Origin of the sequence: Pseudomonas sp. PvP100 (assembly GCF_017833055.1) — a bacterium.
GTDB lineage: Bacteria > Pseudomonadota > Gammaproteobacteria > Pseudomonadales > Pseudomonadaceae > Aquipseudomonas > Aquipseudomonas syringae.
This window is the reverse complement of sequence record NZ_JAFIBO010000001.1, coordinates 1083638-1141308: the sequence shown is the minus strand read 5'-3', so window position 1 is coordinate 1141308 and position 57671 is coordinate 1083638. Positions and strand designations below refer to the sequence as shown.

The window sequence follows — 57671 nt, the reverse complement described above, 5'->3', positions numbered from 1 at the left end:
GCCGACCGTGAGGGCGAAATGATCGCCCGCGAACTGATCGAGCACTGTCGCTATCGCGGGCCGATTCAGCGCTTGTGGCTGTCGGCACTGGATGACGCCTCGATTCGCAAGGCGCTGGCGGCGCTCAAGCCCGGTGCCGACACGTTCAGCCTGTATCACTCGGCACTGGGCCGATCACGCGCCGACTGGCTGATCGGCATGAACATGAGCCGTCTGTTCACCCTGCTGGGTCGACAATCCGGTTATCAGGGCGTGTTGCCAGTGGGCCGGGTACAAACCCCGACCCTGCGACTGGTGGTAGACCGTGATCGCAGCATCGCCAACTTCGTCCCGGCGCCCTACTGGGCGATTGACGTCAGGCTGCTGCATGACAATCAGGCCTTCATTGCCCAGTGGCGCGCGCCGTCGGACGCCTGCGACGATCAGGACCGCTGCCTGAACCAGGCGCTGGCGCAACAGGCTGCGCACGACATGCACGCCACAACCAGCGCACGACTGGCCAAGCTGCGCACCGAGCGCATTCGCGAAGCCGCGCCCTTGCCGTTCGACCTGGGCACCCTGCAGGAAATCTGTTCGAAGAAGCTCGGGCTCGGCGCGCAGGAAACCCTCGACATCGCCCAGTCCTTGTATGAAACCCACAAGGTCATCACCTACCCGCGCAGCGATTGCGGGTACCTGCCGAACAGTCAGCACGGTGAAGCCGCAGGCATCATCGCGGCGCTGTGCAAGGCCGACCCTGCACTGGCAGGCCTTTCCCCGCACCTCGACCCACAACGTCGGTCACGGGCCTGGAATGACAGCAAAGTGACGGCGCACCACGGCATCATTCCCACCGCGGCGGTGCGTGGCGTAGAACGTCTGACCGGCAAACCGCGAGCGGTGTATACCCTGATCAGGGCGCGTTACCTGGCCCAGTTTCTGCCCAACCATGAATACGACCGCACCCAGGCTGACTTCGACTGTGCAGGCCACGCGCTGCGTGCGGTGGGCAAGCAGATTGTCGAGCCGGGCTGGAAGCGTGCAATGCCCGAAGCGCTGGCCCCGGCCAAGGGTCGCGAAGCGCCTGCCCCGCAGCCGTTGCCGGCATTGTTTCAGGGCTGCGAGTGTGCAATCGCCGAGGTCATCCTCAAGGACCTCTGGACCCAGCCGCCGAAACCGTTCACCGAGGGAGACCTGATCAAGGCGATGAAGAACGTCGCCAAACTGGTGGAAGACCCGCTGCTCAAACAGAAGCTCAAGGACACCACCGGCATCGGCACCGAAGCCACCCGCGCCGGGATCATTCAAGGCCTGCTGGACCGTGGCTACCTGACCAAGCAGGGCAAATCGCTGTGCGCAGCACCGGCGGCCTTCAGCCTGATCGACGCCGTGCCGCGTGCCATCGCCGATCCGGGCACTACCGCCATCTGGGAGCAGGCGCTGGACATGGTCCAGAGCGGCGAAATGAGCCTCGAAGAGTTCGTTGCCAAACAGGCGGCGTGGATGAGCAAACAGGTCAGCCGTTGCGTCGGCATGCGTATGAGCATCAGCGGGCCGGCCAGCCCGGCAGGCGTTGCGCCGCCCTGGAAGAAAAAACGCAAGACCACAAAGCGCGTCGCCAAGACCTCCACCGCCACAGCGGACACTGCGGCGAAAAAGCCACGGCGTGCTGCCAGACCGGCCGCCAAGGCGTAGGCCGGAACGGCGATAGCCAGATCAGCCACTGCACATTCAAGCGTTACAAACAGGTGTTACAACATGTCAGACCGAGAGCTCATCATTCCGCCCACCATGCAGTCGATCATGGACCGTGCAGGCTATGCGCCTGCGGTCAGGGTTGGGGATACCCTGTACTGCGCGGGCCAGGTGGGGCGTACGCGGGATATGGAAGTCATTCTCAATCCAGAGGCGCAATTCATCGCCTGCTGGGAAAATCTGCGCTCCGTACTCGCCGAGGGCGGCTGCACCTTCGACGATATCGTCGACATGACCACTTATCACGTTGCAATGAGCGAGCACATGGCGGTGTTTCGTGAAGTGAAAAACCGCATTTTCCCGCGTGGCCAATGTGCCTGGACCTGCATCGGCGTTGCCGAACTGGCGCACCCCGGGTTGCTGCTCGAAATCAAGTGCGTTGCGGTCAGGCGCAACAGCACCTGATCGACATCACAGGCTGGAGCGCAAGGGTATCTCGTGCCGCGAAGACTGGGCCCGAACATCGTCAAGACCGACCATTTCGTCATGCGCCACGGCCTGGGTCATGAACAGTTTTACGTCAGACACCGAAGACAGCACCTTGCGCGCCTCTTCCACCGAAGCAACGTGCAGGGTTTTTCCGCTCGAATCTTCCACCGGCACAGACTCGCCGTCGAGCTTTGCGTGCAGCACGTAGGAACCGCCTTCCATGGAGATCAGATCGAGTTCACGAACCGTTTGATCCTTTACATGCTTGGTCAGGTCTTGAATGTTCAAAGTCACACCTCCGGTGGCGTTCTGGAAATCAGCGCCGCTTGAAAATGGAGCTTTTATTGGCGCAAACGTTCAGTCCTTTCGGGTCAGGCCAGCCTGAACACGCCTGCCGTCAGTGCATGAAACACATTGAGCGATGTCACTGTGGGTCAGCATCGAACACCGGGCGCGCACGTCGCGCCCTCGCTTATTTACCCAATAGCAGCGCTGCGTCGAAGCCCATCCGCAAGTTGCCCCAGTGGCGCCCCTCGAAGAAGAACGGCACATCGATTTCGGTCATGATCTCGCCGGTATCGCGCAGGTAAGTCTGCAACAGAAAACGCTGCTTGTTGCCTGCGGCGCGCAGACCAATCGGGTCGGAGAACATACGTTTGTTACGGCACACCGGCAGATCGACTTCACGATTGCCGGTAGGTTTTTGCGATACCCAGCTGTTATTGACCGGGCAATAGCCCTTGCTGTCGACGATGAAGGTAACCTTGCCGCCGCGTGTGCCCTTGGTCAGCTTGTCGCATTCTTCCTGGCAGATTTGCGCAAAACGCTCGGTGTAACCGGTGGTGTATTGTTTGGGGTCTGTGCCCGGAATCAGCTTGTAACTCTGATCGAACAGATTGACGCCCTGTTTATGCAGCTCGACCAGGCGTGCTTGCAGAATGTCACGGCACTGGCTAGCGCGAGTGATCGCCGCATCCAGTTCGCCATGCCCAAGCACAAATCGCCCCAACAGCGCCTGCACCTGCTCGGCCACGCTGGAAAGATCCCGGGTGGCCGTCGCGGAGTGCTGCATGCGCTGGTCGATGGCCTGGCTATCGGAATAGATCCGCGTTACCCGTTCATTGATCCCCGTGTTTGTAGAGGCAAACTGCTGAATGTGCGCAGCGATGTCGGCGAGCTTGTCGTTGGTCGACTCGAAATCGCCGATCATGCTTTCGAAATGGCCGGACGCGCGCTCTACCACCAGTTGGGTTTCTCGGGCGCTGTGGCTGATCTGGATGGTCTGTTCGTGTGTGGAGCTGACTTCCTGAAGCATAGCGTCGATGTTGCGCGAGATGTCGTCAGTGGCTTTACTGACGTTTTGCGCCAGCGTGCGCACCTCGTCAGCCACCACCGCGAAACCTCGACCACTCTCCCCCGCCCGCGCCGCTTCGATGGCCGCATTGAGCGCCAGCAGGTTGGTTTGCGAAGAAATCTGCTGAATAAGGCCGACAATCGACTTGATGCTTGATGAACGCTCATTCAAGCCGGATACCAGTCCACCGAACTCATTGAGGCTGCTGGATATCTGGCTGATGTTTCCGGTCACTTCCAGCAATTCGGCATAAGAATCGCGCGCCATGCTCAAGTTCTGCGCGGTGGTGCTGGAAATGCCCTGGGTCTGTTGCGAGACGTCCTCGATGCTGCCCACTGCCATGTTGCTCTGGTCCATCACTTCTCTGGCGAAGCGTGCCTGATCGGTTGCGCTGTCGCTGGAATCACTGATGTTCTTCAGCGAACGCGCCGACTCGACGGCGATCTGTACAGTCAGCCCTTGAATGCTGCTGATGATCTCGCGCTGTTTGGCCAGAAAGAGATTGCAGGTACTGGCCAGCCCGCGAATTTCATCATGAGTGAGCAACGGCAGATCCTTCGACAGATCACCCTCACCGCTGGCGACCTCTTCGAGCGCGCGGGTCATGGACATCACAGGACGCACGATCAGGTGGCGGAAATACCAGACCATGAAACTGACCATGACCAGCGTGAACAGCGTGCTCAACAGAATCGCATTGCTCAGCAGATCAAGCTGACTCTGGATCACGCCCAGCGCGGCAGGGTCCGTTTGCGTGCCGCGCAATTGCAGCATGATGTCGGAACGAATGTTCAACGCGACCCAATACAGCAAGGCGCTGACCAAGACCAGCAGGAAAAGGCTCGATAGCTTCTTGGTCAGCGTGTTGAAAAACTGCTTTTCAACTGACTCGTACAAAGCCTTTAACGTCTGCATTTTGCTGCTCCTGGGTACAAGGGTGATTCCGGTGCGATGGTTAACGTCTGTCGCTACCAAAGCTTTAATGCGTTCGCCTTCAGCGGAGGCGGAAAAACTTCGACCACGCAGCTCACGGTGCTTTTCGCGCCGCAGAGTACTGCAGAGCTGGGCAATTTGATATCACAACTGAAAGCGATCGACCGATTGTGAAAGCTGCCCGGCCATTACCGACAGTTCGTCAGTGGTACTGGCGGTCTGGCCGATGACCCGGCTATTGCCCTCGGACATGCTGGCAATCATTTCTACCTGATGAGCGATTTCATTACTCGCCAGGCTTTGCTCACCAATGGTGCGGGTGATGTCGTTGACCAGTTGCGTGGTGCTCAACGTGGCATCCAGGATATCGCTGATCGCACGTTCCACTTCGGCGGTGACCGCCATGCCCTTGTCGACCTGAGCCACACCGGCTTCCATGCTGGTGACCGCCTCACGGGTGCTCTGCTGAATGCGCGCAACCATGGTGGTGATTTCCTGAGTGGACGCACTGGTGCGCCCCGCCAGGCTGCGCACCTCGTCGGCTACCACGGCAAACCCACGGCCCTGCTCGCCAGCGCGGGCGGCTTCGATGGCCGCGTTGAGTGCCAGCAGGTTGGTCTGGTCGGCAATGCCCTTGATGACCTGAATAATATTGAAGATTCCTTCCGAGTCCTTGTCCAGCGTACGGATCACCTGAGCCGACTGCTGCGCCGAACGGGCAATGCTGTCCATGTCACTGACCACCTGATGGATTACCCGACCGCCGTTCTTGGCCAGGGATTCGGCCTGACTGGCCATTTCCAGGGCCTGCCCGGCATGCCGGGTGATTTCTTCAATGCTTGCGGTCATCTCGCTGGTCGCCGCCGACATGGTGCCGGCTGCCGAACTCTGTTGCCGGCTGCTGTCGGCCACCTCATGGCAACCACTGCTGAGCTGACGGCTCATACCACTGACGTCGTTGGCATTGCTGCGCACCACTTCGATCATGCTGCGCAGGTCACGCTGCATGATCGCCAGGCTGCGAATCAGCATGCTGGCTTCGTCACGGCCACGGGACTCGGCGATAGGTTCGCGCAGGTTGCCATGGGCAATACTGTCGGCAATACGGCTGGCGGACGCGAGCGGGATCATGATGCTGCGCGTCACCCAATGCCCCTGGATCAGCAGCAGCAAAATACTGATCGAAAGCACGACCGCCAAGGTCACATTGGCACTGCTAATCGCCTGACGAGTGCGCTCGCCGCTGGCTTTGGAATTGTCCTCGATCAGGTCACTCAAGCTCGACATCTGCCCCTCCAGTTGCGTGAAGGCGCTGGAAAATGTACCCAGCTCTTGCTGCGCGCGGTCCGGGCTGTCGATGGCCAGCCCGACAATCCGCTCGCCTGCGCTGATATAGGCGTCGAGGCTAGGCTTGATCCTGCTGAGTTCTGCCTTGATGGCATCGGTGAGCGGCAGTTGCAGGTTATCGCTCACGACCTTGCGAAACAGTGCGGCATGCTCATTGAGCGACACCTGCACTTCATCACGCGAACTGTTGCTCCTGCCAAGGCCGAACAGCATCGCTGACAGCACATCGGCGCGCAGCGCGTCGTGCATCATGTCGGCTTGCAGGTGATTGCCCAGCGCAGCCATGCTGACTTCACTGTCGAGCATCGCCGCCTCCATGCGCGTATTACCCAGGTAGTTGACCAGGCTGATGATCATGACGGTCAGTACACTGGTGCCTATCAGCAAGAACAGACGTAGTTTTATCGACATCCTGTAGCCCTCCGGTCAATGAAATAACGCGAGCTGCGGATTGCTCTTATCAACAGCTTATCGACGCACGTTGCCAGATACTTAGGCCTATTTAGCGGATGTTGTCGAATCGGCAGACAATAACCTTGACCGTCCGGCCTGACGCCGCTCTGTAACGCGTCTATGGTGAACTAACGACATTCAATCCCCCACAGGAGCAAACACTGTGCCTGACAAGAAGTTCGCCATCGATCTCGCCTACCGGCCCCGCCTTGCCGACCTCAGACCGCTGACGTCGACTACAGCATTACTCGAGCCACAGGCGCTGGCCGCACCGCGCACCACACCGGCAAGCGACTTGAAAAAGCGCACCGGCTATGCCGAGAACTTCCTCGGTGATTTCATCGTGCCCTGGCCGACTGTCGACGAGGAACTGGCGCCTGATGTCTATCCGTTGAAGGACACCGGGGATCGCCTCGATTACACACACTTTTCCATCACCATGTCGCGCAGTCGGCGTCTGGCACTGTATGTCGGCGTCAACATTGATGGTGCCAATAGCGTAGAGGTCAAGCGCAGCAAGGATTCCTGGGCCTTCGACGGCCGTCTGCCTGCCGAAGCGCAGATTGGCGAAAGCGTATACGCCGACAACCTGCTGGATCGCGGCCATCTGGTTCGGCGTCAGGACCCTAACTGGGGCAAGGAAGCCGAAGTTGCCAACAGTGACACCTTCCACTTCACCAACTGCTCGCCGCAGATGGGTGCGTTCAACCAGAAGACCTGGCTGGAACTCGAGGATTACATTCTCGACAACACACGACGCTGGAAATCACGGGTAACGGTGTTCACCGGCCCGGTGCTGCGCGACGACGACCGCAGCTACCGCAATGTCAAAATCCCCTCTGCATTCTGGAAAGTCGTGGCCTTTCTCGGCGATGACGGCAAGCCTTCGGCCAGCGCCTACATGATCGACCAGACCCGCGAGCTGGGCAAGCTGGACATCATGTTCGGCCCGCTCAAAACCTGGCAACGCAGCGTCGCGCAGATCGAGCAACTCACCGGTATCCGCTTTGGCGACCTGTCCAGCTACGACGGGTTCTCCAACGAAGAGCGCCTGACCGGCACACGCATCGAAGCCCAGATCCGTGGACCGCAGGATATCCGGGTCTGACTTGCCGATAAGCGCGCCCTGCTCCACGTTCGATCCCGAGTGTGCAGCAAGGACACAAACGTGTGACGCCCGGCGCCACACGTTTGTAACCTGAGCACTACTCGAACTGCTGACGATTTTCCGGAGTAATGAGCTTGAACGGCACCCAGATGACCGGGGACGCCAGGGTTTCGCCGCGCGCCATGCGCATCGCGGCATCCACTGCGCCGTCGGCCTGCCCGAGCGCATCCTGAAACACGCTCACCGCCATCTTGCCTTCAGCCATCAGCTTCAAACCGTCCGGGGTGCCATCGATCCCGCCCACCAGATAATCACCCGCCTTTTTGCCGGTTTTTTCCAGCCCCATGATTGCCCCAATGGCCATTTCGTCATTGTTGGCAGCGATGATGGAGAAGTCCACGCCCTGCTTGACCCATTCAATCACGATGGTCGCAGCCTGACTGCGCTCCCAGTTGCCGATTTTCTTCTGCATGACCTTCATGTCCGGGTACTTGGCGACCACCTTCTCCACGTCCTCGGTACGCATGACCGATGATTTGTTGCTCGGGTCGCCGACCAGAATCACCACATTGCCCTTGTAATTGGCGCGGCGGGCCAGCTCTTCCATCTGCAATGTGCCGGATTCCAGTTCGTCAGAGCCGACGAACGCCGTCAGCGCAGGCCACTTGGCAGGCTCAGGATTGCGATTGACGAATACCAGCGGCACCTTGGCCTCGTTGGCCAGACGCATCATTTCCGGCGCACTTTTGCCACTCACCATTGCGACGACGATGGCATCGACTTTCGAGTTCACCAGATTGCGAAACTGCCGCATCTGCAGCTCCACGTCGTCCTGGCCGTTTTCCATGAAAATGTCGGCGTCCAGCAGGGCTACCTGTTTCTCCACGCCGTGGCGCAGGATGGTCTGGAAGTTGTCGTTGTATTTGGCCATGCCTACACCGATCAGCGGCGTGGCAGCCTGCGCCAGGCCAACGAACAGCAGGCTTGCACTCAGGGAAATCGATAACCACTGTTTCATGTTCTGACTCCCGGGGCGTTAAACGCTGAAATGATGAAGCAGCTCGCGCTGATCCCTGGCCATTTTCGACAGGTCCTGACTGCTGATTGCCGATTGCTCGGCACCGTCGGCGGCCTGCTGGGCGGAATCGTTGATGTGCGTGACCATGCGACTGGTCTCCTGCACCGTCGCGCTTTGCTGTTCGGTGGCCGCAGCGATCTGAATGTTCATGTCGCGAATCACATCCACCGCCTCGCCCATTTCCACCAGCAATTGATCAGCGCCGGAAGCCAGTGTCACGCAATGGTCGGACTGGATCTGGCTTTCGTTCATCACCTCTACCGCCGAATGGATCTTGCTCTGCATCTGGCCGATCATTTCCTGGATTTCGCTGGTGGAGGTCTGAGTGCGACTGGCCAGCGAGCGTACCTCATCGGCCACCACCGCAAAGCCCCTGCCCTGCTCGCCAGCCCGCGCCGCTTCGATGGCGGCGTTGAGCGCCAGCAGGTTGGTCTGTTCGGCAATGGTGCGAATGGCGTCGACGATACCGTCGATGTTCTGCCCGTATTTCTGCAACTCGTCGGTCACCGCAGACGCCTTGTTGACCTGTTCAGCCTGCTGGCGAATGTTGACGATGGTTTCAGCCACGCGCTTTTGCACTTTCCCGGTCAGCTGACTGGTGCTGTCCACCGCGCCGCGTGTGTCCTGAGCCCGACGGGCGACTTCCTCGACCGTGCTCTCCATTTCAGTCATGGCTGACGCGGCAGAGTTGAGCCGATCCTTCTGCTCGTCCACTACGCGGGTCGTCTGCTCACTGATCTGCGCGTTCTGGCTGGCGGTCAGCGCCAGGTTGTCGGCCGACCCGATCAGCTGACGAAACGTCTGTTGCAACGACTGGGTGAATTCATTGAGATAACCACCCAACTCACCAAACTCATCGCGGCGGCTGACGTCGAAACGTACCCGCATGTCGCCACTGGTGAGCGTCTTCAAAACCTCGCGAAACGCAGCCAGAGGGCGACGAAGGCTGAAGGCGACCCATGTGCCGATGATTGCTGCCGCCATGACGGCCAGCAGGCAGGCGATCAGCAACAGGCTAAGGCTGGTGGCAATCGTCGAATCCGCCCCGGCCTTGGCCTCGTTGGCCACCGCCAGTGACTGATTGCCGAACTCGCCGATCTTGCCCAGCGTTGCTTGAAGACGGGTTTCCGCTGCCTGGCGCTGCTTGTCGACCTGCTCGGCGAGTGCCGCTTCCTGCCTGTAGGCCTGATAAACGCCGTCGCTGCCAGTCAGATCGTTAAGCAGGCGGTTGACCATCACTGCGGCAATCCGGCCAGCGCGCGGGTCGGCTGCGATGAGCTCCCGTGTGCGGGTACTGATCACCTCATCCTGCAAGTTGAGTACGCGCTGCAAGGTCTGAATATTCGGTGTGGCGGCATGGGCAGCCAGACCATCGTAGGATTTGCCGACCTCCAGTAGCAGCTTTTCCCCCGCTGCCACCGTCTCGGCGGAACCGGCGTTGCGCTCGCGGGCAATATAGTCACGAAGATAACCGGTCAGTTGCGCGCCCTGACTGCTGCTGTAGCCCTGCAACACTCGGCTCTGAAGTGCCTGCAGAACGTGCTGTCGATGGCTGGCAATCAGCGTCTGCGCCTGCTCGGCATAAGCAGCACTCAGTTGGCGTTGCTGGTTCAGGTTGTCGCGCAGTTCAGCATGATCGCCAATATAGGCAGGCGTGCTGTCCAGCAACTGATTGAACCGGGTCATGCTCTCGTTGAACGGCTGCTTGCCATCGTCGATCTGTTTGGGATCAGTGCTGACCAGAACCCCGAGCAGTGCCTGGTTGGCGCGCAGCACATGCACGTATAGCTCGCTCGCCGCCCTGCTCAAGGGTGCGGATTGCCCTGTGATGACGCTGATCCGATCGCTTATGGAATGAGTGCTTTGATAGCTGATACCTGCCATGGCGAGCAGCAGTACCACCAGCACAGCAAATCCACCGATCACTCGCTGAAGAATGGTCATGGCTATCCTCTTTTATTTTTATTGCGCTGAATCTGATCCGGGCCCGCGTGGAGAACGTCAGTCCGGAAAATGATCGCAGCGCTAAAGAGAATGTCGGCCGCACCAAGGGCGACTTGAGACGTAGATCACATTATTTTTACTGGCAGGCACCCCTGAAACGGACTGCCTGACCTGAGACGTCACGCAGTCCTCTGCCAAATGCGGGTGTTCAGCGGAAATGACGCGCCACGGCCTCCGGCGCATCAGGCACGTCCATATTGATCCGGCGCCAGGCCGCCTGAGCAAAGCTGTACACCGAAAACGCAATCAGCCCAAGTGCCACGATCAGCAATACCAGGCCGCCTGCGGGCAGATCCTGCAAACCGTTGAGCGCATCTTTCATGCCCGGCGGGTGCATGGCCTGATAACTGGAGCCGCTGACCGCCAGTAATACGGCGATTTCGATGAACGCCACGCCGCGGGCGATCAGGCCGAAGCGCGATACCGGACGCACGTATTTCATGACGTCTTCGTCGGCCTCGAAATACTTCTCGAAGGACGCCTTGTAGCCCTTGATGATGTGCACAATGCCCAGCCCCAGGGGCACCAGGGCGACCACATAGACCAGCAGATTGGAATGATCCCAGGACAAAATGGCTGCCAGCAGGTCCTTGGCCTGCCCGCCATCCGATGAGCCTCCGGAGCTCTTCAGCCCACTGACCAGCAGGCCGAGGGCAAAAAACGCCAGTGCGCCGTACGTAAAGCCCCCCACCAACAGACCGCCGCGAATCACCAGCCCTTTGAGTTCGCGGCCATGATGGTCAACGTCCCGGGTAGCCTGCAGGACTCGCCATGCCGCGAACGCCAACAGACCGACGATCACCACCCCGACCAGAACGCCGCCGAAGGGCTGGCTCAACAGCGCTTCAAGACTGCTGTGGCTGTCGGCCGGCTGCGAGGAGCCCTGCGCCGCCAGTACCGCGAACAGACCGATAATCAGATAAACAACACCACGGGCGGCATAACCGCCTCGTGCAAGTAGAACCAGGCCGCGTTGCGCCGACATAAATAACTATCCCTGAAAGTAATTACAGGAACAGACCGGGCACGGCCCAAGGGGTTCGACCCGATTGACGACGCGTCGTGTCATGCGCCGTCATCGGGTCACGCGCCGTCAGGCAAACGTAGCACCGCGCGCGTTCACGAACACCGAATAAAGCGAATGGCTGCTGGCCATGAACAGCCGATTGCCCTCTCGCCCGCCGAAACAGATATTGGCGCAGCGTTCGGGCAGACTGATATGACCGATGGCCTTGCCTTGAGGGTTGAACACTCGCACGCCGTCGAGTTTCTCCATATCCGCCTTGGGATCACCGTTACCGCCCCAGCCGCACCACAGGTTGCCGCCGTCGTCGCACTTGATGCCGTCGATGGCCGCGTAGTCCAGGCCTTCGATAAGCTTGCGCCGCTCGCCCAGCGTGCCGTCTTCGTTGACCGCTATCGCCCAGATCAGGCCGTGGGGTTTGGCGCGTCCTTCAACAACGTACAAGGTTTTCTCGTCCGGCGAAAAGCACAGGCCGTTCGGACCTGCCAGATCATCAATCACTCTGGAGACCTTGCCGTTCGAGGGGTCTATGCGATAGACGCCGAAGGGTTGCTCCTGCTTGACCTTTTGACCTTCGTAGTTGCTTTCGGCCTGGAAGGTGGGATCGGTGAACCAGATAGACCCATCACGTTTGCAGGCGATATCGTTGGGCGAATTGAAAGGTTTGCCCTCAAAGCTGTCGGCCAGCACGGTGATACGCCCGTTGTACTCGGTACGCGTCACCCGCCGCCCCTCATTGGTCGTGCTGGAGCCCTCACAAACCAGCAGCCTTCCCTGACGGTCACGACACATGCCATTGGAAAAGTTCGAGTGCTCGCGGTACACCGACAGCTCACCCGTTACCTCATCCCAACGCATGATGCGATTGTTGGCAATGTCGCTGACCAGCAAGTAGCGACCGTCACCGATCCACACAGGCCCTTCGGCCCAGCGCATGCCGCTGGCCAGCTTCTCAACGCTGGCATTGAAGATTCGTATGTGGGTAAAGCTGTCGTCCAGCACACTGACCAGCGGGTCGGGATAACGCTGGGTCAGCGGCTGAGCGCTGGAAAGACGCGGCAATGCGCCAATGGCGGCCACGGTCGCCGAAACGGCCAGTGACTGTTTAAGAAAGCCCCTGCGGCTGTGATCAGGTGTATTGCCTGGCGATGAGAAGTCCATGATGAGCATCCATTATCTTTATTGTCGGAAAGGCGCGCGTCTTGCGGCCGCACGTCATCCTACAAGATACCGCTGGATGGCTTGAATAATGGCCGTGTGCTATCAGACAGCACTGCGTATTATCTGCCGGCTCTCTTATTTGCTGCATGACTGCCGTTTTGCTCTGAACGTATGAAGCCTTTTAGCTGCAGCGCCCACAAGAAACGCCGATGGAACCAGCATTACGAATACCATCAAGGCAAGAAGCATGAACTCTCCATCCTCGCCACCGATTATGCCCAGCGCACTCACTGTTGAAGCATACATATCGAGGCCTGTTTCAGTTCTAAGAAGCCAGCCAATAAAGCCTGAAGCGACAACCCACTTAGTGAGCAGCGCAGCCAGTACCAAAACCAAAACGCCCATCACGATGAGTTTCGTTATCTTCTTCATTTGGAATTTTTATCGCCAGCACCGACCACATCTATTACCCCATAATACTTGAGATTCGTTCCGCTGATAACCTCCCCCCTCTGGCTGCGAAGATACTTCTTAAGCTCATCGAAACCAATCTGAGAATTAAGAGTAATGCAGCCTTCGCTTAGACCACGCGGCCCGACGGGGTGGAGCCTAAACGCGCCACGCCGTATATTATCAACCGTTGTCTGATCATCAACTTCCCCGTCATCTCTATAGAGACCAAACCACTCTCCTCTTTCTGTGCCAGCCAAAAAGTCTTGTAACGGCTCTCTAACCCAACCGAACCTGCCCCCACTTTGCCGATCAACAATAAAATATCGCCCAGCTGGAATTGCACCTTTCCCCTGAACAGACTGATATTGAGGATTGTTAACAAACGGAGCCCCCATACCCGAGAACGCTTCATAGCTAGCTTGACCACAACGCAAAGTGCTCACGAATTCACTGTTTAATGAAAAGCTGCAATATGCAACATTAGAATTATTGGTATTTTCCGACATGCAACACCCTTCCTTGGCAAAAACTAAGCGTAGACTCTATTTTTTATACCATCCCAACCACCCGCTACTTGTCCGCCGCCTTGACCATCGGATCGCTTCTGCTGGGTATAGAGCATTTTTATGCGCCCATAATTAAGGCGCACTGTTTCAGTTGGAAAACCACTTTCAATCGAGCCATTGCCATTCAGAGACACCGAAGAAATTATTACCTCTTCAAGCTTTATCTCCAGATATTTTATTTTTTCCGTACCTGCACGATTTACAGCGATAGTGACCTCTTTGAAATGCTTACCACTGCAGCAAGCCTCATGGAGCTTGGGGGTAGATTTATCAACAGCTTTACGGAAAAAGAAATCGCTCATACTGGCTCGCCCGTTGCTTGCCCCACCAGCGCTTGTTGTCGTCGCCGACGCTGACTGGCTTGCACCTACATCAAAATCCGAAAGCTCTATCCAATCTTTAAATACAGCGTCAAGGGATTCGCCAGGAACACCCTCGATCTGCATGTAAGTATCAAACGCCATAGCACTACCCCCTGCGTACAGTTAACAAAAGACCTATAATCTACAAATAAAGTGCCAAACACACCTATATGAGACACAATCACTGAACACTCCTTAGCCGATTAAAACGTCGCCAGCTCGACAAGCAATAATTCAATGCACACAAGGATGCCCGAACAACACATGTTAGCGCTATCGTCCTTATCTGTAGATAATGAAGGACACGTCACACCGAAACGTTTAAAAATAAACAAGACCTCACAGTTATGTACTTAATCTGAGGCCAACTCGGAACCCAGCTTCCACATTCTTGATTGCCTCAGCCTGTAAGCAAAACCAGCAATCAGGTATCGTGACCATCTTTCCCTCTACACTCCAAGGCCCCCCATGCCATCCAGCAAACGCGAACAGGCCCAGACAGATCGGCGTCTGGTGAGCGCACTGACGCACGCCTGCGAGACCGCCAAGGCCGAGATGCCCGGTTTCTGCTGGCTGACTCATGAAGTCGATTACGCGGCGTTCCCGGCCAGCCTGCAGGTGGTGTGGGTGTTTGATACGCTGGCTGACAAGAACGCTGCGCTGGAGCGCGGGTTGGACAAGCGCATGATCGGTCTCACGGTAGAGGCACTTGACGATGCTCAGGTCAGCCTGTCGAATGCAGCGGCGCATGTGCATGTCGACTGCGAAGAGCAGTGCCTGCGCGAGAATGCAGGCGACTGGCAGCAGCGCATCAAACGCAAATACGCCAGACGAGGTTGAGCATGGCCAAGGACATCGAAAACCCGTGCATTTCCGTGTGCCAGCTCAGCGGGGATCTGTGCGTGAGCTGCGGACGTACCAAGGACGATATCCGCAAGTGGAAGCGCATGAAAAGGCCTGAAAAGATGGCTGCGGTGCAACGCGCGACCCAGAGGCTGAAAAGCCTGCAGAAAAAGAGCATTTGAAGCCTAAATTTCATCTTGGGTGCGGAAACTTCTTTAAAACGGCCCGGGTCAGTATTACCCGTGACTCGGTTGCCTGGAGTCGGACGAATTACAGGAACTTCACTCTTGGTCAGTCATGCAGATCGCCGCAACACCCTTTCACTGGACAGTCTGAATTTCTTCCTTGCCGATGTGCGCGATGGCCTGGGACCGTATCTGGCGATCTATCTGCTGGCGGTGCACAAATGGGACCCGGCCAGCATCGGCGTGGTGATGACCATTGCCGGTATTGCCGGGCTGCTGACCCAGACACCTGCCGGGGCGCTAATCGACCGAACGCCCTACAAGCGCGCCATGATCGGCGTGGCGGCCTTGTTGGTGACGCTGAGTTGCCTGATTCTGCCCTTTACTTCGTCTTTTTCCGTGGTCGCCCTGACCCAGGCGTTGAGCAGCATTGCGGCCTCGGTATTTGCACCGGCCATCGCGGCCATTTCGCTGGGCATCACCGGGCCCAAAGCGTTTACCCGCCGTACCGGGCGCAACGAAACCTTCAACCACGCTGGTAATGCCTGCGCAGCCCTTCTGGCTGGCGGCTTCGCCTACCTCTTCGGTCCTATCGCGGTGTTTTACCTGATGGCCGCCATGGCGCTGGCGAGTATTGTCGCGGTCAGCTTCGTTTCCGCAGACGCGATCGATCACGACGTGGCTCGGGGCTTCGACGCCAGCCACGAGGTCAGTGGTCACCAGCCGTCAGGCCTTTCTGCGCTGTTAAGCAACAAGCCGCTGCTGATGTTCGGTATCTGCTGCGCGCTGTTCCATCTGGCCAACGCAGCAATGCTGCCGCTGGTTAGCCAGAAGCTGTCACAAATCAATATGCAGATGGCGACACCGCTGACCTCGGCGTGCATTGTCGCGGCCCAACTGGTGATGGTGCCGGCCGCGCTGCTGGTCGGCATGAAAGCGGATGTCTGGGGGCGTAAGCCACTGTTGCTGGCCGGCTTTCTGTTCTTGCCGATTCGCGGTGTGCTGTACACCCTCTCCGATGATCCCTATTGGCTGGTGGCGGTGCAGATGCTCGACGGCATCGGCGCTGGCCTGTTCGGTGCCCTGTTCCCATTGATGGTCAAGGACCTCACTCAAGGCAGCGGGCGTTTCAACGTGAGTCTGGGTGCGCTGTCCACGCTGTTCGGGCTGGGTGCAGCGCTGAGCAACAGCCTGGCGGGTTTTGTCGTGCATGCAGCAGGTTACAGCGCGGCATTTCTGACCCTCGCCGGTGTGGCAGCGGTAGCGTTCTGCCTGTTGTGGCTGACGGTGCCGGAGACCCTTTCGCGCTCGCATAACGAAACCGGGCTCAAACCGGACAATGCCGTGGGCGCGTGACCACCCTTAGTCCACCGTAACCGCCTTGACCTGCCAGCCCTCGCGCTGGCGGGTTGCGACTACCAGACCGCCACTTCCACCTTCCATCCCGCCAACCCAGCGCCCTGCCTGGTCCCACAGACCACTACGCCCCGCCGACTGCCATCCGCCAGTCGGCCCACCATGATTGGCCATCAACACCGGCAGCGAGTGACGGCGGGCATGCCCCGAAAGCAATCCGGCATCGTATTCATAGCCGCCCGGCGAGATCAGCACACTGGCTGCGTACACCCAGGATCCGCCTTGCGCCATGCGTTGCGCGTGCTCGGCGTGGGCGAAGTCTGCACACACGCACAGACCGATACGGTGCTGATCAAGTGGCAGATAGCAGTCCTGGTTGCCGGCGCTGAACACGACGTCTTCCCCGGGATGCAGATATTGCTTGGCGTAGGCGATGACATCGCCCGCGGCGGTGAAGGTCAGCGCGCCAATCAAGACGCTGTCGTTCGGCCCCCTGAGCGGCATGCCAAGCGTGGTGGTCAGTCGCAATTTCACCGCCAATGCCACGAGCGGCGCCAGACGCGCATCGTCGGCAAGCAGGGCCAACTCGCGAGCCAATTCCGGCTCGTAGCCTGTCAGTGACAACTCGGGAAACAGCAAGTAACTGGCGCCCAGCTCAGATGCCTGTTGCATGAACGCCAGGTGCCCGGAGAGATTGTGTTCGATATCTCCCCGCGCAGAGCAGAATTGGGCAGCGGCGAGTATTGGAAACGTCATTGGCTCTCCAGAGAAGACGAGACTGGCAGACGCAAGCTTAGCCCGCGTTGCAGCTGGTTCACACATAGTTACATTTTTACCAACGACCCACGTTGTATGACGTCCTATCTTGTCTGGCAGTGACTGACATCTCATTACAATAAAAAACGGAGATTCACCGCATGCCGCAAACCCCGTCTCTCAAAGAAACGGCCACGCCAGTAGCCGAACCTCGTTTCAAGAAACTTGCCAGGTTATTGGGGCCCGGCATCATCGCCGTACTGTCCTGGCTGGGCGCGGGCGATCTGATCACCTCATCGGTTGCAGGCGCCAGCTATGGTTACGCCATGATGTGGGTACTGGCGATTTCGCTGTTGCTCAGGTTTCTGATCGTCAACATCATCGCCCGCTTCCAGCTCTGCAATAACCAGGGCATGACCATCCTTCAGGGTTACGCGCAGCTGCATCCGCTGTTTGCCTGGTTCATGCTTGGCTACGCATTGCTCATGGGACATTTGATCAACGCCTACATGATCAAAGGCGCTGGCGAGGCGCTTGCCATGCTGCTGCACATCGACCAGCCACTGCTCTGCTCCGTCGCAGTGGTGATTGCCGTGTGGCTGTTGGTGGGGCGCAATATCTACGCAATGATCGAAGGCGTGATGAAGGTGCTGCTGGCCATCATGACCCTGGCGTTTCTGACCCTGGCGATCATGTCCGGACCCGATGTCACCGGCATCATCAAGGGCACCATCGGCTTCAGTATTCCGCCTGATGAAGGCGTGCACGGCGCTCTGCTGGTGGCGGTCTCGGTGATCGGCGCCGTGGCCGGGTCGATCGCCAACTTCGTCCACCCTTACGTGATGCGTGAAAAAGGCTGGACCGGCCCCGAGCACAAGCGCATCCAGCGCAACGATCTGCTGTTCGCGGTGATCGTCGGCATCGTCATCAACCTGGCTATCTGGGTGGTGGGTGTCGAAATCCTGCGGCCCAACGGTATTCAGGTCAACACCCTGGCGGACTTGGGCAAGGCGCTGGAGATCTTCTTCGGCCCGCTGGGCTGGTACATCTTCTTCATCGGCGTATTCGCCACGCTGTTCGCCAGTATTTCCGGCAAGACCACAGCCTTTCCGATGCTGATCACCGATGCCTTCCAGCACATCCAGCCCAAGCGCCGCGAACGCTACGGCAAAGTGTTCCACCACGACCCGATGCACCGGTGGTTCATGCTGTTCATTCTGGTCACCCCGCTGATCTGGTCGCTGCCCGGCATGCCGGACTTCGTGACCCTTACGCTGGGCGTCAACGCGCTGAATATCATCGGGTTGCCCGTCATCTCGCTGGGGCTGCTGATCATGTCCAATCAGAAGTCACTGCTGAGCAAGGAATACCGTAACAACTGGTTCGAAAACATCGCGCTGACCTTCGCCACCGGACTGGCGTTGTGGGTGGCGTTTCAGTTAGGGACGGAGTTGCTGGCATGAGTGAGCAAGGTCTATTTCCTCAACGGAAATGGACCTCGCGCGTGCTCCCCGATCCCACCTGAATACTGAGCCTCACGGCCGGAATGCCTGCTGATAGACGCAACGGTTACATCTCCCTTGAACAAACAACAATAGTTCTCAACAGAGATGTTATATTGTATCTATTATCATCAGGAAGTCTCACATGTCGTCTCGTAGAATCGCGTCTCTGGCAGGCTTGGCAATCGGGGTTTTGGGCAATACGGGATACGCGGAGGAAGGCCCGCAGACCATTGAACTGGAAAGCGTCAACGTCACCTCCGACTATCAGTACGAGACCGCCACCAGCCCGATCCAGGGCTACCGCGCCACCCGCTCGGCCACGGCCACCAAAACCGACACTGCCATCGCGGATATCCCGCAGTCGATCAGCGTCGTACCTGCCTCAGTGCTCAAGGACCTTGGCAGCAACAATGTCGAGCGCGCGCTGGATTTTGCCGGCGGCGTATCGAAGCAGAATAACTTCGGCGGGCTGACGCTTTACGAGTACAGCATCCGCGGCTTTACCACTTCCGAGTTCTACAAGGATGGCTTCAGCGCCAACCGCGGCTACCCTGCCACGCCAGATGCCGCAAACATTGAACGCATCGAAGTGCTGAAAGGCCCTGCCGCCAGCCTGTACGGGCGTGGCGATCCGGGCGGCACGGTCAACATCGTCACCAAGAAACCCCAGCGTGAAGCCTTTACCACCTTGCAGACCAGCGCAGGCAGTTGGGATCGCTATCGCACCGCGCTGGACGTCAACACGCCGCTGGATGAAGAAGGCAATCTGCTTTCGCGGGTCAATCTGGCCGTCGAAGACAACAACAGCTTTCGTGACCATGTAGAGAGCAAACGGGTATTTGTCGCCCCGTCCTTCAGCTGGCAATTGAACCCTGACACCAGTCTGCTGGTGGAAACCGAGTTCGTACGCCACACATCGACTTTCGACCGAGGTGTGGTCGCCCCCAATAACAAGTGGAGCGGCGTGTCGCGCTCGACCTTCCTCGGCGAGCCGGACGATGACATCGATAACGACAACAACATGGTCCAGTTCGCCCTGGACCACCAGCTCAACGATGTCTGGTCGCTACGTCTGGCCAGCCATTACAAGCAGGGCGAGATGTCGGGTTTTGCCAGCGAGGCGCGCCCGCTGAACGCCGACGGGCACACCGTCAATCGGCGTTATCGGGAGCGCGACAATAATTGGCATGACAGCATCACCCAGTTAGAGTTACGCGGCCGTTTCGATGGCATGGGGGTCGAGCACGAAGTGCTGATCGGCACCGAGTACGAGAACTATCGCAAGAACGAACGCGTCACGACCATCGCCGGCAGCCCCTACGCCATCGACATCTACAACCCGGTCTACGGCCAGCCGAAGCCCGCCGGCGCACGCTCCGGTACTGATTTTTACGAGCATATCGAAAGCCGCGCGCTGAACCTGCAGGACCAGATTGTCTTTACCGACAAGCTGCGCGGCATGATCGGGGCACGCTACGAGCACTTCGATCAGCAGGTCGATGACTTCACCACCAACGCCACCTCCGGGCAGCGCCAGGACGCTTTCACTCAGCGCGCCGGGTTGCTTTATCAACTCACACCGCAGGTCGGCCTGTTCGTCAACGCCTCCACCTCGTTCAAGCCCAACAATGGCCTGGATGCCGCCGGCAAAACCTTCGACCCGGAAGAAGGCGTCGGCTACGAAGTCGGGATCAAGAGCGAACTGTTCGACGATCGCCTGAGCACTACCCTCGCCGCCTTTCATATCGAAAAGGAAAACGTTCTCGCGCTGGATCCGGGCACCGACACCAATCGTGCGGTGGGCAAGGCTCGCAGCCAGGGCTTGGATCTGCAATTTACCGGGCAGGTCAGCGAAGCCATTCGGGTCATCGGTGCCTTCGCCTACATTGACGCCGAAGTGACCAAGGGCGACCAGAGCATCCCCACCGGCAGTCGCATCCTCGGTGTCGCCAAACACAGCGGCAGCCTGCTGGGCGTCTATGAGTTCCAGGAAGGCGCATTGCGCGGCTCGGACGTGGGCGCTGCGTACACCTACGTCGGCGACCGCTCGGGGCAGTCGGGCTCTGACTTCGAACTGCCGGCCTACCAGACCGTAGACCTGTTGGCGCATTACAAAGCCAGCGACAACGTCACAGTGGGTCTGAACCTGAACAACATTTTCGATGAAAAATACTACGAGCGCTCCTACAGCAACTACTGGGTCGCGCCTGGCGAACCGCGCAACTTCACGGTCAGCCTGACCCTCAGCCTCTGACGCCCATGACAACCCGGATCAATACACCCCGCTCCCAACAACAAGGACGCATCATGCTTTCAAGCAAACCTTTCCTGGCCCTGGGCCTACTCGGCGCTCTGTTCGCCAGTCACGTCAATGCGCACGGTCTGTGGACCGAACAGCGTCGCGGCAATATCGAAGTGGTCTACGGTCATGGCGCCGAAGACAACGCCTTCAAGGCGCAGAAAGTCAGCGGCGCATGGGCCTACGACCTGCAGGGCAAAATGATCCCGGTGACGGTACAACGCCTTGAAGACCACGCGCGTCTGGTGCCGCTCAAGCCGCCTGCGGTCATGAGCGTTGCGCTGGATAACGGCATGTGGACGCGCAACGCCGAGAAGCAATGGATCAACGAGGGCCGCAGCAAGGTGCCCAACGGCACCGACTCCATCCACACCTTCAAATACAGCGTGGCCATTTACGCCGAAGGCGCGCACCTGCCAACGTTCAACAAACTGAATTTCGTGATCGTGCCGCAGACCGACCCCTTGAAAGTCGGCGCAGGCAAACCACTGCCGGTGCGCGTACTGATCGACGGCAAACCCGCCGCCGGTATCAAGCTGATCGGCGATTACCGCAGTGCACCGGATGTCGTCAGCGCCGAAACCGATGCACAAGGTCTGGCCAGCGTCATCGTGCGTAACGAGGGGCTGAACATCATCGCGGCCGAGGTCACGCTGCCGGTCAAGGACAACGCCGACATCGCCGAACGCGGCTTGTTTACTTCCCTTACGTTTGTTGGTGAGGCGCATCACGAGTAAACCCCCTTCCTGCTTCCGGAAAACGCCTGCTGCAGGCGTTTTCTGTCTTCAGGAGCGTGAGCCTGAGCTCCGCTCTCCCAGCTGCTTCGCCCCTCCATATTCCCTTTAGTAAACAAAGTTTCCAGAAACCTCTGGACGCTGGATTTCCTTTCGCCTATAAAACAGCCTTTAAGAATATTAAATTCCTGTAGAGAATTTTATTCGCTAACCAGACCCTCTGCATCTGACCTTTTTCGCCCTGCGCCAAACTGCCGCCACCCTTCAGAGGACACGCCATGCAACACGAGAAGAACCATTTCATCCTGAAGATCAGCTGCCCGGCGACCTCCGGCATTGTCGCGGCGGTGACCTCCTACCTGGCTGGCAACAGCTGCTACATCGGTGAAATGGCCCAGTTCGACGATGAGTACAGCGGCACTTTTTTCATGCGCGCAGTGTTTCGTTTCAACGATGGTCATGAGGGCGACATCCAGCAATTGAAAGCCGGCTTCGACGCGGTGGCCAACGACTTTGCCATGCAGTGGGAGCTGCACGACACGCGCCGGCCGATGCGTGTGCTGCTGATGGTCAGCAAGTTCGATCACTGCCTGACCGACCTGCTGTACCGCTACCACAAGGGCGAAATGGACATGACCATCACCGCCATCGTCTCCAATCACCTGGATCTACGACCGATGGCCGAACGTGAGGGTATTCGCTTCATCTACCTGCCCGTGACCAGGGAAACCAAGGCCGCGCAGGAAGCCGCACTGATGAAGGTGGTCGATGAAACCGGCACCGAGCTGGTGGTGCTGGCGCGCTACATGCAGATTCTCTCCGACGACCTGTGCCAGCAACTGGCGGGTCGGGCGATCAATATCCATCACTCGTTTCTGCCGGGTTTCAAGGGCGCCAAGCCCTACCATCAGGCTTACGAGCGCGGCGTGAAGCTGATCGGCGCCACCGCGCACTACGTCACCAGCGACCTGGATGAAGGTCCGATCATCGAGCAGGAAGTGCAGCGCGTCGATCACGTCTACCTGCCTGCCGACCTGGTCGCGGCGGGACGCAATAACGAAACCATCGCGCTGTCGCGGGCAGTCAAATACCACCTGGAGCACCGCGTGTTTCTCAACACGGATCGAACGGTGGTGTTCCGATGAGCGCACACATCATCGACGGCAAGGCCGCCGCCGCTCGCGTTCTGCAACAGGTCAAACACGATGTGAACACCTTGAAGGCCGAAGGCATCGAACCGGCGCTGGCCGTAATCCTGGTCGGTAACGACGCGGCCAGTGAGGTCTACGTACGCAACAAGATCCTGCGCGCCGAGGAAGCCGGCATTCGCTCGCTGGAGCACCGACTGCCGGCCGACAGCAGCCAGGCGCGCTTACTGGCCCTGATTGCCGAACTGAACGCCGACAACACGGTAAACGGCATTCTCCTGCAACTGCCCTTGCCCGCTCACCTAGAAGAAAACCGCGTCTTGCAGGCTATCGGTCCGGGCAAGGACGTAGACGGCTTTCACAGTGAAAACGTCGGAGGCCTGAGTCAGGGACGTAACGTACTGACGCCCTGCACGCCCAGCGGCTGCCTGCACTTGCTCGAAGAAACCTGCGGCGATCTAAGCGGCAAGCATGCGGTGGTGATCGGTCGCTCCAACATCGTCGGCAAACCCATGGCCGCCCTGCTGCTGCAAGCGCATTGCTCGGTGACGGTGGTGCATTCGCGCAGTCACGACGCCAGGGCCTTGTGCCAGTTGGCCGACATCGTCGTGGCGGCGGTTGGCCGTCCGCGCCTGATCGATGCCAGCTGGCTCAAGCGCGGCGCGGTGGTGATCGACGTCGGTATCAATCGCATCGAGGACCACGGCCGTAATCGCCTGGTGGGCGATGTGGATTTCGCCAGCGCCATCGAAGTCGCTGCTGCCATCACGCCCGTTCCCGGCGGGGTCGGGCCGATGACCATCGCTTTTCTGATGAAAAACACCGTGACTGCTGCCCGGCAGCAGGCCCACGCGCAACGCAGCCAATCGGAGGCCGTATGCCTTTCAACCTGTTGAAATACGGGCTCAGCTCGGAGTACCCGGTCGAGGTAGATCTGCCTGCGCCCAAGGAACTGAAGTCCTCCTACGACGTGGTGATCATCGGCGGCGGCGGGCATGGCCTGGCTACCGCCTACTACCTGTCGAAATACCACGGCATCACCAATATTGCCGTGCTGGAAAAAGGTTACCTGGGCGGCGGCAATACAGCGCGCAACACGGCGGTGATCCGCTCCAATTACCTGACCAGCGAAGGCGTGAAGTTCTATGCCGAGTCGGTGAAGATGTTTCAGGGCCTGTCCAACGAGTTCGACTTCAACATCATGTACTCCGAGCGCGGCCAACTGACCCTCGCGCATACCGACGCCACGGTCCGGTCGTTCCGACAGCGCGCCGAGGTCAACAAGCATTTCGGCGGCCGCACCGAGATGATCGACCGCCAGCAGATCCGCGAACTGGTGCCGAGCCTCAATCTGGACCCCGGCCATCTGCCGGTACTCGCCGGCCTGTGGCACATCGACGGCGGCACCGCCCGGCATGACGCGGTTGCCTGGGGCTACGCCAAGCAGGCGGCCAAGCGCGGAGTGGAAATTCATCAACTGACCGAAGTGCAGGAACTGGTGATCGAGAACGGCACCATTAAGGCGGTGAAGACCAATCGCGGCACCATCCAGTGCGGTTGCGCCGTGCAGGCGGTGGCAGGTATGAGTTCGCAGATGATGAAGAAGGCCGGGATTCGTTCGCCGATCCAGACTTTCCCGCTGCAGGCGATGGTCACTCAACCCTTCAAACCCTTTCTTGACCCGCTGGTGAGTTCGTCCGCCCTGCACTGCTATGTGCAGCAGACCAGCCGTGGCGAAGTGGTGTTTGGCGGTGGCTCTGATCCCTACCCGTTGTTCAACAGCCGCTCGACGCTGGACCTCAAGGAAAGCCTGCTGGCCCACGCCATCGAGATGTTTCCGTTTCTGGCCAACGCCAAACTGATGCGCCAATGGGCCGGGATCACCGACATGACCCCGGACTACAGCCCGATCATGGGCCTCTCCCCGGTCAGGAATTACTACCTGGATGCGGGCTGGGGCACCTGGGGCTTCAAGGCCACGCCGATCTGCGGCAAGACCATAGCCGAACTGGTGGCCAGCGGCGGCAAGGTGCCCGAGTTGATCAAGCCGTTCGCGCTCGAACGCTTCTCGACCTTTCAGCAAGTCAACGAAATGGGCGCAACAGCGGCCAGCCACTGACGGAGAGCGACACATGAAAATCATGACCTGCCCGCTCAACGGGCCGCGCAACATCAGCGAGTTCACCTACGGCGGGGAATTCAAACACATGCCCGACCCGCAAACCTGCAGCGACGCCGAGTGGGCCGATTACGTGTTCAACAGTGAGGACACGCTGGGCGTGGTGCGCGAGTGGTGGATGCACAATCCCTCCAGCTACTGGTTCCTGGCCGAGCGCCACACCGGCAGCGACGAGATCATCCGCACCTTCGATCCACGCGAACTATTTACCGCACGTATCGACTTCGCCCCTCTCGCCTCCAAGGAGATCGCAGGATGACCACCCCCGCCCGCCTGCCCGCGCCCATGGGCCTGCTGATCGATCGCACCCGGCCGCTCACGTTCAGCTTCGATGGCAAAACCTATCAGGGCCTGCAGGGCGACAGTATTGCCAGTGCGCTGCTGGCCAACGGTCGCTTCCTGCTTTCACGGTCATTCAAGTACCACCGCCCGCGCGGTCCGCTGACCATGGCCGGACAGGACGCCAACAGCCTGATCCAGTTGCCTCACGAGCCCAACGTAATGGCCGACACCGTTGCGCTGCAGGAAGGCTTGCAGGCCACCGGCCAGAACTTCAGCGGCTCGCTGGACAACGACCGGGACGCGTACCTGGGCAAGTTCTCGAAGTTCATGCCGGTGGGTTTCTACTACCGTTCTTTCTACAAGCCCAAGGGCATGTGGAAACTCTGGGAACCGATCATTCGCAAGAAGGCCGGCCTTGGCGTGCTGGACCTGACCTTCCAGCCCGAGTACTACGACAAGGCCTACCTGTTCACGGATCTGGCGGTGATCGGCGCGGGACCTGCCGGCTTGCAGGCAGCACTGAGTGCTGCCAATGCCGGCGCCAAGGTATTGCTGATCGAACAGCAGCCGATCCTCGGCGGTTCGCTGGCGTATGCCCGCTTTGATGTCGAAGGCCTGCGTGCCGAACAGCTGCGGCGTGAGCTGGTCGCTGCGGTAGAAGCACATGACAATATCGAGGTGCTCAAGCAAGCGACCTGCAATGCCTGGTTCACCGACAACTACCTGCCGGTGATTCAGGGCAAGCGTTTGTACAAGGTGCGTGCCACACACTGCCTGGTGTGCAGCGGCTCGTTCGATCAGCCGGTGATTTTCCGTAACAACGACCTCCCTGGCGTGATGCTGACCAGCGCCGTACAGCGCCTGATCAAGTTGTACGCCGTCAAGCCTGGCAAACGCGCGGTGGTGCTGACCGGTAATGATGACGGTTACCTCGCCGCACTGGATTTGCACGATCAGGGCGTCGACGTGGTCGCAGTGGCCGACATGCGCAGCAGCCCGTCGGACCGGACGCTGCGGCTTGCTCTGGAGAAGCGCGGCATCGTCTGCCACGTGAACACAACGGTCTATGAAGCGCTGCATGAGAAAGGCATGCGCCATGTGAGCGGCGCCGAGCTGCGCAAGATCACCGGCCAGGGTCAGGTGGCGAACAGCGGTTCGCATGTCGACTGCGACCTGCTGTGCATGTCCGGCGGCTACATGCCGGTCTACCAGTTGTTGTGTCAGGCCGGCGGCAAGCTGGCCTATGACGATCAACAGGCCGAATTCGCCATCAGTAGCCTGCCACAGAACCTGAGCATCGCAGGCTCGGTCAACGGTTACCACGCGCTGGACAACGTACTGGCCGATGCGGCCCATGCCGCCGCCAGCGTGGTCTCGGCACTTGGCCTGACATCGGCTGACACACCTGCCGCGCTGCGCAGCGAAGCGCAGGTCAACTTCGCCTGGCCGATCTTCCCGCACCCTGACGGCAAGGACTTTGTCGACTTCGACGAAGACCTTCAGGTACGCGATATCGTCAATGCCACGCGCATCGGCTACCGCGACATCCAGTTGGTAAAACGCTATTCCACGGTGGGCATGGGCCCCTCACAGGGTCGTCACTCGGCATTGCCTACCGCACGACTGGTGGCTGCCTCGACCCAGCGCAGCATCAGTGAAACCGGCGTGACCACGGCCCGGCCGCCCTTCGAGGCCGAGAAACTGGCACATGTTGCAGGTCGTGCCTTCGATCCGTATCGGCAGACGCCCATGCACCAGCGTCATGTGCAGGCAGGCGCGAAAATGATGCCGGCCGGGATCTGGCAGCGTCCCGCGTTCTATGGCAAACCCTCGCAACGCGATGCCTGCATGCAGCAGGAAGCACTGCACGTGCGCAACAAGGTCGGCATCATCGACGTGTCGACACTCGGCGGCCTGGACGTGCGCGGCCCCGATGCCGCCGAGCTGCTCAACCGCCTGTATACCTTCGCCTTTCTCAAACAGCCGGTCGGGCGTTCGCGTTACGCGCTGATGACCAACGAGCAAGGCGTGGTCATCGACGACGGCGTTTGCGCGCGCTTTGCCGAACAGCATTTCTACGTCACGGCCACCACCAGCGGCGTGGATCGCATTTATCAGCAGATGCTCAAGTGGAATGCCCAATGGCGTCTGAACGTGGACATCACCAACGTCACGGCGGCCATTGCCGCGGTCAACGTGGCGGGTCCGGATTCGCGCAAGGTGCTGGAGCAGGTCTGTACCGACCTTGATCTGTCTGCCGAGGGTTTCCCTTATCTTGGCGTGCGCCTGGGCACGGTTGCCGGCATCAAGGCGCGGCTGTTGCGGGTCGGCTTTGTAGGTGAACTGGGCTACGAGATCCACGTTCCCGCTCGTCACGCGCTCAGGCTCTGGGATGCACTTGTCGAGGCTGGCAAGGCCTTCGACATGCGTCCGTTCGGCGTCGAGACGCAACGGCTGTTACGTCTGGAAAAAGGCCACGTCATTATCAGCCAGGACACCGACGGCATGACCCACCCGGTCGAGATCGACATGGGTTGGGCCGTCAGCCGCAGCAAGCCGTTCTTCGTCGGCCGCCGCTCGGTGGACATCCTCGAAGCCCGGCCGCTGAAGCGCAAGCTGGTTGGCTTCACCCTGCCCAAGGCCAGCCCGCTGCCGCTTGAGGGCCATCTGGTGCTCAAGGGCCCGGACATCAGTGGCAACGTGACGTCCTGCGAGTACTCCTCGACCTTGGGCATGATCATTGGCATGGCCTATGCCGCGTTCGACCAGAGCACTCCCGGCCAGCAGATTCCGATCCGCGTCGAAGATGGCGTGGTGGTTCAGGCAACCGTCGTGAAACTGCCGTTCTTCGACCCTGAAAACCAGCGCCAGGAGCTCTGACCCATGACCAGCCTTAGCCAGAACAGCCCTGTCGGCGCCAACCCGCGGGCCTTGTGCACGTTGCAAGACCTGACCGATCGACCACGTGTGGGATTTCGCGGCACGCAAAGCGCTGACTACCTCACTGCACGCGGTTTCAGCCTGCCCGAGGCACCGAACCGCGCCGTCACACAGGCGGACGGCAGCCATGTTGCGCGCCTTTCGCAGACCGAATACCTGCTGCTGGGCAGCCCCCTTGATGACGGGCAGCGCATCGCCGATGAAGAAGCTCGCTGGGAGCTGGACCACAGCGCCAATTACCTGCTGCCTCGCGAAGACAGCCATGCCTGGCTGCAACTGAGTGGCGCGTGTATCGCCGAGGTGATGGCCAAGCTGTGTGGCGTAGATCTGCGCCCGGGGGCTTTCGCTCCCGGTTCGGTGGCGCAGACCTCGGCGGCGCGCATCAATGTGATCGTCATCAACCTCGGAGCGCAGGCCGAACCGTGTTTCCAGATCCTCTTCGATCGGGCTTCGCTGGCTTACTTCAAGGACGCGATGCTGGATGCCATGACCGAGTTTGGAGGACGCTATTTATGAACCCCGGGTTACTGCGTTACTGAGCAAAGGTCGTTTCGTGCTCATGAACGACAACAAGTGTCTGTTACCGCCACGCCAGTTAAAGAATGCCGGCAAAAAGCCGTTGACCTGTTGGTAGACCATAAGAACGACTCTCAGGCCAACGCCTGGTGGCGCAGACTGCGTCCATGCAGCGCCCAACACCTGCGGCAGTAACGGACATCCCGGAGCTCAAATGAATATCAAACAGAAATTGACTTGGGCGTTCGCAGTCATTGCGTGCTTGCCCATATTAGTCGTTGCCGCCATCGTGATCGTGAATCTGCGTGACAAGGCGACCAGTGATTTCGCGGACAGCAGCGCGCGCGAAATTCGTCAGGTCGACAATGCCATGCAGCTGTTTTTCGACGGCATTACGCAGAACGTCAATTACATCGCGGCGCACCCGCTGATCGCCGGGGCGAGCGATGATTTCCGCAACTACATGGGCGCAACGCCTCCCCCGCAGTCCGAGAATGACAGGCAGGCGACCGAGCTGTTCGCCAGTATCGCCAAGGCTCACCCAGCCTACTCCTACGTCTCTTATGGTCTGATCAACGGCAGCTACATCATGACGCCGGAAGACCCGAAAATGAGCAACTACGACCCGCGTGTGCGGCCGTGGTACAAGACGGCGATGGCCAATGCCGGCAAGACCGTGCGTAGCGATGCCTATTACTGGGCCAACGACGATGCAGTACTGGTCAGTACTATCCGGGCGATACCCAACAAGCTGGGCAACCCTGGCGGCGTGGTCAATATTGACGTATCGCTCAAGCAACTGACCAACATCGTCAAGCAGATCAAACTGGGCGAAAGCGGCTATCTGATGCTGATGGAAAAGAACGGCACCGTGCTGGTCGATCCGAAACAGCCCGAGCATAACTTCAAGAAACTGGGCGAACTGGGCGACGGCTTCAGCGATCTGGCGAAAACCGCCAGTGGTCTGGTCGAGGTGACACTTAACGGCGAACGCTACATGGCCAATGTGTACTCGTCCGAGCAACTGGGCTGGAACTTCATCGGCCTGATCAAGCAGGACGAAGTGATGGCCTCGGCCACCCGCCTGACCTGGTTGATCGGTATCATCGCGGCGGTGCTGGCGGTGGTCTTTGCAATTGTCGGTGCCAGTTTCGCCCGCGTTATCGTGCGTCCGATCCACAGTGTTTCCAGTGGTCTGGAAGGCATCGCGGGCGGTGAAGGCGACCTGACCCAGAACCTCGCCGTGCGCGGCAAGGATGAAACCGCGCAGCTGGCGGGCTGGTTCAACAAGTTCCTGACCGCGATCCGCAGCCTGATCCAGCACATCGGGCAGGCGGCCGGGAAGATTCTCGAAGCCTCACACAGTTCGACACGTGTCTCCAACGACATGGCCGAAGCTGCTGGCCGACAGCGCGAAGCGGTGGACATGGTCTCCACGGCGTTTCATGAAATGGTCGCTACCTCCAATGAAGTCGCCCGCTCCTGCAGCCAGGCCGCCGACTCGGCCGACAACGGTCAGCAACAGGCGCGTGAAGGTCAGCGGCAGATCGATGAGGCGGTGCGCAGCGTCGACCAGCTCAGCGAAGAGCTAACCCGCTCGGCCAAGGACATGACGCAACTGGAAAAGGACAGCGCAGGCATTCAGTCGATCCTCAACACCATCCGCTCGATTGCCGAGCAGACCAACCTGCTGGCGCTCAACGCCGCCATCGAGGCGGCACGTGCAGGCGAACAGGGTCGCGGCTTTGCCGTGGTGGCCGACGAAGTCCGCGCACTGGCCAAACGCACGTCGGACTCGACCGCAGAAATCGACAGCTTGCTGGGCAACCTGGCCAAACGCACTGCCTCGGTGGCGCAACAGATGCATGCCAGCCTCGACGTGTCGCAGCAATCGGTGACCAAGATCGGACAGGCACGCAGCAGCTTCGGGCAAATCCGCGAGTCAGTGGATGTGATTCGCGATATGAATACCCAGATCGCAACCGCCGCCGAGGAACAGCATCAGGTGGCCGAAGACATCAACCGGCACATCAGCCAGATCCATGGTGATGCGCAGTTGATCGCCGAACTATCGGACTCGGCCCGCGCGGATTCCAGAAGCCTGGAGATGCTGTCCAGCGAACTGGACGGCCTGGTGCGCAAGTTCAAGACCTGATACTGCACACACGGAGCGTGGGAACGATGGGCGTCTGTGCGTACCCTATCGTGCCCATCCTCCGCGTGTTCTGGACACTCTGAGCCCTGTCCACAGCAGGAGATTTAATCTCCGTCCCTCTCAAACCATTCAGTCAGAAAATCCAGAAAAGTGCGCAGCGTTGCTGACTGATGGTGCCTTGAGGTGTAGATCGCGTGTATCCCCAGAGCCCGTGGCTGGTACTCCGGCATCAGGGCGATCAGCTTGCCGCTTGCAATCAACGGCGCCGCCGAATGCACAGGCTGCAGACTGATACCGGCGCCCGCCACTGCGGCCTCCAGCAGCACCACTGAATCGTTGGCACTCAGGTTGCCGCCGACCGGCACACTGAGCGGCAGTTGCTGGCGGGTGAACTCCCAAAGGCTTTTGCCGAAATACGAATAGGTCAGGCAGTTGTGGGCAGGCAGTTCCTGCGGCCTGGACGGCGTGCCGTGCACGGCGAGATAGGCTGGAGAAGCACACACCACCGAATCGCATTGCCCCAGCGGACGGGCAATGACATTGGGGTCCAGCTGATTGGTGATGCGGATCGCCAGATCGATTCGCTCGCTGACCAGATCCACGGCCTCGTTGCCGATAAGCAGGTCTGCCGAGGTGCCGGGATAACGGCGCAGGTAAGCCGTCACCGCGGGTGCCAGAACGGCCAGCGCCAGTGACTGCGAACAGGCGATGCGCAGCATGCCGCGTGGCTCCTCGATTTGCGTATCGGCCGCCAGCGGCACCGCGTCGGCCAGCTCGATCAACTGCTGGCAACGCAACAACGTCACTTGTCCGGGGGCGGTCAAGCCGAGCTTGCGTGTGGTCCGGTGCAGCAGTCGCGCTCCGGCCCAGCTCTCCATCTGCGCCAGATAACGTGTGACCATTGCCCGAGACATGTCCAGCGCCTCGGCGGCGGCTATGAGGCTGCCCCTGTCGTTGATAGCGATGAATACCCGTGCCGCTATGATCCGATCCACGATTCGTCCGATATAAGCAATCAATAGTTGCCAATACTGAGGCTTTTGTTTCATCTGAGGCAACATAAGATAACGACCTCAGTCCTGCCCGAACGAAGGTCGTACCCCATGTTGCGTAAATCCTTGCTTGCCCTGTCCTTCGCTGCTCTGTTCCCTCTCGCAGCCCAGGCCGCAGCCCCCCTGGCAATCGAGGTGTATAACCCGGCTGAAAAAGCCGTCTTCCCGGTGTCATCCGAACTGATCACCGGCAAGCATGACGCGGTGCTTATCGATGCGCAGTTCCAGCGCAACGACGCCGAGGCCCTGGTGCAAAAGATCAAGGCCAGCGGCAAGCAACTTACCACCGTCTATATCAGCCACAGCGACCCGGATTACTACTTCGGTCTGGACGTCATCAAAGCCGCGTTCCCCGAGGCGAAGATCGTCGCCAGCGCACCTACCGTGAAGGCGATCAAGGCGTCGATGCAGGGCAAACTCGCCTACTGGGGCCCGATTCTCAAGGACAATGCGCCAGCCAGCCTGGTTGTGCCGGAAGTGCTCAAGGGCGACCACCTGACGCTTGAAGACCAACCGTTGCAGATCAAAGGCCTTAACGGCCCGGCGCCCGAGCGCAGCTACGTATGGATTCCCTCCCTCAAGGCAGTGGTCGGCGGTGTCGTGGTCTCCAGCGGTATTCATGTCTGGGTCGCTGACACGCAAAGCACGAAATCGCGTCAGGACTGGCTCGCGACACTCAAAGGCATCGAGGCGCTAAAACCGGCCACCGTGATTCCGGGTCATTACCTGGGCGAGGTCCCGTCAGGCACCCAGGCTGTGACGTTCACCGCCGACTACCTGAAGTCCTTCGAAGAACAGGCCGCCAAGGCCAAGGATTCCGCCACGCTGATCGACGCCATGCACAAAGCCTGGCCGCAACTGGCCGAACCGGCTTCGCTGGAGATGAGCGCAAAAGTCATCAAGGGCGAGATGAAGTGGCCAAATTGATCCGGCACCTGTAAGACCCCAACGGAGCGCTGCGAATATCAGGAGGGACGAGGCTTTTACATACGCTGCGCAGACGCACTCAGCTATGGTCAGACGCCCATATCAGTCGCTATGCTGCGCCCATGAACGCCCCTCTGAAAATCCGTAACCCCTGCCCGCCCGGCGCTTGCGACTGCAAGCGCGAGCTGCTGGACGCGGAAGATGCAGACCTGCGGATTCTGCTGCTGTCCCGCGACGCGGAAAAAACCCTGCTGGATCGCCTGGAGCGTATCGAAAGTCTGGAAGATCTGGAGCACATGCAGCGCAAGATTTTCCAGCAACTGGGCGTGCGTGTCGACATCGCGCCGGGCTTCAATGAAGTGCGCACCATGCGCGGCATCAGCATTGTCGTCGAGGAAAAGGTCGGGCTGTGTCGCAAGACGCGTCAATCGATACCTGCCGCCATCCGCCGCGCCCTGGAAGCACGTCCACAGATCGCCTATCAGTTGCTCAACGCCAACGACCTGCTGCGCGACGCCTGACTATCGAGCGCCTGGCTAATGCGGCTATCATGCTGCGCCCATAAGCCAAGGAATGCCCTCCGTGTCCCTCGAAATACGCCCAGCCATTGCCTCTGATGCCAGTCAGATTCTGGCGTTCATCACCGAACTTGCCATCTATGAACGCGCCGGGCACGAGGTCAAGGCCGGTGCCGACGATATTCAACGCAGCCTGTTCGCCGACAACGCACCTGCCAAGGCGCTGATGTGCCTGGATGACGGCAAGCCCGTTGGCTATGCCGTCTATTTCTACAGCTACTCGACCTGGCTGGGACGCAATGGTGTTTATCTGGAGGACCTGTATGTCACGCCGGAGAAACGCAGCATCGGCGCTGGACGCGCACTGCTTCGACAGATCGCTCGCGAAGCGGTGGCCAACGATTGTGGCCGCCTGGAATGGAGCGTTCTGGACTGGAACGAGCCAGCCATCCAGTTCTACGAAGCCATCGGCGCGGCACCGCAAAGTGAATGGGTTCGTTACCGAATGGAGGGTGCCGGGCTGCTGGACTTCGCCAAGGGCGGCGATTGAAACACAAGGGCCTGATACGAAAACGCCCGGCCTGTAATAGGCCGGGCGCTTCGGGAAAAGCATTCAACAGCTGTCAGCAAACCCCAGGCGGGATGCCGTCCTTGTTGAAGTCTTTCAGGCGTTCCTTTTCTTCGGGCGTCGAGTGCGCGGGCACATCGCTTTGCGGTTCCGGTTTTTTCTCGTCTTTCTTGTCAGTCATGGTCGTTGACTCCGCTGGTGGACACTCAAATAAGGCCACGCGCGGAGCATTCGGTTCAGACTGATTGCACAGTGCGGCGCTGATCGACGTTGCATTCCAGTTGCCTGGCCAGCCCCTGCAGATCGAGCAGGGTCGCGCGCCAGCTGCGCTCCTGACTGCCGACACTGACCAGCGAACGGACCCGGTCATTGACCGAAATGCCCTTGCCGGTACTGGCTTGCCAGCCCTGTTCCAGCATGGCCGGATCGAACTGATTGAACGCGTCGATTGCATCGACGCGGTTCACTGCAAAACCGAAGCACAGCCGCTCGCCACGCACGATCAATACACGCGACGCTTCGCCCTGGACCTGTGCGCCTTCGCCCAACAGGCTGCTCAGGCAGATCAGCGGTACCTGCTCGCCGCGCAAATTGAACTGCCCCAGCAAATGCGTTTCCGGCTGCGACAGGCCGATCAGTTGCTGCGGCATGCTCATGATTTCCACGATCTGGCTCAACGGTGCCACGAAGCGGGTCGGCGCATCGAACAGCAGGCAGGCGTGGCGCAGCATGGCCTTGGTCACATCGTGCGAGGCCTGGGCAGGTTTGACGTCGTGCTGATAAACCTGGGTGTAGCTTTTGACTTCCGGGCGCTGCAGCAGCATCGGATGATCAAGCAACAAGGCCTGCTGCCCCTCCTCCAGGTTCATTACCCCGGCCAGCAGCTCTGGATGCGGCAGGCCATAGCCCGGCGCCGCCAACAGGCTGTCCGGATCCTGACGCTGAATGGCGACCATGCGGTCATAGCCAAACCCGCACACCCGCCCGTCTGGCGCAGTCAACAGCAGCAACTGCGGCTTGGACGTCTGACGTAGATGATCCAGACCAAGCACTTCGGACAGGTTGAGCGCCGGAACCTTGGTGCCACGCACCGAGGTGACGCCAAAGCAGCAGTCACTGGCAAAGTCCGAGGCTGTGATCTCGGGACCGTCCACCAACTCGGTCACAACGCTGGCATCGATACAGAAGTTGCGGCCATCGCACTCGAATACCAGGTAATGCAGCAAGCGACTCTTGGCGGCCAGCGCCTCATCCTTGAGCACTTGCGCGTTGGGGTCGGCAGCGAACAGTACGCCTGGCAAACCACTCATGAAGGCAAGATCGAGCTTGTAGATCATCCGCGACTCTTCGGCGCCGAGCAGCAGAGAGGGCAGCAGCCCGACAGCGCTGCCCTCGGGCCCCAGTGGGCTGAACTGAGAATCACGGGCCTTGAGAATGTCGCACACCGCGTCAATCGCCAGCCCGAGGTAGCCACCGCCGTACTTGAGAATCGCGACCAGTGGCGTCGGCGAAGACATATCGCCACCCTCCGCCAGTTGAGCCCGCAGGTCGACCAATGGCACCGGTTTGCCACGCAGGGTAAACACCCCACGCAGCGCTCCCCGGGTCAATGGATGGGGATGCAGATCAGCGGGCCAGTGCACGGCCTCCATCAATGCATCGGCAACCACCGCCAGATACACACCATTGATCTGCACGACGCCATAGGCATTCAGGCTGCTCATGCAGGTTGTCCGATGGATACCTTGTTCAGAGTTTCGGTGTGGCCGGTCAGGTTGGCTTTATGCAGCTCGACGATCAGGGTCTCGACTTCCTGCGCCGACAGGCGTTGCTTCTCTGTCGCCGTATTGATCCCGTCGATCGCCTGGGTGGTCTGCATCACGCCTTCCACGATGTGTTCGAAGGCTTCGCCGGCACTGCGCGAAATCTCGTTGCCCGACTCGATGCGGCTGACGGTTTCCAGAATCAGCTTGTTGATTTCCTTGGTCGCACGCGAGGACTTCTCGGCCAGCTTGCGCACCTCGTCGGCGACTACCGAAAAGCCCAGGCCATGCTCACCGGCCCTGGCCGCTTCGATGGCCGCGTTGAAGGCCAGCATGTTGGTCTGACTGGCGATCTCGCTGATCACCTGAATGATGTCCTGAATGCCCTCGGCGGACTTGGCAATCATGCCCATTGCGTCGGACGCCTTGACCAGCGTCTGCGAACCGGAACTGGCCTGCTCACGCGTCATTCTGGCCAGATCGGTGGCTGTCTCGGTACTTTGCGCCACATAGGAAATGGCGTTCATCAGTGCTTTTACCGACTCGCCCATGGCGCGGGTCTTGGCCTCTATCGCCTGTTCCATCTCAACCTGACGGGTAATGTCAGTGGCGAATTTCACCACTTTGAACGGCAAGCCGTCGTTGTCGAAAATCGGGCTGTACGTCGCCTGAATCCAGATTTTCTGCCCGTATTTGCTGACACGCATGAAGCGCCCGGAATAGAACTCGCCCTGCCCCAGCCCGTGCCAGAATTCACGGTACTCGGTGCCGCGCACGTATTCTTCCTCACAGAAGATACGGTGATGCTTGCCTTTGATTTCCAGCAGGCCATAACCCAGCGCTTTGAGGAAGTTGGCGTTGGCGGTGATGATGTTGCCGGCCATGTCAAATTCGATGACGGCCTGGGCGCGGTCGATGGCATTCACCTTGCCCTGGTCCTCGACGCTGGTTTCCTTGGCCACAGTCACGTCGAGCGCGAATTTGACGATCTTGTAGGGTTTGCCCTGCGCATCGAAAATCGGGTTGTAGGTCGCCTGAATCCAGATCTCCTTACCGTCCTTGCGCTTGCGCTTGTACTCGTTGGCGTCGTACTCGCCGCGCCCCAGCTTCTCCCAGAGCTCACGATACTGCAGGCTGCTGACAAATTCTTCGGAGCAGAACATACGGTGGTGTTCACCGACGATTTCGTCGAGATCGTAGCCGAATACCGTCAGAAAATTGCGGTTGGCGTGCAGCACCTTGCCCGTCAGATCGAATTCGATCACCGCTTGGGAGCGCTCGATGGCCGTCACCTTGCCCGCGGACTCAGCCTGACGAATGCGGCTCTCGGTCACATCGTTGGCGAACTTCACAACCTTGTAAGGACGACCATCCGGGTCGAAGATCGGGTTGTAAGTGGCGCTGATCCACAGCTCGCGACCGTTCTTGCCGATGCGCTTGTATTCGCCGGAGTCATACTCACCACGTTCAAGCTTGGCCCAAAAGGCACGATAGGCCGGGCTATTCAGGTAGTCGTCTTCGCAGAACATGCGATGGTGCTGACCCTGAATCTCGTCCAGACGATAGCCCAGGACCTTGAGAAAGTTTTCGTTGGCGTTGAGCACGCGACCGTTCAGGTCGAATTCGATAATGCCCTGCGAACGATCAATGGCCGCAACCTTGCCTTCGTACTCGGCATTGGACTTGCGTTGCGCAGTCACGTCCGTGGCGAACTTCACGACCTTAAACGGATTGCCCTGCTCGTCGAAGACCGGGTTATAAGTCGCCTGCAACCAGATCTCGCGCCCGTTCTTGCCCAGGCGCTTGTACTGCCCTTCGTCGAAAGCGCCCTTGCCCAGTTTTTCCCAAAACGTTGCATATTCGACGCTGGACGCATGTTCCGGCGTGCAGAACATGCGGTGATGCCGACCCTGGACCTCATCCAGCCGATAGCCGACGCAATCCAGAAAATTGGTATTGGCCCGCAGGATATTGCCTTCAAGATCGAACTCGATCATCGCCTGGGAACGGTCAATGGCCGTCATCAGCGAGTGAAGATCAAGTTCCAGCCTGGCCCTGTGGGTGCTTTCAATCGTGGTCGACATGTGGAAATACTCTGCGAGTAAGCATCTATGGAAGTATTGTCATGAAGCGCCGGTCTCTGCGAGCCCTGTCAGACACACCAATGTGTGGACTATGGAGGCTGCCGATCAAGCCGGTTAATCGTCTTTCTCAATGCCGTCCATAGCGCGAACTGTCAGGCCGTCAGCGCTGGATGGAATGACCGACTCCACCTGGCAGGTAGCTGTAGTATTAACATCGGCATCAAACGGAACAGCTTTAGGGCCGCTATTTCGCCATCACACAGACAGGCTGCCGGTCGTCAGCGAAGAGCGCTTCGAACACCACGCCTCTACCGACGTCGAACACCTCTTGTTCATCAGGCATAAAACCAGATGACAAGAATGACAGCGCCAGTCCAGCCCAGGGTCAGCAAGAAGGAAAGTCCAGCAAGACGCGGATCCATGGAACTCCTGTTCTAGAAGGCCTGGGTAGGCTGAGGGCTGCATACGTAGGCCTATATCGGCTGGATCACCGACATATCAATTATTTTCGTCACCTTGAAACACTGTAGACGTGCAGGTTTTGTCCTGGATCAATGTTTGTTCGCTGCGACCCGGTCAGGTACTTGAGCAAGGCGTCGGCCAGATATTTCACGAACAGATAATCAGGCCCGGGACATGGCGTGCGAAGGGAAATCCTTAAAATTCAAATAATGCATAATTTGTAAATTAATAATTATTTACTTTAATAATAAACCTATAACAAAAAAGAATTTCACGGCAGTTTTTTATAGGAATACCGTAATCCCATTACCGACCCCTTTCTCCAGGCGGAGGTGAATCTACCTTCCTCATCACGCCCGGGGCACACTTCATGAGCAAACAACGACACCTTAAACTTGGCGCCATGGTCCACGGGGTCGGCCATGGCTGGGGCGAATGGCGCCACCCGCAGGCGCTGGCCAACGCCAGTGTGAATTTAGGGTTTTATCAGCAACAGACCCACCTGGCAGAAGCGGCCCGATTCGATTTCGTGTTCATTGCCGACAGCCTGCACATCCACGAGAAATCCAGTCCTCACTACCTGAATCGCTTCGAACCCTTGACCATTCTGTCCGCACTCGCAGCCACCACCCGGCACATCGGTCTGGTAGCAACGGTCACGGTCAGTTACACAGAGCCCTTCCAGGTCGCTCGCCAGTTTGCCTCACTGGACCACATCAGCGGCGGCCGGGCTGGCTGGAACGTGGTGACGTCGTGGCTGAGTGGCACCGCCGATAACTTCAGCAAGGGCGAACACCCGCCACATGCGGTGCGCTACCGAATCGCCAAAGAGCATATCGAAGTGGTCAAGGGCCTTTGGGATTCCTGGGAAGACGACGCTTTCGCCTACGACAAGCAGAAAGGCGAGTTCTTCACGCCAGGCAAACTGCACGCGCTGAACCACAAGGGCGAATTTTTCTCGGTGAAAGGCCCGCTCAACATCGCCCGGTCGAAGCAGGGTCAGCCGGTGATTTTTCAGGCAGGCACTTCCGAGGCCGGGCGTAACTTCGCCGCTCAGAATTCGGATGCGATCTTTGTCCACGCCGAGAGCTTCGATGAAGCACGCGCCTACTATCAGGACCTGAAACAGAGAGCTGGCGGCTTTGGCCGAGATCCCCACGCGCTGTCGATTCTGCCGGGTATTCGCCCGATTGTCGGGCGTGATGAGGCCGAGGTGGAGAGCCGCTATCGCCAGGCCGTGGAGCTGGTGACGATCGAAGATGCCATTGTCGCCCTTGGCCGCCCCTTCAATGATCACGATTTCAGCCAGTACCCACTGGACGAACCCTTCCCGGAACTAGGTGATCTGGGCTCCAACAGCCAGAAAGGCGGTTCGGACCGGATCAAGCAACTGGCCAGAGACGAAGGCCTGAGCCTGCGTGAGGTCGCCCTGCGCTTCTCCCTGCCCCGCCGCGACTTCGTCGGCACGCCCGATCAGGTTGCCGACGCGATACAGACATGGTTCGAGGCAGGCGCAGCCGATGGCTTCATCATCAACAGCGTCCTGCCGGACGGTTTGCAGTATTTCACTGAACAGGTGGTGCCGGTGCTGCAGCAGCGCGGACTGTTCCGCACCGAATACACCGGCAATACGCTGCGTGACAATCTCGGTCTTGAAATACCGGCCAATCGTCATGCAAAGGCTGTCGCCCATCAATCAGACGAGGCTGTGGCATGACTCGACTCGTGATAGCCAGCCAACTGGATGATGACTTCAATCAGGTCATCAGCGAGCGGCTTGCAGTGACCCATCCAGAAGCCAGGGTCATCGGCGTACCGGCCGGCGTGCCGAGCGACCTGCCCGGCGAGGTCAGCATTCTGCTGGCGCGCCCTATCAATGTGCGTGGTTATGAAGCCCCTGCCTCGCCGCCTCCGGGCTGGCCTTATGGCCTGAAATGGATTCAGGTGGTGTCTTCGGGCATCGACTTCTATCCCGGCTGGCTGTTCGACGGCCCGCCGGTCAGCACCTCGCGGGGCAGCGCGGCAGAAAACATTGCCGAGTTCTCGTTGGCCGCCATTTTCGCTGCTGCCAAACACTTGCCGGACATCTGGGTGCATGACTCGCAATGGAATTTCACTGCACTGACACCGCTCAAGGGCACTACGCTCGGGATTCTCGGCTTCGGCGCCATCGGTCGCAGCCTGGCCGGTAAAGCGCTGGCACTGGGCATCACTGTCGTGGCGTTGCGGCAGAGCCAGACGCCGTTCGAGGTTGATGGCGTCGAAAGCGCGCGCGACATTCACGAGCTTTTTTCCCGCGCCGACCATCTGGTACTGGCCGCACCTCTGACACCTGCCACACGGCACATCGTCAACGCCGACGTACTGAACAGCGCCAAACCCGGCCTGCACCTGATCAACATCGCCCGTGGTGGCCTGCTTGACCATGAGGCGCTGCTCAAGGCGCTCGATAGGGGAACCATTGGCCTTGCCTCGCTGGACGTCACCGACCCCGAGCCCCTGCCGGACGGTCATCCCCTGTATGCACACCCCAGAGTACGCCTGTCACCCCACACCTCAGCGATCTCCAGCAACAGCCGCCACGAAATAGCCGACAGCTTTCTGGCCAACCTTGACCGTTTTCTCAGCGGGCAGGCCTTGCAGAATCAGGCTGATCGCCAGCGCGGCTACTGACACAGATCATCCTCATTGCGCTGCGTGGGGATACCACTCCTGACACTCAGCGTCACCTTCAAATACCGAGCGCGCCATGCCCAAACCGATAAAAAACACACAAACCGGCTATCGTCGTCCGCTGCTGGCAGGTCTGCTCGCGGCGTTGGCCTTGTGCATCACCTTCCCTGCCGAAGCGCAGGAAACGCTGCGAATCGGTTACCAGAAATCGTCGACGCTGATCACCCTGCTGAAAACACAGGGCATTCTGGAAAAAGCCCTCGCGCCGCAAAACGTCACCGTCACCTGGCATGAGTTTCCGAGTGGCCTGCCGCTGCTGGAGGCTTTGAACATCGGCAACGTGGACATCAGCGCGGATGTGGCGGACACCGTACCGATCTTCGCCCAGGCAGCGCAGGCCCGGCTGACCTACTTTGCCCAGGAAGCGGCCTCGCCTTCCGCGCAGGCGATCATCGTCCATAAAAACTCGCCCGTGCAGCAGTTATCGGATCTGAAAGGCAAAAAGGTCGCGGTCACCAAGGCGGCGGGTTCTCACTACCTGCTGATCGCAGCATTGAAAAAGGCCGGTCTGACATTTTCCGATATTCAGCCCGCCTACCTGTCGCCCGCCGACGGCCGCGCGGCCTTCGAGAACAATAAAGTTGACGCCTGGGTCACCTGGGAACCCTTCCTGACCAGCGCCCAACGGCAATTGCCGACGCGCACTCTGGCTGACGGCAAGGGATTGTCCAGCTACAAGCGTTATTACCTGACCGGCACCGGCTACGCCAAGGACCACCCACAAGTGCTCAGCGTGGTTTACGAGCAGTTGCACAAGGCAGGCATCTGGCTCAAGGCCAATCCAAGCGAAGCAGCGCAGCTACTGAGCCCTTTGTGGGGCAATCTGGATATCGAAACGGTTGAAATCGCCAACAGCCATCGGACTTATCAGATCCAGCCAGTCACGCACGATCAATTGGACGAACAACAGCATATCGCCGACGCCTTCTTCGCTGCTGGCCTGCTGCCCAAGGCGGTGGATGTGCAGGATGTGGAGGTGTGGAGGCCTTGAGGAATGAAGGGGCACACCCGCTCGCATGGAGCGAGTATGCCCCTCGATCAGTCTCCGGACTCAAACACCCGGAGGCGTGGGAAACGTTCCGCGGGCGGTTTCATAAGCCTGCGCGACACGCAACGCCAAGGCATCCTTGAAGCGCGGCGCGACGATCATCATGGCGACCGGCAGTCCGTCGGCCAGACCGGCCGGGACTGACGTGGCCGGGTGGCCGGTCAGGTCGAACGGTGCGGTGTTGGCCAGCATGTTCAACGCGCTATGCACGTACTCTTCAATCGGCGCGTCGGCGGCGGTCAGTGTGGTCGCCACGAACGGCATGGTCGGCATTACCAGCACATCGAACTGCTGGAAGGCTTCATCGTATTGACGGGTGAGCTCCGGCACCAGCATCAGCGCATTGCCGAACGATTGCGGCGTGTCGGTACGCGTGATGAGCGCCGATGCAGTGGCGTTGCGTAATGCCCTGCACCTGGCCTGGGCATGCGTTCGGCAGCAATTGACAGGACTTGCGCCGCGGGTGCGGCGCAAGTGAGCAGCCAGGCCGTTGCAGAGCACTTTCCAGGCTCAAACGACTTACAACTTGCCTTCCCAGCGCCGAAAGAGAATGCTGGCATTGACCCCGCGAATCCGGTTAGGCGAGATTATTCTCATGAGGACAACGCCAGCACCGGACGCATGTACGGTAGTCGATTTTGTAGAACTGATCGCAAAGCCGCACTCCGCCTTTAAGCGTAACGACTCATGATCAAATCCCCTTCATCTCTGTGCCAGTTGAGGCGTGACTGCTGGAGTTTCGGGGCTGCGTTCCTCTATCCGGACGGATTTTGAACCAGATCGAATACATGGCTGGCAGGAAGACCAGCGTCATGACAGTCCCGCCGAGGGTGCCTCCGATCAGCGTGTAGGCAAGCGTGCCCCAGAACACCGAATGGGTCAGGGGAATGAACGCCAGGATCGCCGCCAGAGCCGTGAGCAGCACCGGGCGTGCCCGCTGTACGGTCGCTTCGACCACCGCATGAAACGGGTCTAGCCCTTGCTTTTCGTTGTGGTCGATTTGCCCGATCAGGATCAAGGTATTGCGCATCAGAATGCCGGACAGCGCGATCAGTCCGACCAGGGCGTTGATACCAAACGGCTGATTGAACAGAAGCAATGTCGGCACAACGCCGATCAACCCGAGCGGCGCGGTGAAAAACACCATCATCATCGCCGACATCGAACGCACCTGAAGGATGATGATCAGCAAGGTAACGGCAATCATGATCGGAAACAGCGGAGCCAATGCCACAGTGGCCTTTGCCGACTCCTCTATTGATCCGGCCTGCTCGATCCGATAGCCCTGCGGCAGGCTGTCGATAATCGGCTGCAATGCTTTCATGATCCCGGCGGAGACATCCGGCGGTTGCAGATCTTCCGCAATATCACCGCGCACGGTGATAGTCGGCACACGATCTCTTCGGCGCAGAATCGGGTCTTCCATGCGCACTTCGACCACTCCGGTCTGCGACAGAGGAATACGCTGACCGGCAGCCCCTACCAGCGTGAAACCCTCGATCTTCGCAGGGTCCAGGCGGATGTCACCCGCCGCCCTGCCCATCACGTCCACTGAACGGATATCTTCGCGGACAGAGGTGACTGGGACACCTGAAAGCAGGAACTGCAATTGCCGGGCAACTGCGCTTGATGTCAGCCCGACGGCCTGCAAACGATCCTGATCCAGAGAGAAGTGCAGCGTGGGCACTCGTGTCCCCCAATCGCTGTTGACGGTACGCATCATCGGACTCGCCGCCATCACGGTTTCGACCCGCGCGGCGATCTCGCGCAATGTGTCAGGGTCCGGCCCGCTCACGCGATACGCCACGGGAAACGGTGAATAAGGACCGAACACGAGCTGTGTGACCCTGACCCGGGCTTCAGGTGCAAGTCCGTCAGCAACCGCCTCACGAATCCGTAGCTTGAGCGCCTCACGTGCTTCCTGGCTTTCAGTCAGTACAACGATCTTTGCAAACGACGGGTCGGGCAGCTCCGGCGCCATTGCCAGATAAAAGCGTGGCGAGCCCTGGCCGATGTAGGACGTGACGATCTTCGCGGCATCCTGCTTTTTCAGCCATGCCTCTACTTTGGCGGTGGTGGCGCTTGTCTGCTCGATGGATGTGCCGTAGGGCATCTGCACTTCGATCAGTACTTCCGGACGATCGGAAGTCGGGAAGAATTGTTTCTTGACTGCCCCCATCCCGAGAATCGCCACCACAAATGCAGCGATAACCGCACCCGCCACCCACCACTTCCTGGCAATGACGCGGGCCAGAATCCGCCTGAAACGATTGTAATGCGCCGTGTCGTAGATGGCGGCGTGTCCGCCTTCAACCGGCTTGATTTCCGGCAGCATCTTCACCCCCAGATAAGGTGTGAAGACCACTGCAACTATCCAGGAAGCAATCAGGGCGATGCCGACAATCCAGAACATGTTGCTGGTGTACTCGCCGGCAGTCGACTGCGCAAAGCCATTCGGCATGAAGCCGACCGCAGTCACCAGGGTACCGGCAAGCATGGGCGCCGCTGTGTGGCTCCAGGCATAGGCTGAGGCCTTGATCCGGTCGTAGCCCTCCTCCATTTTCACCACCATCATTTCGATGGCAATGATGGCGTCGTCCACCAACAGGCCCAGCGCCAGGATCAGTGATCCCAGGGTAATACGATCAAAGTTCTTGCCCGTCGCTTCCATCACGACGAAGACCATGGCCAGCGTCAGCGGTACCGCTGCAGCGACCACCACACCGACTCGCCAGCCCATGCTGAGGAAGCACACCAGCATCACCACAAGCAGGGCGACGAAGAACTTGATCATGAACTCGTCAACGGCCGAACCGATGTTCACCGACTGGTCAGTGACTTTTGAAAGCGTCATTCCCAAGGGCATGCCTTGGTTGATGCTGGCCGTTTCTGCATCCAGCGCCTTACCCAGGTCCAGCCCGTTCCAGCCGTCGCGCATCACGATACCCAGCAACAGCGCAGGCTCACCCTGATTGCGGACCATAAAGGTCGCGGGGTCTTCGTAACCGCGCTCCACTGTCGCCACGTCCTGGAGCTTCAGCGTTTTACCCCGCGCCACAATCGGCGTATTGCGGATTTTCTCAAGGGTGTCGAAGGCACCGTCCAGGCGCAGAAAAACCTGGGGCCCGCGGGTCTCAATCGAACCGGCAGGCGTCAGGACGTTCTGGTCGTTGAGCGCCGAAAAAATATCCTGAGGAGCGATACCCAATGTTGCCAGCCGCTCGTGGGAGAACGACACGAAAATTCGTTCGGCCTGTTCACCGATGATATTGATCTTCTTCACGCCCGGCACATGCAACAGACGCTGGCGCAGTGACTCGGCATCGCGTACCAGTAGCCGCTGCGGCTCACCTTTGGCTTTCAACGCAAACAGCGCAAAGGTCACGTCCGAGAATTCATCATTGACCATCGGACCAATGACCCCCGCAGGCAATGACTTCGCGGCATCACTGAGTTTCTTGCGCGCCTGATAAAACTCTTCCTGCACCTGAGAAGGTGGCGTCTTGTCCTGGAATGAAACCATAGTGAATGCCAGACCTGGCCGGGTGTAGGTCTCGCTACGGTCGTACCACTTCAATTCCTGCATGCGTTTTTCAAGCGGCTCGGCGACCTGATCCTGCATCTCCTGAGCGGTTGCGCCAGGCCACGCAGAAATAACGGTCATTTGCTTGACGGTGAAAGGCGGATCTTCCGCACGCCCCAGTTTGAAAAATGAAAGCGTACCGGCCACGCCGATCAAAATAATCAGAAACAGCGTGATGGCGCGTTCGCGAACGGCCAGTGCAGACAGGTTGAAACGTCCCGGACTCATGGTCGTGCCTCGGCGGTGATACCACCTTGCTGCACGAGCACTTCCTCACCGTCGTGAAGCAAATGCGTACCCAATGCCACGACCTGCTCACCGGCCTCGAGACCGCCACTCACATTTGCCGAATCGTCACTCACACCCAGCAGTTGCACGGCGCGCCAGTTGACTTTTGCAGGCGTACCCGCAATGACCCAGACACCCGGGCCTCGACCCGGGTCATGCAGAGCGGCAATGGGTATCGCCAGCGACTGCCGGCCAGCCTTGCCGGCAGCGATATCGAGGGACACCGTTGAACCCAGAGGTGCACTGATGTTTGAGCCTTCAAGCACATACCTGGCTTCAAACGTACGCGTCAGCGGGTCTGCGGCGTCAGAGAGCAGCCGCAGTCTTGCCGGTATGACGCGCGCACCGTCGCCATACAGTCTGGCCTCAGCTCGATCCCCCATAGTCGGCCGCAAGGTTTCAGGCAGATGGACAATGGCTTCACGTGGCCCGGCCTTTGCCAGCCTGACCACGGGCTGGCCTGCGCTGACGACCTGTCCAGGCTCGACCAGGGTATCGACCACCACGCCGTCGGCGTCCGCCAGTAAAACGGCGTATCCGGTTGCGTTACGCGCCACGCTGGCCTGCGCTTGTGCAGCACTCAGCTCTGCCTTGGCGGTGTCGGCCAGGGATTTGATCCTGTCGTAGGCGGACGCGGATATCGCACCAGCAACAACCAGATCACGATTACGCGCTTCGTCATCGGCGGTCTGCCTGGCTCGCGCCACAGCCGCGGCAACCGCCTGCTGTTGGGCCTGAGACTGAAGCCCAAGGTCAACGGGGTCCAGGCGCATCAGCGGCTCACCGCGCTTGACGGTCTGGCCGGTATCAACCAGGCGCTCAAGCACCTTCCCGGAAACCCGAAACCCCAGGTCGCTCTGAACCCGAGCGACCACAACCCCGGTGAATGAACGGGAGGCTTGATCAGTATTTGCAACAGTGGCCGCCCTTACCAGAGGCGGCTGGGTACGTGGATCGCGCCCCCCGGACGACTCGCTGCACGCAGTCAGGAAGAGAGGCAATAACAACAACGCAGTGGCTTTGGGTCTGAACAGGAGCATGGGATCCCTACTTGAAATCAAGTGAGCAGGGAAACGATTCTCCGTAAAGTGACCAAATTAGTCAATGGTCACAATTTCAGGGTGCCAGACTTCGCAGTATCAGCGCCGACAGATGGACCGGAGCCGTCGACACGATGTCGAGGTTGTATTGCAATTGCACCGGGTTGATGTACGGACGCATGACCAGGTGAATGGCCTGAACGGCCTCGTCCAGAGGTGTCTTGCGTTCGAACTCTCCCGACTCCCTGCCTTCAAGAACGATTTGCTGGATGAGCTGGCGAATACGCTCGTCGTGCGCGGCAGCAGAAGGCCACTGATCGCGGCCTGCGACAGCGGCTATGTCATACAGCTTCCGGTCGTGAAAAAACAGGTCGCTACCGGCCTCCACAAGCGAGCGGAACAGGCGGCGCAGCCTCTCGGAGGCCGTTGGCGCGTCGCTGATGGCCGAGTTCACCAGCGCCATGATCATCGCCAGCCGGTTCGAGCAGATCACTTCGCCGATGGCTTGCTTGGAGTCGAAGAACTTGTAGATGTAGGCCTTGGAAAAACCGATGGCCTTGGCCAGATCGGAGACCGTGGTTTTCTCATAGCCGTAGTGGCCGAAATGCTGTGTTGCCGCTTCGACAACCTGATCGCGAACGCTGTGGTCGGAGGGACCACGCGTTGGGGATGTCTTGATTTGATTAGTCATGTTTCCAGCTTAGCTATGTGAACACTCATTGACAACAAGTGACCGGATCGTAATATAGTCACAACCTGATCATCTCAAGGAATTTCCATGCGCACGCTTTGTACTTATGTACTGGTCATGAGCACCGGCCTGCTGTCGGGCTGCGCCGTGGGTCCGGATTACCAGCGCCCGGATGCGCCCCTGCCTGACCGCTATCTGACTCAACCACGTGGCGCTGCGAATATTACCGCGCATCCGCTTGTCAGTTCCGCCTGGTGGGACGGTTTTGATGATCCGTTACTGAGCAGCTTCGTGTCACGCGCACTGGCGCAGAACCTCGATCTCGCTCAAGCCAGCGCGCAACTGGCTCAGGCACGCGCCGGAGCAGATGCGGCAACCGCCGCCCTGCTCCCGTCGGGCAACATTGATGCACAGACGGCGCGGGCTCATCAATCGGTAGAAACTCCGCTCGGCCAGGTGCTGAACTCGGCACCTGGCTACGATCGTTATGGCAATTCCTATGAAGCCAATCTGACCGCAAGCTGGGAGCTGGATGTTTTTGGCGGTTTGAGACGCAGCCGACAGGCTGCACTGGCTGAATACCAGGCTTCGCAGGCAGGTGTTGCGGCTGCGAGGCTCGCTGTGGCAGCGCGGACCGCCGATACCTACATCACCATCCGTGGTCTGCAAGCCAGGCTGGCGATCACAAACCGACAGGTTAAAACCCGGCAAGACCTGCTGGAAAAAGTCCAGCTCCTTCATGAGCGTGGTCTGTCCCCTGACTATGAAGTCCGTCAGATCGAAGCTGAGCTTTTACAGGTGCAGGCAACAGTGCCGATTCTGCAAACAGGTCTCGACGCTGCAATGAACGCGCTTGACGTGATGCTGGGCGTACCGCCTGGCACTCATCGGGGCTCTCTGGCTGAAACAGGTCGAATCCCACACGCACCCGCGCTGACATCGACAGGAACGCCAGCCGATCTCCTCCGTCGCAGACCTGATCTGATCGTGGCCGAGCGGCGCCTCGCCGCTTCGAACGCGCGTATCGGCATGGCGATCAGCGAGTATTACCCCAAACTCTCACTCAGCGCATTGCTGGGCAGCGCCACAGCCGTGTCGAGCGGCAATCTGTTTACCGGCGGTGCCAGTCAGTCAGCAGGTATTTTGGGGCTTCGCTGGAGGCTTTTTGATTTCGGCCGGGTGAACGCCCGGATCAGTCAAGCCAAGGGACAAGAGGCAGAAGCTCTGGCGGCTTATCGACAGTCAGTTTTGCGCGCCACTGAGGACGTTGAAAATGCTTTTTCTTCGTTGGCCAGCCGCGAAACTCAAGCTGCAATGCTGGGTAAAAGCGAAACTGCGCTTGCTTCTGCCCGGCAATCCTCATTCGCAAGCTACAGCAAAGGTGCTGCCAGTTTGATCGAGGTTCTGCGCGCCGACGAGAAAATGCTGCAGGTCGCTGACGCCAAGGCGCAGGCACACGTCGAATCCGCGCAGGCGGCGGTCGCCGTATTCAAAGCGCTGGGTGGTGGTTGGCAAACGCCTACCACCACTTCAGCAGAAGATAAGGTGCATACGCTGTAGGTGCCACCAACGCATGCATATCTTCAGGTCAGGCGTGCTCAGCGATAACGTTCAAGCCAGTGAGCGTAAGGCGCAGGCAAGGTCCAGGCCGATTTTTCAACGCCCAGTTCTTTCGCTGCGAAGTAGGCCCAATGAGGGTCGGCCAGATGTGCACGACCAATCGAGACCAGATCGAGCTGGCCTGACTTGAGCGCCTCTTCAGCCAGCTTCGGCTCGCCAAAACCCCAGGCGCTGGTCACGGGAATATCCGCTTCACGGCGCACACGCTCGGCAACAGGCCCCATGAACGCAGGCCCCCACGGAATGTTGGCGTCCGGGGTGCTGAAACCGACGCTGACGCTCAACAGATCCAGCCCGCCAGCCTTGAAGCGGCGCGCCAGTTCGATCGATTCTGCCAGAGTCTGCTCGTCGCGACCGTCGTATTCGATCACGCCAAAACGTGCGGTGAGCGGAAGGTTCTCAGGCCAGACTTCACGCACTGCAGCCAGGGTTTCCAGCAGGAAACGGCTACGGTTATCGAAGCTGCCGCCGTACTCATCGGTGCGCTGGTTGGAGTGCTCGGAGAAGAAGCTCTGCCCCAGGTAGCCGTGGGCAAAATGCAACTCGATCCATTCAAAGCCGGCATCGCGGGCGCGACGGGCAGCATCGACGAAGTTCTGGCGAACACGAGCGATGTCTTCCAGGGTCATGGCGCGCGGGACTTTCGGCAGATTGGCACCGAACGCGATGGCGGACGGAGCGATGGTGTCCCAGCCGCGCGAATCGGACGCTGCGATATGGTCATCACCTTCCCATGGGCGATTGGCGCTGGCCTTGCGACCGGCGTGGGCAATCTGAATACCCGGCACGCATCCTGCGGCCTTGATGGCTTTGACGACAGGCACGAATGCCTGCGCCTGCTCGTCGTTCCAGATACCGGTGCAACCTGGGGTAATACGCCCTTCCGGCGCAACGGCGGTAGCTTCGACCACCAACAGACCCGCACCACCGCGCGCCATACTGGCCAGATGCACCTGGTGCCAGTCGTTGATAACACCTTCGGTTGCCGAGTACTGGCACATCGGAGGAATGGCGATTCGATTGCGCAGCGTGACGTCTTTCAGTTTGAAGGGTTCGAACAATGCAGACATTGGAAAGCTCCCGTAGGCCAGATGACTTTTGATTTCAGTTGTTCGATGGTAATCGAACTATGGCAATAAACGAAAGCCTTGATATCATCCCCGGCATGCGAACCTTCCAACACCCCGATCCTGAAGACCTCACCCTCGAACGCTTACTCTATGCCTTGAGTGATCCCGTTCGCATGGGAATCGTGCGCTGCCTGGCCGGCGTTGCAGAGGCCACCTGCGGCGAACTGGACGGCGGACGCCCGAAATCCAGCATGTCCCATCACTTCCGCGTGCTGCGCGACGCGGGGCTTGTACAGACGCGCAACGTGGGCACCACGCACATGAATTCGCTACGTAAACAGATGCTCGAGAGCCGTTTCCCGGGTTTGCTGGACAGTATTCTGGCTCAGCACTGACGTAACAAGGCATCAGTCCTGAGACAGCCTGCGCTGCCATTTCATTGCATGAATTTCGATGCGCTGCTCGGGATCGTCATCGAGGCACCAAAGGTTAGGCGCATTTTTTTAATATGCAAAAAAACCGGCATTAGCGCTTCGACTAATACCGGTTTTTTCAGCAGGGTGACCCTGCTGCTGATGCGCTTTCAGACCTTAAAGCCGAAACTTGCCCACTTCCGTCTGCAGGCTGGTGGCAAGGGTCTTCAGGCCGCCGCTGGTCTTGAGCAGTTCCTGAACCGACATGTTGTTCTGTTCAGCCATCTGCGCGGAGCGCTCGACGTTACGTGCGACATCCTGGCTGGCTGCGGTTTGCTCACGCAGCGCGAAGGATATCTGGTCGACCACCTGCAGAACCTTGCCCGAACTGTCGCGAATCTCGATGATCGCTTGACCGGCGGTGCCAGCCATTGCAACACCTTCGTTCACTTCCTGAACGCCGCTGCGCATGCTCTCGACGGTTTCCCGCACGCCCGCCTGAATTTTCTCGATCATCCCGGCGATTTCCTTGGTGGACTTGCCGGTGTTCTGCGCCAGCAGGCGTACTTCGTCGGCAACCACTGCGAAGCCACGGCCTTGCTCACCGGCCCGAGCAGCCTCGATGGCAGCGTTGAGGGCCAGCAGGTTGGTCTGGTCGGCAATGCCCTGAATCACGCTGACGATCGATGAAATGTGCTCGGAGTGCTGACCCAGACCTGCGACCTGAGTGGAGGAAAGCTGCACGGTCCGGGCGATGCCATTCATGCTGGACAAGGTGTTTTCGATGACCTGCGCACCATCTTTCGACTGCTGCCCTGAACGGCTGGCGAGTTCGTGCGCCTCGTCGGCGTTTTCGGAGACGTGATGGATGCTGACGGTCAGTTCTTCGATTGTGGCCGCCATCGCCGAGGCGGACGTCGACTGTTCCTGGATAGCACCGGACAGTTGCTCGGAGGCACCGGAAATCTGTTGCACGGCGACGACCAGTTGATTGGCGGCCTGGCTGATCTGTTGAATCATCTCGCGCAGGCGATTCTGCATACGATCAAAGGCTTTCGGCAGCTCGTCGTGGCTGCTGGTGTCGATCACAGTGTCCAGCTTGCCATTGGCAATTGCCGTTGCGGCATCAATGGCCAGTTGCAGGCGCGCCGTGGTGCTGCGCCCCAATACAGCGGCAAGGATCATCGCGAGAACAGCCGCGGCCAGGCCGCCGCACATCAGGATCAGGATCGCCAAATGCTTGGCGTCCGTCATGTCCTGGCTGCGCTGAACCAGCAACTTCTGCTCGGTACCGCTGAGTTCAGAGAGCAGAGCACGCATGCTGTCCATCTTGGCTTTGTCGGCCCCCGAGCTGATGCGTGCATCCAGTTGATCATCAGCTGCACCGCGTGCAGTCAGATCACGGCGCAGAGCGATGATCGGATTGATGTCTTCGTCGAGCCAGCGCTTCTGCATCTCACCCAATGCAGCCAGGCGGCGCTGCTGTTCCGCATTGTCGGCTGTCAGGCGCTTGAGCGAATCGAGTTCTTCGGTGAAACGCCTCTCCCCCGCCACCAGTGGTTCCAGGAAGGCATCCTTCGAGGCGATGACAAAGCCGCGCATCCCGGTTTCGATATTGATCAGCTGTTCAAGAGCAAGTTGCGCTTCACTCAGCACCTGATAGGTATGCACATTGCTGTTGGTGGCCTCTTCGACCTGCTCAAAGCCTCTGTAAGCACTCGCGACCAGGACGGCGATAAATAGGATGATCGCGGCAAAGCTGAAGTACAGCTTTTGCGAGATGCTGAGTTTGCTGAACATGATGTCGATCCTGAACATAGCCGTTCCGTGGCTTGCATGATGGGCACTATCAATCGTAAAAATGGGCTGAACCAACTTTTATGATTGATGTCATTGAGATATTACTCATGTCGTCCGCCAGCTCAGTAACTTTAGGGGCTGCAACTTCACCAGGCCTGAATAAAAGCTCTATTCTCCTCTAAAGCAATGATATTCAAGGATAAAAAATTTTTATTACACTTGGCATCTGATTGACTGTAGCGCCAGAAAAACTTGACGCCTGAGAATTTATGACGTCAATTTTTTGCTCACAGCAGTCAAGGTACGTCCTGATTGCGACAGCCTAAATGTCGCTAACAGCAAGTAATGGTCGGAAAAGTAATACTTTATTCTCCCCTCTTCAATTGGCTGGAGGGCCCGGCAAGCGAATGCTGCCATTCTTGAAAGTGGCACTTTCTGATTGAAGCGGGGACGGACTTTGAGCGATGGCGCTATATTTCCTGTCCCCGCAGACTGACGCATTAGTCAGATATCCAGCGTCCTTACTAGTCACTTATTGCCATGTCAGATCAAAGCCAGGCGGCATCCCTGTCCACCCTCACAGGCTCCGCTGCACCGTCAGCAACTCTGGACGGTGAGAAAACAGTTGCAGAAACGCCCCGCCCAACGCGCAACCGGCCATCACGAAAAAACACACGGTATAACCGCTGAGGCTGGTCCAGCCACCGCCCACGGAAATCAGCGTTCCCATCAGCACCGGGGCAATACCGCCGCCGATGAACATCGCTGTGGTGATGATCCCGTTGGCTGTGGAGGTCGCCGAAGGTTGCGCCGAGTCGGAAGCGACCGCGTAGTAGATGGGCCAGACGGCATTGGCCACCAGACCGAAAAGCAACTGCACGGCGATGACGATCAGGATGGTGTTGGCGAAGTAAAAGGCCCCGACACTGACCGCCATCCATATGCCACAAATGATCAAGGTGATGCGCCGACCGATGATGTCCGACAGCGACGGCCAGATCAATTGCCCGAGGATGCCGGTCAGGGTGAACACCACGCTCATTCCCGCCGATTCGGCCAGCGACAGGTTGAGGATGTTGTACAGGTAGGCCGGCAGGACAATGTTGACGCCCATGTACACCACTTGCGTAAGCAGGGTGTTACCGGCAGTCAGGGCGATATTGCGGTTGCTCAGCGTCGCCTTCACCGATTTCCAGACCTGGCCTTTTACATTGGTCGACGGCGTGCTGTCCGGCGGGGTCATGCCTTTGGCAGCGATGTCCACGTACAGTTGGGTGATGCGCTCGGCAGTCGAATAACGTGCCCAGAAGATCATCAATGGCAGTGCTACCACGAAGGCGAAGAAGAACACATAACGCCAGTTTTCCTCACCGTAGGTGCTGATCACGAAACTGGCGACGATGCCGCTGAGCATCGCGCCGATGGGGTAACCGGTATGGTGCGCGCCCAGGGCAAAACCGCGACGTTCTACTGGCCACCACTCGGCAGTGTTGCTGACACCAACAGGCTCGCCCCAGCCAGCGCCCAGATTCACCCCGACGCGCAAGGCGATGAAACTGGCCAGGCTGCCACTCAATGCCTTGAAGCCCGACAGAAACGACAGCGCGGTGTAACCCAGTACCAACGGCACCTGAAAGCGCGCCCGCTTCCACCCTCCGCCGTAGCGATCGCTCCAGATGGAGCCGGGAATATCGAGAACGGCCAGCGCCAGCATGACCACCGTCGCCACCGTCCCCCACTGGTCCGCAGACAGGTCGAAATGCTTGGAAATCGTCGGACCCAGGCGCAAGACGATCTCGCGATCGTAAGCGTTCAAAATCCAGATCATCCAGCAGACCAGCAATGACACCCACGAAAAACGATGAATCTTGCCCAGCGATGCGTTCTTGTTATTTGGCATGGGAAATCTCCAGGCGTGCTGCACACGCCCCAGCGAGAAAGGGTCCAGTCGTCCTTAACGTTCAGGTTCGGTCTGTCGGCGGGTTAACTGGCAAAGCGCCGCTCGGCGATGCCTTTCACACCCAGCCCGGTGATGGCGAACAGGGCACCGCGCTGCTGGCCATCTTGCGGAAAGCGCGGCAAAGGCGGCTTGGCCATGGAGGCGACAAACAGTGTGTCCAGATTCGGGCCGCCGAAGGTCAGACTGGTCACTTTTTTCACCGGCATGTCGATGATGCGATCCACCTGCCCGTCAGGGGTGTAACGCACCAGCTTTCCGGCATACACCAGCGCTTGCCACAGACAGCCCTCGGCATCCACGGTGCAGCCATCCGCCGCGCCCCCTGCCGAGGTGTCGACCTTGGTAAAGGTGCGTCTGTTGGCGACTGCGCCGCTGGCGTTGTCGTAATCGTAGGTCCAGATCTCCCCGGACCAGGTGTCGGCGAAATAAAAAGTTTCCCCGCCCGGACTCCAGCAAGGGCCGTTGGACACGATGATGCCCTCATCCAGGGTGTGCAGGCTCAGGTCCGGGTCGAGGCGATACAGCTTTGCGCTGGCCTGATCCTCCTGCGTGTCCATCGAGCCCACGATGAACCGGCCCTGCCGATCGACCTTGCCATCATTGAGCCGATTGTTCGGCAACCCGGGTTCAGGGTCGACGATCAGCTCGAGATCGCCGCTCGGCAGATCGAGGTTATAGATGCCGGTCTGCAACGCGACGAGCGCCGCATCGCCGTGCTTGCGCAAGGCCATGGAGCCGATTTTCTGGCCGACATCCCAGGCGCGCAGTTCACGCCCGTCGTCCGTGCAGCGCAGGACGCGGCCGTCGAAGCTGTCGATCCAGTACAGGCGCTGTTGCTCGACATCCCAGCCCGGGCCTTCGCCCAGCGTGGTCTTTACGTCGACAACGATTTCGATACGCATTTTTCACCTCTGTCTTGTTGTTATTGAGATGACACATTTTGCGGCGACTAGAAATTAACCTTGTCCTGCCCCTTCAGATCGAGCATTTCACGGGCTTGGTCAGGCGTTGCCACCTGCCCGCCCAGCGCTTCGATCACCGTGCGGATACGCTTGACCTGATCGGCATTGGACGCCGCCAGCTTGCCCGGTCCGTCCCACAGCGAATCCTCCAGACCGACCCGCACATGACTGCCCATCGACAGGCCCATGGTGCCCAGCGGAATCTGATTGCGGCCGGCCCCCAGGATCGACCACTGATAGGCATCGCCAAACAGACGATCAGCCGTGCGGCGCATGTGCGCCAGGTCTTCAGGATGCCCGCCGATACCGCCGCGCAAACCGAATACAGACTGGATGAAGATCGGCGCTTTGAGCAACCCACGCTGCAGGAAGTGTGCTGCGGTATACAGATGGCCGATGTCGTAGCATTCAATCTCAAAGCGTGTACGGTTCTCGGCACAGGTATTCAGGATGTGCGCAATGTCGCGGAAGGTGTTGCGGAAAATCCGGTCGTCGCTGTCGGCCAGATAGGGACGCTCCCAGTCGTGCTTGAATTCGCTGTAGCGATCCAGCATTTCGTACAGCCCGAAGTTCATTGACCCCATGTTCAACGAGGCGAGTTCCGGCTTGAGCTGCGCCACCGGCTGCAGGCGCTCTTCCACGCCCATGGTCGGCGCGCCACCGGTGGTGATATTGATCACCACGTCGCTCTTGGCCTTGATCTGCGGCAGGAACTGCCGAAACAGATCGACATCCTGACTGGGCCTTCCGTCATGTGGGTCGCGGGCGTGCAAATGAACGATCGAGGCCCCGGCCTCGGCGGCACCGATGGCTGCATCGGCGATTTCCTGCGGCGTGATCGGCAAATGAGGCGACATCGACGGCGTGTGGATTGCTCCCGTGACGGCGCAGGTAATGATGACCGGACGTTTTTTGGGCATGAGCATTCTCCATTCTTGTTGTTGGCGAGAAGTCTGATGTGGAACATGACTCGGACGACGTCCGGTCATCGTTGCTATCGGGCCGAATCCTTAAAGGTATTCGACGTTGCCATCCACACTGATGGCCTGCCCCGTGACGTTGCGGGCGGCGGGCGAACACAGAAAGAGCGCCATCGCCGCAACGTCCTCGGCGGTGACCATGCGCTTGAGCGAGATCTTTTTCAGGTACTCCTCGCGCATCGCCTCCTCCGGCACGTTCATCTGTTGCGCACGGGCCCGAATCACTCCGTCCATGCGTGGACCTTCGACGATACCCGGCAGCAAGGCATTGACGCGGATATCACTTTCCCCCAACTCGGACGCCAGCGACTTCATCAGCCCGACAATCGCCCATTTGGTCGCGGCATACGGAGTGCGCCAGGCATAGCCCAGGCGACCGGCGACCGAGGCGATATGGATCAGGTGAGCGTTGGGCGAGGCCTTGAGCAACGGCACCGCGTGATGAGCGAAGCGGTACTGCCCGGTGAGATTGATGTCGATGGTGCGCTGCCACTCTTCTTCGCTGATTGCATCGATGCCCGCCGTCGGCCCGGCGATCCCGGCGTTGTTGATCAGCACATCAAGACCATCGAAGCGTGCTCGCTGCACCCTGAATACCGCTTCGATCTGCGCCGGATCAGCGACGTCTGCGTGGGTGGCGACGCTGCCTGGATGGCGATCGAGGAATGCCGCGATGGCCGCCTCGCTGACATCGCACACGTGTACCTTTGCCCCCGCTTCCAGGTAGGCCGCCGCCAATACCTCACCGATCCCGGCCGCACCGCCGGAAATCAGGACACGCAGCCCTGCATAGGGAACCAGCCGATTGAGAACACTCATGCTTTTTTCACTCCCGAGACACGCGACCTGGAGCGGTCGCTGTTTGCGATCAGGCGCGTCAGAGAGTCGGCAGCCTGCATGATGTCGTCGGTGACAGCTGCACGAGCCGCCGCCCCATCACGCGCCGCCAATGCCTCGACGATACGGTTGTGTGCTTCCATCGAACGCTGGAGATGCGCCCTGTCAGGCGCAACCAGCGCGAAACACGGACCGATGTGCAGCCAGAAATTCTCCACTGCCGCAACGATCAGCTCGGCCTTGGCCACCGCATAAATACGTCGGTGAAAGGCAAAGTTGGTCCACAGATAGAGCGCGACATCAACGTTGTCGGCAGCCTTCTGCATCTGCCCGCAGAGCTGGCTGATGTCGGCAAGATCGGCGTCGTT

Annotated in this window: 49 protein-coding genes and 2 pseudogenes (2 of these 51 running past the window's edge); 25 read left to right on the top strand and 26 right to left on the bottom strand. The window is 59.2% G+C overall.

What is annotated here, in order from left to right:
* Positions 1–1674, top strand: partial view of a DNA topoisomerase III gene (locus JOE39_RS05035; protein WP_057445291.1) — the 3' portion only. 303 nt of this gene lie to the left of the window's left edge; only the last 1674 of its 1977 coding nucleotides appear in the window; its start codon lies beyond the left edge, outside the window; it ends in the stop codon at positions 1672–1674.
* Positions 1675–1737: 63 nt separating this feature from the next.
* Entirely contained in the window at positions 1738–2139 is a 402-nt protein-coding gene (locus JOE39_RS05030; protein WP_003396086.1) for a RidA family protein, read from the top strand.
* A 6-nt stretch (positions 2140–2145) separates the two neighbouring features.
* Here the strand turns inward: JOE39_RS05030 and JOE39_RS05025 are convergent, their stop codons facing one another.
* From JOE39_RS05025 to JOE39_RS05015, 3 genes are all read right to left on the bottom strand, one after another.
* Positions 2146–2457, bottom strand: coding sequence for a DUF6482 family protein (locus tag JOE39_RS05025; protein WP_026175206.1), 312 nt, complete (start codon positions 2455–2457; stop codon positions 2146–2148).
* Between the two features lie 178 nt (positions 2458–2635).
* A complete protein-coding gene (locus tag JOE39_RS05020) occupies positions 2636–4432 on the bottom strand; it encodes a methyl-accepting chemotaxis protein (RefSeq protein WP_010410346.1) in 1797 nt (598 codons plus the stop codon).
* Between the two features lie 162 nt (positions 4433–4594).
* Positions 4595–6208, bottom strand: a complete 1614-nt coding sequence (locus JOE39_RS05015) for a HAMP domain-containing methyl-accepting chemotaxis protein (RefSeq protein WP_017278418.1) — start codon at positions 6206–6208, stop codon at positions 4595–4597.
* 205 nt (positions 6209–6413) lie between these two features.
* On the opposite strand from JOE39_RS05015, the gene JOE39_RS05010 reads away from it, so the two are divergent.
* A complete protein-coding gene (locus JOE39_RS05010) occupies positions 6414–7358 on the top strand; it encodes a DNA/RNA non-specific endonuclease (RefSeq protein ID WP_010410330.1) in 945 nt (314 codons plus the stop codon).
* Positions 7359–7455: 97 nt separating this feature from the next.
* Here the strand turns inward: JOE39_RS05010 and JOE39_RS05005 are convergent, their stop codons facing one another.
* From JOE39_RS05005 to JOE39_RS04975, 7 genes are all read right to left on the bottom strand, one after another.
* Positions 7456–8376, bottom strand: coding sequence for a substrate-binding domain-containing protein (locus JOE39_RS05005; protein WP_210077743.1), 921 nt, complete (start codon positions 8374–8376; stop codon positions 7456–7458).
* A gap of 18 nt (positions 8377–8394) precedes the next feature.
* A complete protein-coding gene (locus JOE39_RS05000; protein ID WP_029572250.1) occupies positions 8395–10380 on the bottom strand; it encodes a methyl-accepting chemotaxis protein in 1986 nt (661 codons plus the stop codon).
* Between the two features lie 208 nt (positions 10381–10588).
* Complete coding sequence (locus JOE39_RS04995) at positions 10589–11425, bottom strand: DUF1206 domain-containing protein (protein WP_016567949.1); 837 nt, start codon at positions 11423–11425, stop codon at positions 10589–10591.
* 108 nt (positions 11426–11533) lie between these two features.
* Positions 11534–12625: an SMP-30/gluconolactonase/LRE family protein gene (locus tag JOE39_RS04990; RefSeq protein ID WP_024665548.1), complete on the bottom strand. Its 1092-nt coding sequence runs from the start codon at positions 12623–12625 to the stop codon at positions 11534–11536.
* 135 nt (positions 12626–12760) lie between these two features.
* Entirely contained in the window at positions 12761–13057 is a 297-nt protein-coding gene (locus JOE39_RS04985) for a hypothetical protein (RefSeq protein WP_010410310.1), read from the bottom strand.
* Positions 13054–13584, bottom strand: coding sequence for a DUF2778 domain-containing protein (locus JOE39_RS04980; protein WP_010410307.1), 531 nt, complete (start codon positions 13582–13584; stop codon positions 13054–13056). Before JOE39_RS04980 ends, JOE39_RS04985 begins: the two co-directional genes overlap by 4 nt.
* A 23-nt stretch (positions 13585–13607) precedes the next feature.
* On the bottom strand, positions 13608–14108 hold the full coding sequence (locus tag JOE39_RS04975; RefSeq protein ID WP_003315515.1) for a type VI secretion system tube protein Hcp: 501 nt from the start codon (positions 14106–14108) through the stop codon (positions 13608–13610).
* 366 nt (positions 14109–14474) lie between these two features.
* On the opposite strand from JOE39_RS04975, the gene JOE39_RS04970 reads away from it, so the two are divergent.
* From JOE39_RS04970 to JOE39_RS04960, 3 genes are all read left to right on the top strand, one after another.
* Positions 14475–14846 carry a hypothetical protein gene (locus tag JOE39_RS04970; protein WP_003315516.1) on the top strand — a complete coding sequence of 124 codons (372 nt, stop codon included), beginning with the start codon at positions 14475–14477 and terminating at the stop codon, positions 14844–14846.
* A 2-nt stretch (positions 14847–14848) separates the two neighbouring features.
* Positions 14849–15031 carry a DUF1289 domain-containing protein gene (locus tag JOE39_RS04965; RefSeq protein WP_003315517.1) on the top strand — a complete coding sequence of 61 codons (183 nt, stop codon included), beginning with the start codon at positions 14849–14851 and terminating at the stop codon, positions 15029–15031.
* Between the two features lie 105 nt (positions 15032–15136).
* Positions 15137–16390, top strand: coding sequence for an MFS transporter (locus JOE39_RS04960; protein WP_003423883.1), 1254 nt, complete (start codon positions 15137–15139; stop codon positions 16388–16390).
* Between the two features lie 6 nt (positions 16391–16396).
* Here JOE39_RS04960 and JOE39_RS04955 read toward each other — a convergent pair whose 3' ends face one another.
* Complete coding sequence (locus tag JOE39_RS04955; protein WP_046265740.1) at positions 16397–17146, bottom strand: carbon-nitrogen hydrolase family protein; 750 nt, start codon at positions 17144–17146, stop codon at positions 16397–16399.
* Positions 17147–17307: 161 nt separating this feature from the next.
* Between JOE39_RS04955 and JOE39_RS04950 the strand changes: the two genes are divergently transcribed.
* The 10 genes from JOE39_RS04950 to JOE39_RS04905 all read left to right on the top strand — a co-directional run bounded on the left by JOE39_RS04950 (position 17308) and on the right by JOE39_RS04905 (position 30904).
* Entirely contained in the window at positions 17308–18609 is a 1302-nt protein-coding gene (locus tag JOE39_RS04950) for an Nramp family divalent metal transporter (RefSeq protein WP_046265741.1), read from the top strand.
* Positions 18610–18793: 184 nt separating this feature from the next.
* Positions 18794–20905: a TonB-dependent siderophore receptor gene (locus tag JOE39_RS04945; protein WP_032660772.1), complete on the top strand. Its 2112-nt coding sequence runs from the start codon at positions 18794–18796 to the stop codon at positions 20903–20905.
* Between the two features lie 53 nt (positions 20906–20958).
* Complete coding sequence (locus tag JOE39_RS04940) at positions 20959–21687, top strand: DUF4198 domain-containing protein (protein WP_003396117.1); 729 nt, start codon at positions 20959–20961, stop codon at positions 21685–21687.
* Between the two features lie 275 nt (positions 21688–21962).
* Positions 21963–22829, top strand: coding sequence for a formyltetrahydrofolate deformylase (gene purU / locus JOE39_RS04935; protein WP_003346974.1), 867 nt, complete (start codon positions 21963–21965; stop codon positions 22827–22829).
* A complete protein-coding gene (gene folD, locus JOE39_RS04930) occupies positions 22826–23728 on the top strand; it encodes a bifunctional methylenetetrahydrofolate dehydrogenase/methenyltetrahydrofolate cyclohydrolase FolD (RefSeq protein WP_032660769.1) in 903 nt (300 codons plus the stop codon). The genes purU and folD overlap by 4 nt, the downstream gene beginning before the upstream one ends.
* Positions 23710–24951 carry an FAD-dependent oxidoreductase gene (locus JOE39_RS04925; protein WP_122220625.1) on the top strand — a complete coding sequence of 414 codons (1242 nt, stop codon included), beginning with the start codon at positions 23710–23712 and terminating at the stop codon, positions 24949–24951. The genes folD and JOE39_RS04925 overlap by 19 nt, the downstream gene beginning before the upstream one ends.
* Positions 24952–24964: 13 nt before the next feature.
* Positions 24965–25270, top strand: coding sequence for a sarcosine oxidase subunit delta (locus tag JOE39_RS04920; protein ID WP_003396121.1), 306 nt, complete (start codon positions 24965–24967; stop codon positions 25268–25270).
* Positions 25267–28173 (top strand): 2Fe-2S iron-sulfur cluster-binding protein, encoded by a 2907-nt coding sequence (locus JOE39_RS04915; protein WP_210077745.1) that lies wholly within the window; start codon positions 25267–25269, stop codon positions 28171–28173. Before JOE39_RS04920 ends, JOE39_RS04915 begins: the two co-directional genes overlap by 4 nt.
* A gap of 3 nt (positions 28174–28176) precedes the next feature.
* The gene (locus JOE39_RS04910) at positions 28177–28749 is read left to right on the top strand and encodes a sarcosine oxidase (RefSeq protein WP_210077747.1); all 573 of its coding nucleotides are present in this window, start codon (positions 28177–28179) and stop codon (positions 28747–28749) included.
* 214 nt (positions 28750–28963) lie between these two features.
* Positions 28964–30904, top strand: a complete 1941-nt coding sequence (locus tag JOE39_RS04905) for a methyl-accepting chemotaxis protein (RefSeq protein WP_004418077.1) — start codon at positions 28964–28966, stop codon at positions 30902–30904.
* A 104-nt stretch (positions 30905–31008) separates the two neighbouring features.
* Here the strand turns inward: JOE39_RS04905 and JOE39_RS04900 are convergent, their stop codons facing one another.
* Positions 31009–31899 carry a LysR family transcriptional regulator gene (locus JOE39_RS04900; RefSeq protein WP_024960115.1) on the bottom strand — a complete coding sequence of 297 codons (891 nt, stop codon included), beginning with the start codon at positions 31897–31899 and terminating at the stop codon, positions 31009–31011.
* Between the two features lie 108 nt (positions 31900–32007).
* On the opposite strand from JOE39_RS04900, the gene JOE39_RS04895 reads away from it, so the two are divergent.
* From JOE39_RS04895 to JOE39_RS04885, 3 genes are all read left to right on the top strand, one after another.
* The gene (locus tag JOE39_RS04895) at positions 32008–32883 is read left to right on the top strand and encodes an MBL fold metallo-hydrolase (RefSeq protein WP_210077749.1); all 876 of its coding nucleotides are present in this window, start codon (positions 32008–32010) and stop codon (positions 32881–32883) included.
* 122 nt (positions 32884–33005) lie between these two features.
* Positions 33006–33404 (top strand): hypothetical protein, encoded by a 399-nt coding sequence (locus tag JOE39_RS04890; protein ID WP_003315537.1) that lies wholly within the window; start codon positions 33006–33008, stop codon positions 33402–33404.
* A 61-nt stretch (positions 33405–33465) separates the two neighbouring features.
* A complete protein-coding gene (locus JOE39_RS04885) occupies positions 33466–33951 on the top strand; it encodes a GNAT family N-acetyltransferase (RefSeq protein ID WP_029572484.1) in 486 nt (161 codons plus the stop codon).
* Between the two features lie 73 nt (positions 33952–34024).
* On the opposite strand, the gene JOE39_RS26465 is transcribed toward JOE39_RS04885, so the two are convergent.
* The 3 genes from JOE39_RS26465 to JOE39_RS04875 are packed head-to-tail and all read right to left on the bottom strand — an operon-like array spanning position 34025 to position 37816.
* Positions 34025–34150: a hypothetical protein gene (locus JOE39_RS26465; protein ID WP_003315538.1), complete on the bottom strand. Its 126-nt coding sequence runs from the start codon at positions 34148–34150 to the stop codon at positions 34025–34027.
* Between the two features lie 55 nt (positions 34151–34205).
* The gene (locus tag JOE39_RS04880) at positions 34206–35693 is read right to left on the bottom strand and encodes a chemotaxis protein CheW (protein WP_044311511.1); all 1488 of its coding nucleotides are present in this window, start codon (positions 35691–35693) and stop codon (positions 34206–34208) included.
* The gene (locus JOE39_RS04875) at positions 35690–37816 is read right to left on the bottom strand and encodes a PAS domain S-box protein (RefSeq protein WP_103362448.1); all 2127 of its coding nucleotides are present in this window, start codon (positions 37814–37816) and stop codon (positions 35690–35692) included. The genes JOE39_RS04880 and JOE39_RS04875 overlap by 4 nt, the downstream gene beginning before the upstream one ends.
* Before the next feature lie 832 nt (positions 37817–38648).
* On the opposite strand from JOE39_RS04875, the gene JOE39_RS04870 reads away from it, so the two are divergent.
* The 3 genes from JOE39_RS04870 to JOE39_RS04860 all read left to right on the top strand — a co-directional run bounded on the left by JOE39_RS04870 (position 38649) and on the right by JOE39_RS04860 (position 42002).
* Complete coding sequence (locus JOE39_RS04870; RefSeq protein WP_004410692.1) at positions 38649–39995, top strand: LLM class flavin-dependent oxidoreductase; 1347 nt, start codon at positions 38649–38651, stop codon at positions 39993–39995.
* Positions 39992–40951, top strand: a complete 960-nt coding sequence (locus JOE39_RS04865; protein WP_044311513.1) for a D-isomer specific 2-hydroxyacid dehydrogenase family protein — start codon at positions 39992–39994, stop codon at positions 40949–40951. The genes JOE39_RS04870 and JOE39_RS04865 overlap by 4 nt, the downstream gene beginning before the upstream one ends.
* A 76-nt stretch (positions 40952–41027) precedes the next feature.
* On the top strand, positions 41028–42002 hold the full coding sequence (locus JOE39_RS04860; RefSeq protein ID WP_210077751.1) for an aliphatic sulfonate ABC transporter substrate-binding protein: 975 nt from the start codon (positions 41028–41030) through the stop codon (positions 42000–42002).
* Between the two features lie 60 nt (positions 42003–42062).
* On the opposite strand, the pseudogene JOE39_RS04855 reads toward JOE39_RS04860, so the two are convergent.
* Positions 42063–42395, bottom strand: a pseudogene (locus tag JOE39_RS04855) (amidase family protein); the annotation flags it as partial.
* Between JOE39_RS04855 and JOE39_RS26515 the strand changes: the two are divergent.
* Positions 42394–42537 (top strand): annotated as a pseudogene (locus tag JOE39_RS26515) (urease accessory protein UreD); the annotation flags it as partial. The pseudogenes JOE39_RS04855 and JOE39_RS26515 sit on opposite strands and share 2 nt — an antisense overlap.
* A 213-nt stretch (positions 42538–42750) precedes the next feature.
* Here JOE39_RS26515 and JOE39_RS04850 read toward each other — a convergent pair.
* The 3 genes from JOE39_RS04850 to JOE39_RS04840 all read right to left on the bottom strand — a co-directional run bounded on the left by JOE39_RS04850 (position 42751) and on the right by JOE39_RS04840 (position 47661).
* Complete coding sequence (locus JOE39_RS04850; RefSeq protein WP_209996583.1) at positions 42751–45870, bottom strand: efflux RND transporter permease subunit; 3120 nt, start codon at positions 45868–45870, stop codon at positions 42751–42753.
* A complete protein-coding gene (locus JOE39_RS04845) occupies positions 45867–46970 on the bottom strand; it encodes an efflux RND transporter periplasmic adaptor subunit (RefSeq protein WP_210077755.1) in 1104 nt (367 codons plus the stop codon). Before JOE39_RS04845 ends, JOE39_RS04850 begins: the two co-directional genes overlap by 4 nt.
* Before the next feature lie 76 nt (positions 46971–47046).
* Positions 47047–47661, bottom strand: coding sequence for a TetR/AcrR family transcriptional regulator (locus tag JOE39_RS04840; protein WP_003396139.1), 615 nt, complete (start codon positions 47659–47661; stop codon positions 47047–47049).
* A gap of 87 nt (positions 47662–47748) precedes the next feature.
* On the opposite strand from JOE39_RS04840, the gene JOE39_RS04835 reads away from it, so the two are divergent.
* Positions 47749–49221 carry an efflux transporter outer membrane subunit gene (locus tag JOE39_RS04835; protein ID WP_096116698.1) on the top strand — a complete coding sequence of 491 codons (1473 nt, stop codon included), beginning with the start codon at positions 47749–47751 and terminating at the stop codon, positions 49219–49221.
* A 38-nt stretch (positions 49222–49259) separates the two neighbouring features.
* Here JOE39_RS04835 and JOE39_RS04830 read toward each other — a convergent pair whose 3' ends face one another.
* Positions 49260–50351: an NADH:flavin oxidoreductase/NADH oxidase gene (locus tag JOE39_RS04830; RefSeq protein ID WP_096116697.1), complete on the bottom strand. Its 1092-nt coding sequence runs from the start codon at positions 50349–50351 to the stop codon at positions 49260–49262.
* Positions 50352–50410: 59 nt separating this feature from the next.
* Here JOE39_RS04830 and JOE39_RS04825 point away from each other — a divergent pair, with 59 nt between their 5' ends.
* Positions 50411–50746 carry a helix-turn-helix domain-containing protein gene (locus tag JOE39_RS04825; RefSeq protein ID WP_003315550.1) on the top strand — a complete coding sequence of 112 codons (336 nt, stop codon included), beginning with the start codon at positions 50411–50413 and terminating at the stop codon, positions 50744–50746.
* A 195-nt stretch (positions 50747–50941) separates the two neighbouring features.
* On the opposite strand, the gene JOE39_RS04820 is transcribed toward JOE39_RS04825, so the two are convergent.
* The 6 genes from JOE39_RS04820 to JOE39_RS04795 form a co-directional block, all read right to left on the bottom strand.
* A complete protein-coding gene (locus tag JOE39_RS04820; protein ID WP_096116731.1) occupies positions 50942–52564 on the bottom strand; it encodes a methyl-accepting chemotaxis protein in 1623 nt (540 codons plus the stop codon).
* 577 nt (positions 52565–53141) lie between these two features.
* Positions 53142–54464, bottom strand: coding sequence for an MFS transporter (locus tag JOE39_RS04815; protein WP_057445270.1), 1323 nt, complete (start codon positions 54462–54464; stop codon positions 53142–53144).
* A gap of 83 nt (positions 54465–54547) precedes the next feature.
* Entirely contained in the window at positions 54548–55426 is an 879-nt protein-coding gene (locus JOE39_RS04810) for an SMP-30/gluconolactonase/LRE family protein (RefSeq protein ID WP_210077758.1), read from the bottom strand.
* 47 nt (positions 55427–55473) lie between these two features.
* Entirely contained in the window at positions 55474–56406 is a 933-nt protein-coding gene (locus tag JOE39_RS04805; RefSeq protein WP_003432995.1) for a 3-keto-5-aminohexanoate cleavage protein, read from the bottom strand.
* A 90-nt stretch (positions 56407–56496) separates the two neighbouring features.
* A complete protein-coding gene (locus JOE39_RS04800) occupies positions 56497–57285 on the bottom strand; it encodes an SDR family oxidoreductase (RefSeq protein WP_004410645.1) in 789 nt (262 codons plus the stop codon).
* A protein-coding gene (locus JOE39_RS04795; protein WP_003423803.1) for a GntR family transcriptional regulator crosses the window boundary here: on the bottom strand, positions 57282–57671 show its 3' portion. Its footprint extends 333 nt past the window's final position; 390 of the gene's 723 nt are visible here — the last part of the coding sequence; its start codon lies beyond the right edge, outside the window — the gene reads right to left on this strand; it ends in the stop codon at positions 57282–57284. The genes JOE39_RS04800 and JOE39_RS04795 overlap by 4 nt, the downstream gene beginning before the upstream one ends.

Excerpts from the sequence above, each read along its gene's own strand:
- JOE39_RS04805 (WP_003432995.1), bottom strand. The coding sequence starts at position 56,406 with ATGCCCAAAAAACGTCCGGTCATCATTACCTGCGCCGTCACGGGAGCA.
- JOE39_RS04825 (WP_003315550.1), top strand. The coding sequence starts at position 50,411 with ATGGCAATAAACGAAAGCCTTGATATCATCCCCGGCATGCGAACCTTC.
- JOE39_RS04830 (WP_096116697.1), bottom strand. The coding sequence starts at position 50,351 with ATGTCTGCATTGTTCGAACCCTTCAAACTGAAAGACGTCACGCTGCGC.
- JOE39_RS04895 (WP_210077749.1), top strand. The coding sequence starts at position 32,008 with ATGTTGCGTAAATCCTTGCTTGCCCTGTCCTTCGCTGCTCTGTTCCCT.
- JOE39_RS04810 (WP_210077758.1), bottom strand. The coding sequence starts at position 55,426 with ATGCGTATCGAAATCGTTGTCGACGTAAAGACCACGCTGGGCGAAGGC.
- JOE39_RS04965 (WP_003315517.1), top strand. The coding sequence starts at position 14,849 with ATGGCCAAGGACATCGAAAACCCGTGCATTTCCGTGTGCCAGCTCAGC.
- JOE39_RS05020 (WP_010410346.1), bottom strand. The coding sequence starts at position 4,432 with ATGCAGACGTTAAAGGCTTTGTACGAGTCAGTTGAAAAGCAGTTTTTC.
- JOE39_RS04850 (WP_209996583.1), bottom strand. The coding sequence starts at position 45,870 with ATGAGTCCGGGACGTTTCAACCTGTCTGCACTGGCCGTTCGCGAACGC.
- JOE39_RS04925 (WP_122220625.1), top strand. The coding sequence starts at position 23,710 with ATGCCTTTCAACCTGTTGAAATACGGGCTCAGCTCGGAGTACCCGGTC.
- JOE39_RS04945 (WP_032660772.1), top strand. The coding sequence starts at position 18,794 with ATGTCGTCTCGTAGAATCGCGTCTCTGGCAGGCTTGGCAATCGGGGTT.
- JOE39_RS05005 (WP_210077743.1), bottom strand. The coding sequence starts at position 8,376 with ATGAAACAGTGGTTATCGATTTCCCTGAGTGCAAGCCTGCTGTTCGTT.
- JOE39_RS04910 (WP_210077747.1), top strand. The coding sequence starts at position 28,177 with ATGACCAGCCTTAGCCAGAACAGCCCTGTCGGCGCCAACCCGCGGGCC.
- JOE39_RS04860 (WP_210077751.1), top strand. The coding sequence starts at position 41,028 with ATGCCCAAACCGATAAAAAACACACAAACCGGCTATCGTCGTCCGCTG.
- JOE39_RS04995 (WP_016567949.1), bottom strand. The coding sequence starts at position 11,425 with ATGTCGGCGCAACGCGGCCTGGTTCTACTTGCACGAGGCGGTTATGCC.
- JOE39_RS04800 (WP_004410645.1), bottom strand. The coding sequence starts at position 57,285 with ATGAGTGTTCTCAATCGGCTGGTTCCCTATGCAGGGCTGCGTGTCCTG.
- JOE39_RS04940 (WP_003396117.1), top strand. The coding sequence starts at position 20,959 with ATGCTTTCAAGCAAACCTTTCCTGGCCCTGGGCCTACTCGGCGCTCTG.
- JOE39_RS04955 (WP_046265740.1), bottom strand. The coding sequence starts at position 17,146 with ATGACGTTTCCAATACTCGCCGCTGCCCAATTCTGCTCTGCGCGGGGA.
- JOE39_RS04990 (WP_024665548.1), bottom strand. The coding sequence starts at position 12,625 with ATGGACTTCTCATCGCCAGGCAATACACCTGATCACAGCCGCAGGGGC.
- JOE39_RS04890 (WP_003315537.1), top strand. The coding sequence starts at position 33,006 with ATGAACGCCCCTCTGAAAATCCGTAACCCCTGCCCGCCCGGCGCTTGC.
- JOE39_RS04865 (WP_044311513.1), top strand. The coding sequence starts at position 39,992 with ATGACTCGACTCGTGATAGCCAGCCAACTGGATGATGACTTCAATCAG.
- JOE39_RS04840 (WP_003396139.1), bottom strand. The coding sequence starts at position 47,661 with ATGACTAATCAAATCAAGACATCCCCAACGCGTGGTCCCTCCGACCAC.
- folD (WP_032660769.1), top strand. The coding sequence starts at position 22,826 with ATGAGCGCACACATCATCGACGGCAAGGCCGCCGCCGCTCGCGTTCTG.
- JOE39_RS04905 (WP_004418077.1), top strand. The coding sequence starts at position 28,964 with ATGAATATCAAACAGAAATTGACTTGGGCGTTCGCAGTCATTGCGTGC.
- JOE39_RS04985 (WP_010410310.1), bottom strand. The coding sequence starts at position 13,057 with ATGAAGAAGATAACGAAACTCATCGTGATGGGCGTTTTGGTTTTGGTA.
- JOE39_RS04845 (WP_210077755.1), bottom strand. The coding sequence starts at position 46,970 with ATGCTCCTGTTCAGACCCAAAGCCACTGCGTTGTTGTTATTGCCTCTC.
- JOE39_RS26465 (WP_003315538.1), bottom strand. The coding sequence starts at position 34,150 with ATGACTGACAAGAAAGACGAGAAAAAACCGGAACCGCAAAGCGATGTG.
- JOE39_RS04970 (WP_003315516.1), top strand. The coding sequence starts at position 14,475 with ATGCCATCCAGCAAACGCGAACAGGCCCAGACAGATCGGCGTCTGGTG.
- JOE39_RS04835 (WP_096116698.1), top strand. The coding sequence starts at position 47,749 with ATGCGCACGCTTTGTACTTATGTACTGGTCATGAGCACCGGCCTGCTG.
- JOE39_RS04975 (WP_003315515.1), bottom strand. The coding sequence starts at position 14,108 with ATGGCGTTTGATACTTACATGCAGATCGAGGGTGTTCCTGGCGAATCC.
- JOE39_RS04980 (WP_010410307.1), bottom strand. The coding sequence starts at position 13,584 with ATGTCGGAAAATACCAATAATTCTAATGTTGCATATTGCAGCTTTTCA.
- JOE39_RS04870 (WP_004410692.1), top strand. The coding sequence starts at position 38,649 with ATGAGCAAACAACGACACCTTAAACTTGGCGCCATGGTCCACGGGGTC.
- JOE39_RS05000 (WP_029572250.1), bottom strand. The coding sequence starts at position 10,380 with ATGACCATTCTTCAGCGAGTGATCGGTGGATTTGCTGTGCTGGTGGTA.
- purU (WP_003346974.1), top strand. The coding sequence starts at position 21,963 with ATGCAACACGAGAAGAACCATTTCATCCTGAAGATCAGCTGCCCGGCG.
- JOE39_RS05030 (WP_003396086.1), top strand. The coding sequence starts at position 1,738 with ATGTCAGACCGAGAGCTCATCATTCCGCCCACCATGCAGTCGATCATG.
- JOE39_RS04915 (WP_210077745.1), top strand. The coding sequence starts at position 25,267 with ATGACCACCCCCGCCCGCCTGCCCGCGCCCATGGGCCTGCTGATCGAT.
- JOE39_RS04880 (WP_044311511.1), bottom strand. The coding sequence starts at position 35,693 with ATGAGCAGCCTGAATGCCTATGGCGTCGTGCAGATCAATGGTGTGTAT.
- JOE39_RS04950 (WP_046265741.1), top strand. The coding sequence starts at position 17,308 with ATGCCGCAAACCCCGTCTCTCAAAGAAACGGCCACGCCAGTAGCCGAA.
- JOE39_RS04815 (WP_057445270.1), bottom strand. The coding sequence starts at position 54,464 with ATGCCAAATAACAAGAACGCATCGCTGGGCAAGATTCATCGTTTTTCG.
- JOE39_RS04820 (WP_096116731.1), bottom strand. The coding sequence starts at position 52,564 with ATGTTCAGCAAACTCAGCATCTCGCAAAAGCTGTACTTCAGCTTTGCC.
- JOE39_RS04920 (WP_003396121.1), top strand. The coding sequence starts at position 24,965 with ATGAAAATCATGACCTGCCCGCTCAACGGGCCGCGCAACATCAGCGAG.
- JOE39_RS04875 (WP_103362448.1), bottom strand. The coding sequence starts at position 37,816 with ATGTCGACCACGATTGAAAGCACCCACAGGGCCAGGCTGGAACTTGAT.
- JOE39_RS05015 (WP_017278418.1), bottom strand. The coding sequence starts at position 6,208 with ATGTCGATAAAACTACGTCTGTTCTTGCTGATAGGCACCAGTGTACTG.